This window comes from Nocardioides sp. SYSU D00065, assembly GCF_017916425.1.
In the GTDB taxonomy this organism is placed as follows: Bacteria; Actinomycetota; Actinomycetes; order Propionibacteriales; family Nocardioidaceae; genus Nocardioides.
The window spans coordinates 226,301-269,446 of record NZ_JAFMSX010000005.1 but is presented as its reverse complement, the minus strand read 5'-3'; the positions used below and the strand labels follow the sequence as shown (position 1 = coordinate 269,446).

Below are 43,146 nucleotides of genomic sequence, written 5' to 3'. Positions count from 1 at the left end.
CCCCGGCCCCGGGGGCGTCGCCCGCCCCGACACGGGGGCCGGGCCCCGGCACAGAGGCCGGCCGGGGGCGCCGGCTCCGTAGGAGTGATGCGACGTCAGCCGAACGTGCGTCGACCCAGCGGGTGGCGCGGGCCGGACTTCACGTCCGCGGGGTTGGACCGTGCCTTGACCTCGGCGCCGTCGGAGATGCCGCCCTGGTCGGTGTCGCACTTGCTCGGGTCGGTCTTCGCCTTCTTGAACCGCTTGTTGGCCTTGCCGGTCATCTCGACCTTGTCCTTGAGGCCGTCGCGGTCGGTGTCCTTCTTCGTGGGGTTGGACCGGGTCAGGCCGATGATGAACGTCCCCTTGCGGGTCTTCACCTTCTGCTTGATCTTGTAGCCCTTGACCTCCTTGCCGTCACGCAGGCCGTCCTTGTCGGTGTCCTTGCGCAGCGGGTCGGTCCGCACGGTGATCGACTTGCGGGCCTTCTGGCCGCAGATGCGGAACTTCTCGCGGATCTTGACGCCGTTGACCTCCGCGCCGTCGGTGAGGCCGTCGTTGTCGGTGTCGGCGTCGAGCGGGTCGGTGTGGTGCGTGTTGATCTCGGCGCCGTCGGTGAGGCCGTCGTTGTCGGTGTCGGCGTCGAGCGGGTCGGTGTGGTGCGTGTTGACCTCCGCGCCGTCGCTCAGCCCGTCGTCGTCACTGTCCGGGTCCTGCGGGCTGGTGCCGACCGGCCCTTCCTGCTGGTTGGGCAGGCCGTCGCCGTCCCCGTCGCCGGGACCGGCCACCACGGTGAACGTGACCGTGTCCGCGGGGCTCGTGTTGCCGTTGGCGTCACTCTGCGTGGCCGTGACGGTGTGCTGGCCCAGGGACAGGGCGGCGGTCGGCGTGCAGGACCACGTGCCGTCACCGCGCACCACGGCGGTGCAGTGCACCGAGGGGCCCTCGCTGACGCTCACAGTGGCACCCGTCTCGCCGGTGCCCGTGATCAGCGGCGTCGTGTCCTGGACCGAGGCGCCGTCCGAGGGGTTGGTGATGGTCGGAGCGCTCGGAGGTGCGGTGTCGCCGTTGCCGGGGACGACGGAGAAGGTCGTCGTGGCGGTGCCGGTGTTGCCCGCCGCGTCCCGCGCCGTGGCGGTGAACGTGTGCTCGCCGGGCAGCCGCGGCAGCGACGGCGTGCACGACCACATGCCCGAGACGGCGACCGTCGTGCTGCACACGGGGAGGGGACCCTCGGTGACCTCGATCGAGGCGCCCGGCTCGCCGGTGCCCGTGACCGCGGGGGTCGCGTCGGTGGTCGAGGAGCCGTCGGCCGGCGTCAGCACGGCGACGGCTGGGGCGGTCGTGTCCACCGTCAAGGTCGTCGTCGTACCGGGAGAGGTGTTGCCGGCCTCGTCGGTGGCCGTGGCGGTGAAGGGATCCGTCCCGTCCGGGAGTGGCTGCGACGGGGTGCAGCTCCAGGCGCCGTCCTGGTCCGCGACGTCGGAGCAGACCTCGGCGCCGTCCGAGTCGCGCACCACGACGGTCGAGCCGGGCTCGGCGTCGCCGCTGAAGGTCGGCGTCGGGTCGTTGGTCGTCGAGCCGTCGACCGGCGCGTCGATCGTGGGGGCGCTCGGAGCGGAGACGTCGGGCGCGCCGCACTCGACACCGCCGACGGGCGCGGTGGCCTCGACGGACATGGGCGCAACGGCCAGGGACACGTCGGCCGCGGGGGTCGCTCCCACGGCGAGGACCTCGAGGTCGATGCGCAGCAGCGCGTCGACGCTGGCCCGGCCGGTCGGGTCGGTGGACTGGTCCTGCGCGTCGTACGCCGTGATGGTCAGGTTGGCCAGGGGGTCGAGCAGCAGCGGCAGGCGGATGAGCTGCGGGTTGCCGTTGGCCGGGATGGTGATCTGCTGGCCGCCCACGGTGGCCACCACCGTCGGCGGGTTCACGTAGCCGGCGCTGCCGTCCGTGCCGTCCGAGCGCGCCTGGAGCACGACCGGGCTGGTGACGTCCACGTTCACCGCGCCGCCGAGCAGGCTGATGTCGCCGACGGTGGTCGTCGCCTGGGAGACGACGTCCGCCCCGCCGGCGCCGCGGTCGTCGAGGAAGGTGCGCGTCCGGGTCTCGGAGGCCTCGACGTCCGCCAGGGCGCCGAGCACGGGCAGGTCGGCCAGCGTGAGGCCGGCGAGCCTGGTGTGGGCGTCGGAGAGCAGGCGGGTCCCGTCCGCTGCGGCCGGGACGCAGGCGTTGGCGCCGGCCCAGGCGGCCTCGAGGTCGCCGGTGATGGCGCCGACCTGCGCCACGGGCGCCAACGGCACTGCGAGGAGCGTTGTCGGGCCGGGGTCCGCGGACGGCGGTGCGGTGATCGTCCTTGCGTCGACGTTCAGCGGGATGGTGCCGCCGAGCGCGCCGCCGAGGTTGGCGGAGGTCGCGGAGCTCTGGCCGTCCGCGGCTGTGCTGGTGACGGTGCTGCGGCTGTGTCCGACCGCCACCCCGGCCAGCTGGGCGCCGAGCAGATCGGCGTCCAGCTCGACGATGTCGGCGTTCGCGTCGGCGGAGTAGGCCGCCGGCAGCGGGGCCGCCGACGCGGGCGCCTGGCCCACGGCCAGGACGGAGCCCGGCAGGACGACGGCCATGGCGACGGCCGCCGTGCGTGAGAACCGGCTCGACCGCCGGTGGTGGTGCAGATGCATGTCGTTCCCCCCTCGTGAAAGTAGCGCTGATGCAGACCCACGAGACATCCACACAGCAGTGACGCCATCCTGCCAGAGCAACAAGATTGCGAGGCACTAGTAACACATTGTGGCCGAACTATGCGCGGTCCCCGCCCCTGCGGGCGGCATGAAAGCATCGGAGCCGTGACTGAGCTCGGCGCCTCCATGACGCCGCTCGCGGGCGGCTACTCCGGGCGTACGTTCCTCGGCGAGGCGGCCGGCGGGCGCGCGGTGGTGCGGGTCTACCCGCCCGGCGACGTCCGCGGTCCGGAGGCGCCGGAGGTCGATGGGGCAGTCCTGCGCCTGGTGCGTGGGCTGGTGCCGGTGCCGGAGGTGCTCGAGGTACGCCGTGCCCACGACGCGTCGGACCGTCCTGGGCTGCTCGTCACGTCCTGGATGGCGGGGGACCGGGGCGACCTCGTCGTCGCTCGGCTCACCGACGGGGACGACGGGCAGGGCCTGGCGGACCTGGGTCGTGCACTGGGCCACGCCGCCGCCGCTCTCGCCGGCATGCCGATGTTGCGTCCGGGCCCGTTCGTCGACGCCGAGCTGCGGATCGGGCGGTTTCCCGACGCGGACCTGCCGGAGTGGGTGGCCGCGCGGCTCGAGCGCTGGCCCGCCGCGCTGCGGGAGCGGCTGGAGGGCGTGGCCGGAGCCGCCGAGGAGGTCCTCGACGCGGTGGACCGGACGTGCCTGGTGCACGGTGACCTCAACCCCAAGAACGTGCTGGTCGACGCCCGGACGCTCGCCGTGACGGCGGTCCTCGACTGGGAGTACGCGCACGCCGGACACCCGTGGACCGACGTGGGCAACCTGCTGCGCTTCGAGCGTCACCCGGCGTACGTCGACGCGGTCGTCCGGGCGTGGACGCTGGTGCGTGGGGGAGACGCCGACGAGCTCCTCGACGGCGCCCGCGCGGCCGACCTATGGGCGCTGGTCGACCTCGCGTCGCGGGCCGGGACCAACCCGGTCGCGGACCGGGCCGAGGCCCTGCTCCGGGCGGTCGCCGACACCGGCGACCTCCACGCCTGGCCCTTCGACGGGCTGAGCGTGGCGTGAGCGTGCCTCCCGGTTGGACGGGTGCCCTCGCGGGCGCGTAGGCTCGGGTGTTGCGCCAGTCGTCTGCCCGGCTTCCATACCGAGCGAACCCGGGCTCGCCGTGTCCCGGTCAGTGACTCGTCACCGGCCGAGTCCAGTGAAACAGCCGGTTGCGTGCGTCCGCACGACTCCATCCATCCAAGGAATCACTTCCCATATGACGAGCACGCTCTCCACTCTTCCGGACTACGACGCCCCTCAGGTGGCTGTCAACGACATCGGGTCCGAAGAGGACTTCCTCGCCGCCATCGACGAGACCATCAAGTACTTCAACGACGGTGACATCGTCGACGGCACCATCGTCAAGGTGGACCGCGACGAGGTCCTGCTCGACATCGGCTACAAGACCGAGGGCGTCATCCCCTCGCGCGAGCTGTCGATCAAGCACGACGTCGACCCCAACGAGGTCGTCACCGTCGGCGACAAGGTCGAGGCCCTTGTCCTCCAGAAGGAGGACAAGGAAGGCCGCCTGATCCTGTCCAAGAAGCGTGCTCAGTACGAGCGGGCCTGGGGCACCATCGAGCAGGTCAAGGAGGAGGACGGCGTCGTCGAGGGCACCGTCATCGAGGTCGTCAAGGGCGGCCTCATCCTCGACATCGGCCTGCGTGGCTTCCTGCCGGCCTCGCTGGTGGAGATGCGGCGCGTCCGCGACCTCCAGCCCTACGTCGGCCAGACGCTCGAGGCGAAGATCATCGAGCTCGACAAGAACCGCAACAACGTGGTCCTGTCGCGCCGTGCCTGGCTCGAGCAGACCCAGTCCGAGGTCCGCCACGGCTTCCTGACCCAGCTCCAGAAGGGCCAGATCCGCAAGGGCGTCGTCTCCTCGATCGTCAACTTCGGTGCGTTCGTGGACCTCGGCGGCGTCGACGGCCTCGTGCACGTCTCGGAGCTCTCCTGGAAGCACATCGACCACCCGTCCGAGGTCGTCGCCGTGGGCGACGAGGTCACCGTCGAGGTCCTCGACGTGGACATGGACCGCGAGCGTGTCTCCCTGTCGCTGAAGGCGACGCAGGAGGACCCGTGGCAGCACTTCGCCCGCACCCACCAGATCGGCCAGATCGTCCCCGGCAAGGTCACCAAGCTGGTGCCCTTCGGTTCGTTCGTCCGCGTCGAGGAGGGCATCGAGGGCCTGGTGCACATCTCCGAGCTCGCCGAGCGTCACGTCGAGATCCCCGAGCAGGTCGTCCAGGTCAACGACGACGTCATGGTCAAGATCATCGACATCGACCTCGAGCGTCGCCGGATCTCGCTGTCGCTCAAGCAGGCCAACGAGACCGCGGCCGCCGCTGACGTGGAGGAGTTCGACCCGACCCTCTACGGCATGACCGCGACCTACGACGAGCAGGGCAACTACGTCTACCCCGAGGGCTTCGACCCCGAGACGGGCGAGTGGCTCGAGGGCTACGACGAGCAGCGTGCGATCTGGGAGGACCAGTACGCCAAGGCGCACGCCCGCTGGGAGCAGCACGTCAAGCAGCAGGCCGAGGCCAAGGCCGCCGAGGCGGAGGCCGGCGAGGCCACCTCGTACTCCTCCGGTGGCGACGCTGCGGCGGAGACCGGTGGCGACACCGGCGGCTCGCTCGCCTCGGACGAGGCGCTGCAGGCGCTTCGCGAGAAGCTGACCGGCGGCTCCAACTGATCCGCTGATCGACCGATCACCACGACGGCCCGCCGGGGACTCCCGGCGGGCCGTCGTCGTCCGTGCCGACGTCAGGGCTGATCCGCTAGAACTGGCGCCATGACACGACAGGGCACGTCGGCACTGGTCCTCGGTGGCGGAGGCATCACCGGTATCGCCTGGGAGCTCGGCATCCTCACCGGTCTCGCCGAAGCGGGGGTGGACCTGACCGACGCCGACATCGTCGTGGGGACGTCCGCCGGCTCGGTGGTGGGCGCGCAGGTGACTAACGGGCTGTCGCTGCCCGAGCTCTACGCCACACAGCTCGGGCCCGCCGACGCCGAGCTCGGCGGCCGGCTCTCGCGCATCGCCGCGCTCAAGCTCGTGCCGCCGTACGCACTGCCCGGCAGCGGTCGGGCGAAGCTCGCTCGCGTCGGCCGGGTCGCTCGAGCCGCGCACGAGCCCGGGACCGTCGACCGTGAGGGCGTCATCCGCGCCCGGCTGCCGGTCCACGACTGGCCGAACCGGGACCTGCGGGTGACCGCCGTGGACACCGTCAGCGGCGAGTTCACGGTGTTCACACCCGAGTCCGGCGTCGACCTCGTCGCTGCCGTCGCGGCGAGCTGCGCGGTCCCGACCGTGTGGCCGCCGGTCGCGATCGGCGAGCGCACCTACATGGACGGCGGCATGCGGTCGACGGCCAACGTCGACGTCGCGCGTGGAGCGGAGCGTGTCGTCGTGCTCGCCCCGCTGCCGCGCGCGTTCAGCAAGAAGACGTCGATCCGCTCGCAGATCGAGCGCGTGGCGCCGCGGGCCTGGTCGGTGGTGACGCCGGACGCCGACGCGTTGGCGTCGTTCGGTCGCAACCTGCTGGACCCGGCCAAGCGGGCGGCAGCGGCCGAGGCGGGCCTGCGTCAGTCGCGTGGGCTGGTCGACCAGGTCCGCGCCGTCTGGGAGGCATAGGACCCCCGACGTCGCCGCACCCGCCGGGAGTCCCGGCGGGTGCGGCAGCGTGCTCGGTTCAGCGTGCTGGGCTCAGCGTGTTCGGCTCAGCGCAGGACGCGGACCCACCAGCGGACCGTCCTGACGTTGCCGGCCTCGTCGCGGAGCGTCACCACCACGCGGTGCCGCCCGGGGGCGAGTGACTTGGACGTCGCGGTCAGCATGCCCCGGCTCACCCGCACCTTCGCCGCGGACCTGCCGTCGAAGCGCACCTTCACGTCGGCCGCCCGCAGCCGGTCGAACCGGTCGCCGATCCGGACCCGCACGGTGGGCGTGCGGTCGCGGGTCGGGTCGTCGCCTGACACCACGCGCGCCGTCGGCTTGCCGCGGTCGACGGTCCAGCTGCGCACGGCGGGACTGGCGTCGACGTTGCCGGCCCGGTCCACCGCGCGGACCCTCAGCTCGTGCTCGCCCTGGGCGAGCCCGGTGAAGGTGGCCGGCGACGAGCAGGCCGCCCACGGCGCCCCGTCCAGGCTGCACTGGAAGGTGCCCGGCTCGGAGGAGGCGAAGGTGAACGTCGCCGCCGGGCCGCGTGCCGCGCCAGTCGGACCGCCGGTGACGGTGGTGTCCGGGGGAGTGGTGTCACCGGGCACCGGCGTCGGCGGGTCGGTCGGGTCGGTCGGGTCGGTCGGATCGGTCGGGTCGGTCGGGTCCGTCGGGTCGGTCGGGTCCGTCGGGTCCGTCGGGTCGGTCGGGTCGGTCGGGTCGGTCGGGTCGTCGCCGGTGACGACGATCTCGACGGTGTCGGTGACCTCGTCCGTGCCGTCCTGGCTGCCCACGGTCACCGTGGCCGTGTAGGTGCCCGGCTCGGTGTACGTGTGCGTCGGCTCGGCTCCCTCGGCGGTGCTGCCGTCGCCGAAGTCCCAGTCGTAGGTGAGCCCGGCGGTGCTCGGGTCGAGGTCGACGCACGCGATCCGCCTGGCCGGGTTGTCCGGGTCATGGACCACGATCGAGACAGCCTTGGCGCCGGCCCGCTGGGTGCTCGTGACCACGATCGGACCGCTGGCCCCGTCCGCGTCCGAGGTGAACGCGGGCCAGATCTCGTTCTCCTCGGAGAACGGCTTGCTCTCGTCGAAGCGGAAGTGCACCCCGCCGAGCTCGTCGCCGCACGCCTTCTCGTGCACGTGCACCATGTGCTCGGCGTTGGGCTTGACCCCGGTGACGTCGATCGTCGTGACCGTCCTGCCCGCAGACCTGATCATCGTGGCCGTGCCGGCCGCGTCCGGGTAGACGTGCGACCCGTGCGAGTAGGCGGAGAACTCGCCGGCGGTCTTCACCGTCGTGTCGAACTGCACGTCGAGCGGTGCGTCCCCGGTCGTCGGGGTCGCGGTCGCCTCGATCTCGGGCAGCGCCTCGACGTCGATGCGCACGGTGGCCGACCCCGTGTTGCCGTCGGGGTCCGTCGCGGTGAGCTTCGCCTGGTAGCTGCCCGGCTCGGTGTAGGTGTGCTGGGCGAGCGGCTTGGGGCCCTCCATCGACGTCGTGCCGTCACCGAAGTCCCACTGGTAGGTGATGGTGTTGCCCTGGTCGTCCTGGGCGTTCCCGGAGAAGGCGACCACCAGGGGAGCCCGCCCGCTCGTCGGGGTGGCCGTCGCGCTGACGCGCGGCGCCTCACCGGTGACGGTGATCGGGAACGACTTCTCATAGGTCCCGCCCTTGCCGTCTCGGACGGTCAGGGACGCGGTGTACGAGCCCGGCTCGGTGTAGTTGAAGTGGGCGTGGCTCGAGGTCGAGGTGTCGCCCTGTCCGAAGTCCCACAGGTAGGTGAGGTCGTCGCCGTCGGGGTCGGTGGCGTTGGCCTCGAAGTGGACGTAGAGGGGGGCGGCTCCGGTCCGCGGGTCGACCATGGGGTTGGCGGTCGGCGGACGGTTGTCCGGCGCGGGCTCCTCCACCACCACGGTGCCGCGCATGGTGGCGCCGTGGATGCTGCACCAGTACTCGTAGGTCCCGGGCTTGGTGAAGGTGTAGCGCACCGGCTCGCCGTTGGGGTTGCGGTACTCCTGGAGCTCGGGCTGCCACGTGCTGCCGGAGTTCAACGAGGTCAGGTCGTGGCCCATCGTGGCCTGGTCGAACTGCCACTCGACCGTGTCGCCGACCTCGACGGTGACCGTCGACGTCCCGGTGTCCGCCGAGCGCCAGTAGTTGCCTCGCGCCTCGTCGACCGCGTCGACGACCCAGGTCCGGCCCTGCGCCGGCTCCTCGACGACGACCTCGACGGTGTCCTCGGCGGTCTGCCCGTCCGGGTCGGTGACCGTGACCGTCGCGGTGTAGCTGCCCGGCTCGGTGTACGTCCAGGAGGCGTCGGCCGTGTCGGCGGTGTCGTCCTGCGTGCCGCTCACGCCGAAGTCCCAGGCGTAGTCGAGCTCTCCGCCCTCGGGGTCGGTCCCCTCGGCGCTGAAGTCGACGTCGAGCGGCGCGGTGCCGGAGGTGGGCTCGGCAGCCGCCGTCACGGTCGGGGCCTCGCCCTGCTGCTGGCCGGACCAGCGGAAGAAGTCGAAGCTCGCGACCGGGTCGCCCGGCGCTCCGCCCTTGAGTGCCATCACGCCGACCCGCGGGTTGGTGATGCCGGCGAGCGCGCGGGGGTCACCGACCTGGACGAACTCGTTCCCGTCGGTGGAGTAGTAGCCACGCAGCTGGGTGCCGTCCGAGGTCAGCCGCAGCCAGAAGGTGGTCGGGAAGTCGTCGGGCAGGAAGGGCCCGTCGAAGCTGCCGCCACCGGTGTTCCAGTTGCCGCCGAAGTCGAAGTTGTTGGCAGGTGTCGAGGACTTGAGGAACTCGATCCACTCGTTGTCGTCGCCCTTGTCGACGAAGGTGAGCTTCGCGAACCCGGAGCCGCCGCTCCCGGCGACCACGAGTCCGGCCTGCTGACCCGCCTCCGTGGGGTCCCACGTGAGCTTGGACGTCGCCGTCCACGCTCCGTCGGGTGCGTCCTGGGTGACGATGTTGCTGGTGTCGTTGTACTCGCCGGGTCGCGCGGTCAGGCGCAGGGCGCCGCCCGAGACGTCGTACGCCGTCTCGTCGGGGCGCCGAACCGTCCAGTGGCAGTTGTCGAGCAGCTCGGTGTCGTTGAACTCGTCGGACCGCTCGGGCTGCTCGCACGGGGGCGCGGGGTCCTCGGCGCGGGCGCCGGAGACTGCGAAGACGTGCAGCTTGGGGTTCGCGGGCAGGGTCAGCGTGTCGGCCTGCTTGCCCGCCTCGAGCGGGATCCGCTGGCTGAAGATCATGACCCGCGGCGAGGTGTCGCCGCCGCCGTTGTGGCGGTACGGCATGTCGATCGCGATCTCCTCGCCGAACTTCGGGGTGACGGCCCAGTCGGTGAACTGCAGCGGCACCTGGGCAGTGGTGCCGTCGGCGTAGGTCACCGTCCCCTCCTCCTGCACGTCGCCGTTGTGGGCGGTGGCGAGGACGGCCAGCTCGTCGTAGGTGCCGGTGGGCAGGTCGATGACCTGGCCGTCAGCCTCGACGTTGTTGAGCTGCCCGTCGGCGGGGCTGCCGAACTCGTAGTCCACCCCGTTGAGGCGCACCTGTCCGCCGTCGGGGAGCACGGCCTGGGGGAGGAGCTCCGCGGCGAAGCTCCAGCCTCCGCCGTCGAAGTTGCCGTCGCCGGGGTTGGCGTCGGTGGAGATGCCGTCGTTGTTGAACAGCTCCGAGAGGTCGGCCACCGGCCGGCACTCGCCGTCGGCGAGCACCTCGATGCGCACCGGGCTGGTGCCGGTGTTGCCGTCGGGGTCCGTCGCGGTGACGGTCGCGGTGTACTCGCCCGCCTGCGTGTAGGTCCACGACGGCGACTGCTCCGTCGAGGTGTCGTCGGTCGTGCCGTCGACGCCGAAGTCCCACTTCCAGGTGACCGCCTGGTCCTGCGGGTCGGTTGCGGACGCGTCGAACTCGACCTGCAGCGGAAGCACGCCGCAGCGGGGCGCGGCGGTCGCGGTGGCGACCGGGTCGACGAGGACGGTGATCTCCTCGGTCTCCCGGGTCAGCCCACGGTTGCCCGAGGCGTCCACCGGGGTGACGGACGCCGTGTACGTGCCGCCGTCGGTGTAGGTGTGGGACACCTCCGCACCGCCCGTGACGGGGGCGGAGCCGTCGCCGAAGTCCCACTCGTAGGTGATGTCGTCACCCTGCCGGTCCACGCCCTCGGCGGTGAAGTCGACGTTCAGCGGGGCACCGCCGCGCACGGGGTCGGCGGACACGGTGTTGACGAAGGGCTCCTCGACCTCGAGCTCCTTGATCTGGATGTTGCGGAAGCTCACCTCGTCGGCGTTGCCGTGGTTCTGCAGGCCGATGTAGCCGTCGGTGCCGCGGGAGCCGTCGGAGGTGTACTCGTTCACCACCTGGCCGTTGAGCGTCATCGTGTAGGTCTGGCCCCGCACGGTGATCTCGTAGTCGTTCCACTCACCGATCGGTCGGGCGTTGCGCGCGTCCTCGCGGTCGAAGTTGTAGACCGAGCCGGTCTTCTGCGGCTCGTCGCCGGGCTGGCCCTCCTTGATCTGGATCTCGTGACCGCCGTCGACCGCGACCCACGGGTCGGTGCCCGGGTCGGGGAACCGGGTGAAGACGCCGGAGTTGTCGCCGTCGTCGGACAGCTTGAACTGCAGCTTCACCGTGTAGTCGGCGAACGTGCGTTCGGAGTACCAGAGCAGTCCGAGCCCGCCGAAGCTGGTGAGCTGGCAGTTCTCGACCGTGAAGCCGCCGGGACCTGCCTGCTTCCACGAGCTCAGGTCGGTGCCGTCGAAGAGCAGCTCGTAGCCCGGGTCGGGCGTCGGCGCGCTCGCGCAGGGCTGACGGACGGTCACGGCGACCGCCTTGCTCGTGCTCTTGCCGGTCTCGTCCTCGACCGTGACGGTCGCGGTGTACTCCCCGGGCTCGGGGTAGGTCCACGACGCCGTGGCGGTCGTGGCCGTGTCGTCGTCGGTGCCCGCGACACCGAAGTCCCAGGTGTAGGTGATGTCGTCGCCGTCGGGGTCGCTGGCCTCCACCGCGAAGTCGACGTCGAGCGGCGCGAGGCCGTCACCGGGGGTGGCGGTGGCCGACTCGATCACCGGCGAGGTGTTGCCGGCGACACCCTTGCCCTCGACGCTGAACTCGTCGAAGTTCATCTCGCCGTTGCCGGAGTAGACGAAGTAGAGCGGGCGGCCGCCGGTGTCGGCGTCGCGGGCGCTGATGGGTGCGCTGACGGTCTTGTAGAAGTACTGCCCCTCGGTGCCGCCGGCGAGCGGCACCGTGGCCACCACCGGGCCGTCGGGAGCGCCGGCACGCAGCTGGATGGTCGCGCCGGACTGCGGCCCGCCGGAGTAGCGGATCGACACGTCGGTCATGTTGACCAGGCTCATCGGGTCGAACATCACCCAGTCGTTGTTGCCCATGCCGGTGATCAGGCCGCCGCCACCGGGACGGGTGCCGGACTTGTCGTCGTAGCCGGTGTAGCCCACGCCCTGGCGGTTGGTGGCGTGCTCGGCCTGGCGCAGCTTGGGCTGGAGGATGACGGTGTCGCTGCCCGTCAGGGGCGCGTTGGCACCGTCGTTGGCGCCGCCGTCGCGGTAGGTCGCGATCAGCACGCCGTAGGTGTTGGCGTCGGGACCGTGGTCGGCCGAGGCGGCAGTGCGGATCGTGCCCTCGCAGCCGTTGACCGACAGGTTGGGGTGGACGTGCAGGTCGTGGCCGAGGCCCTCCTGCACGACCACCTCCGAGCAGTCGACCGTCTCCTCCGCGTCCTGCACGTCGACGACGAACGGGATGTCGTCGCCGGAGGAGTAGAACCCGCCGTCGGCCGGCAGCTCGATCTCGACCCGGGGTGCGGTGTTGCCGACGTTGACCACGACCTGCGCGGTCGCGGACTTGCCGGTCGCGTCGGTCACGGTGAGCAGGGCGGTGTAGTCGCCGACGGTCTCGTAGGTGTAGGACGGGTTCGCCTCGGTCGAGTCGGTCTCGCCGTCACCGTCGAGGTCCCACGCGAAGGTCACGTCGTCACCGTCGGGGTCGCTGGTGCCTGCGCTCGTGAACTCCACCGACAGGGGCGCGTCGCCCTCCGTCACGTCGGCGTCGGCCCTGGCCACCGGGGCCGAGCCGTTGATGGCGTAGTCGATGCGGACGAGCTTGGTCTGCGGCGAGCCGGAGAAGAAGCCGGTGCCGTACTCCAGGACGTACATCGACCCGTCGGGGCCGAACTCGAGGTCGCCGGGGGCCACGAAGCCGCTCATGAAGTCGTTGATCGCCACGATGTTGCCCTCGGCGTCCATCCGGACTTCCTTGATCCAGCCGCGGCTCATCTCCGACATGAAGTACGAGCCCTCGTAGTGGGCCGGGAAGGCTGTCTCCTTCGCCGCGGTGTTCTGCGACTGGCGGTAGACCTGACCGCCGGTCGGGGTGGAGCCCTGGACGGCCGGGTACTTGTAGGGGGCGACGTCGGAGTAGGGGATCCACGCGTCCGTCATCGGCGGCAGCGACTGCAGCCCGGTGCTGTTGGGGGAGTCGTTGACGTTCGCCATCTCGTCGGGGTCGTTGCACGGGAAGCGCTTGGGCGTGCCGTCGGGGTTCGTGCGGTAGCGGTTGGCCACGAAGTCCCAGTCGACGTAGGCGCCGCCGAAGTCCATCTTCGTCAGGTCGGCTCCGACCTCGCCGCCGCAGTAGGGCCACCCGCCGTTCATCGGCACGTCGGTGCGGTTGAACTCCTCGAAGTGGCGCGGGCCGCGGTTGGGGCTGTTGACCCGCGAGTCCGGGCCGACCTCGCCCCAGTAGAGGACGTCGGTGTCGGCGTCCACCCCGAGGCGGTAGGGGTTGCGCACGCCCATCACGAAGATCTCGGGCCGCGTCTTCGCCGGGTCGGCGTCCGGGTAGAGCGCCGTCGGGTATGCGCCGCCCTCACCGAACAGGTTGCCCTCGGGGATGTCGTACGAGATGCCGTCGCCGGGGGTCGGGTCGACGTCGCCCGCGTCGTCGCCGCGGGGGATGACGCGCAGGATCTTGCCCCGGAGGTCGTTGGTGTTGGCCGAGGACTTCTGGGCGTCGTAGTCCGAGCGGCCCGGTCGCTCGTCGTGGGGGGAGTAGCCGTCGTTGTCGGAGGAGGAGGTGTTGTCGCCGGTGGCCAGGTGCAGGACGCCGCCGTCGCCGAACTGCAGCGACCCGGCGGAGTGGCAGCACACGTTGCGCTGGGTGCCGACCTCGAGGATGACCTTCTCGGAGTCCTTGTCGATGAAGGTCTCGCCGTCGCCGTCGGTCTCGACCGTGAGCCGGGAGAGCCGGTTGGCGTTGTGCGAGGCGGGCAGCGGTGCGTAGTAGACGTAGATCCAGTTGTTCGTGGCGAAGTCCGGGTCGAGCGTGATGCCCAAGCCGCCGTCCTCGAGGCCGCTCCACACGCCGAGGGCGGGGTTGTTCATGATGATCTCGATGCTGCCGTCGGCGGGGTCGTACATCGAGATGTCGCCGGCGCGGGTGATGAAGAAGACGCGACCGTCGGGGGCGACGGTGAGCTCCATGACCTCGCCCAGCCCGGTGCCCTGACCCAGGACGACCTTCTGGAACTTCGAGAGGTCCGGCGCGTCCGCGTCCGCGGCGGCGGCGCTCGTCGCGGGGGACTTCTGCGGGGCGTCCTTATCGCGCGACGCGTCAGCGCCCGGCGACGGCTCTGCGTCGGCGGGGCCGGACTCGACCGTTGGTGCGACCGGGTCGGGGACGGCAGCCGCGACGGGCGCGGTCAGGCCGAGGGCCAGCGCGAGGCCGGTCAGGAGGGCGAGCAGGGGGACGACGATCCGGCGAGACCGCAGGTGCATGGGAGGGGCCTTCCACAAGCCGAGTTCGAGTGGGCCACCACAGGCGTGCGGTCCTGTGACGGGCATCACGCTAGGGCTGACTTTTGCTTCAGGTCAAGCAAAAGTTGCACCGCAGGCGCCAGAACACGACTCCGGCCCGGTGTTCAGCCGCGGGGCACCAGGTGTCGCCGTACGTCGACCGGGCCGAGATCGTCGATCGGGTGACGGGTGGACGCAGGGCCGGCGAACCGGTCGTGGCGGACGTAGTCGACGAGCGAGGCGATGCCCGCGGTCAGGAGCAGGAGCAGGAGGATGGTGGTCATGGCAGTAAGTCTCCGCTCATGAACTTCCTGCCACGAGTGGCAGGAACGCCAGTTCTGGTTGATTTCCTGCCACCGGTGGTGCACCCTGGCGCGGTGAGGAAGGTCGCCGCAGTGGTGCAGGACGGCGCCGAGCCGTTCGGGCTCGGCTCGATCTGCGAGGTGTGGGGCGAGCCCTACCACCCGGAGGACGACAACCCCGTGTTCGACTTCGTCGTCGCCACTCCACGGCCCGGGCGCGTGCGGGGCGCCACCGGCTACGACCTCCACGTCGAGCACTCGCTGGCCGACGCAGCCGACGCGGACCTCGTCTGCCTGATCCCCAAGCGCGACTACCGCGAGCCGTCGCCGGAGGTGGTGGAACTGGTCCGGGCCGCCCACGACCGTGGCGCCCAGGTCTTCGCGCACTGCACCGCCGCCTTCATCCTCGGCGAGGCCGGCCTCCTCGACGGCCGGCGGGCCACCACGCACTGGCGCCACGTCGACGAGCTGGCCGCGCGGCACCCGGAGGCCGACATCGACGGCAACGTCCTCTACGTCCAGGACGGGCCGGTCGTGACCGGGGCGGGGTCGGCCGCCGGTCTCGACGCCGCGCTCCACGTGATGCGCCAGCACTTCGGCGCGCGCGTCGCCGCCACGACCGCGCGGCGGATGGTCGTGCCTCCGCACCGCGACGGCGGGCAGGCGCAGTTCATCGCCCGTCCGGTCCCGGTCTGCGAGTCCGAGGCGCTGGCGCCGCTGCTGGCGTGGATCAGCGCGAACCTGGCCGAGGACCTCGACGTCGAGACGCTGGCCCGGCAGGTGCACATGTCGGGCCGCACCTTCGCGCGGCGCTTCAAGGAGGAGACCGGCACGACGCCGTACAGCTGGATCCTGGGCGAGCGCGTGCGCGCCGCGCAGGAGCTGCTCGAGCAGACCGACCACTCCATCGACTGGGTGGCCGCCGAGGTCGGGTTCGGCAACGCCGCGACGCTGCGCCACCACTTCGGCCGGGCCCGCGGGGTCAGCCCGCAGGAGTACCGCCGCACGTTCCGGACGCCGGCGTGAGGCCGCCTCGACCCTCGGTAGCCTTGCGCGTGTGAACGCGACTGCGCTGGCCGACCTGTCCGCCGACGACCTCGCCGCCCTGCTCGAGGAGCAGCGGGCGGCGTACGCCGCGCTCCAGGCGCGCGGGCACAAGCTCGACCTGACCCGCGGCAAGCCGTCGTCCCAGCAGCTCGACCTGGCCGACGAGCTCCTGCGGCTGCCGACCAGCACCCGGGACTCCGCCGGCGTCGACGTGCGCAACTACGGCGGGCTCGCGGGGCTGCGCGAGCTGCGGGAGATGTTCGCCGAGCTGCTGTGGGTCGAGCCGGACCAGGTGGTGGCCGGCGGCAACTCCAGCCTGTCGATGATGCGCGACTGCCTCGTGTACCTGATGCTCTTCGGCGGCGTGGACTCCGAGCGCCCGTGGGGTCGCGAGGAGAGGGTGCGCTTCATCTGCCCGGTGCCCGGATACGACCGCCACTTCACCCTGCTCGAGAGCCTCGGCGTCGAGATGGTCACCGTCGCCATGCACGACGACGGTCCGGACGCCGACGCCGTCGCCGCGCTGGTGGCCGACGATCCGAGCATCAAGGGCATGTGGGTCGTGCCGACGTACGCCAACCCGACCGGTGCGGTGGTCAGCCAGGAGGTGGCGGCTCGCCTGGCCGCGATGCCGACCGCGGCGCCGGACTTCAAGATCTTCTGGGACAACGCCTACGCGCTGCACCACCTCACCGAGGACGAGGCCAAGAGCGCCGACATCCTCACGCTGGCCTCGGCCGCCGACCACCCGCACCGGCCGATCATGTTCGCGTCCACGTCGAAGATCACCTTCGCGGGAGCAGGCGTGGCCTTCCTGGCCGCCTCGACGGCGAACGTCGAGTGGTACCTCGGCCACCTCGGCAACGGCTCGATCGGGCCCGACAAGGTCAACCACCTGCGCCACGTGGAGTTCTTCGGGTCCGCGCAGGGCGTGCGCGAGCACATGGTCAAGCACCGCGAGATCATCGCGCCGAAGTTCGCCGAGGTGGACCGCGTGCTCAGCGAGCGGCTGGGCGGCCGCGGTGTCGCGACGTGGAACACGCCGGCCGGTGGGTACTTCGTGAACCTCGACGTCGTGCCCGGCACGGCGAGCCGGGTCGTCGCGCTGGCCCGCGAGGCCGGCATCGCGCTGACCCCAGCCGGGTCGTCGTTCCCCTACAAGCAGGACCCCCGCGACACCAACATCCGGCTGGCGCCGACGATGCCGCCGCTCGCCGAGGTGACCGAGGCGATGGAGGCAGTGGCGACGTGCGTGCTGCTCGCGGCACTCGAGCAGGCGGTCGGCGCGAACGCCTGACCCGATCGGCTCAGGCGGCGGCAGGCTCGGGACGGAGCCCGCTGCGCACCAGGTCGGCGTAGCGCCCGCCGTGGAGCAGCAGCTCCTCGTGGGTGCCGAGCTCGACCACGCGACCCCGGTGCAGGACGGCGATCTGGTCGGCCTCGCGCACCGTCGACAACCGGTGCGCGACGGTGATCGTGGTGCGAGTGCGGGTCACGTCGTCGAGCGCGGCCAGGACGGCCCGCTCGGTCTCGTTGTCGAGGGCGCTGGTCGCCTCGTCCAGGACCAGCACGGTCGGGTCGCGTAGCAGCGTCCGGGCGATCGCGAGGCGCTGCTGCTCCCCGCCGGAGAACCGGTGCCCGCGAGATCCCACGACCGTGTCGTAGCCCTCGGGCAGCGAGGTCACGACGTCGTGGATGCGCGCGGTGCGGCAGGCCTGCTCGATCTCGTCGTCGGTGGCGTCCGGGCGGGCGTGCCGGAGGTTGTCACGGACGCTGGCGTGCATGAGGTACGTCTCCTGGGTGACCACGCCGACGAGCGCGGCCAGGTCTGCCGCGGCCAGGTCGCGCACGTCGACGTCGTCGATGCTCACCGCGCCGCTGGTGACGTCGTGGAGCCGGGCGACCAGCGAGGCGAGCGTCGACTTGCCGCTTCCCGTCTCGCCGACGAGCGCCAGGGTCGTGCCGGCCGGGACCAGGAGGTCGATGCCGCCGAGCACCGGCCGGTCGGGGTCGTAGGCGAAGCCGACGTCTCGGAACCTGACCTCACCGCTCGCCGCGGCGCGGTCCAGCGCCACCGGCTCGGCGGGTTCGGCGATCTCCACCGGGAGGTCGGCGTACTCGAAGATGCGGCTGAACAGGGCGAGTGACGCGGTGACGTCGACCCCCACGTTGAGCAGGCCCATGAGCGGACGGAACACGCCACCCTGGAGCGCGACGAACGCCACCAGCGTGCCGATCGTCATCCCGCCGGACGTCGCGGGGAAGCCGGCGGCGAGGTAGATCGCGGCGGGCACGGCAGCGAAGACGACGGTCATCGTCGCCATCCGCCAGCGTCCGGCGAGGCGGGAGCGGATCTCCAGCCCGACCAGGTCCGCGGAGGTCTCCTCGAAGCGAGCGGTCAGCCGCGGCGCGGCTCCCAAGGTCTTGGTCAGGGCGACGCCGCTGACCGAGAGGCCCTCCTCGATCTGCCCGTGCAGGTCGGCCAGCCGACGCTGCCGCTCCGCGGTGATCCGGTGGCGCATGCGCGCGACCTGCCGGGTCAGCACGACGGCTGGGGGCAGGACCACCAGGGAGATGAGCGCCAGGCGCCAGCTCAGCGCGACCATGGCGACCGCCGTGCCGACGACGACGGTGAGGTTGGCCGCGATCGAGGTGGCGGTCTGCGTCACGACCCCCTGCATGCCGCCGATGTCGTTGACCAGCCGCGACTGCACCTCGCCGCCGCGGGTGCGGGTGAAGAAGCCGAGCGACTGTCGCTGCAGGTGGGCGAAGAGATCGCTGCGCAGTCGGTGCATGACCCGCTGGCCCACGGCCGTGGACAGCCAGGTCTGCACGACGCCAATGACGGCGGTCGCGATCGCGACGCCGAGCATGGCGGCCACGCAGAGCACCAGCAGGCCCACGTCCTGGCGGGGCAGGGCCTCGTCGATGACGTGGCGGACGAGGAAGGGCTGGGCGAGGGAGACCGTCGAGCTCACCACGATGAGCGCGACGACGACGGCGAGAGCGCCCCGGTGGGGCGCGAAGAGGCGTGCGACGCGGCGCAGCGACACCGGCGAGTCCGCCAGCTGGCGCAGGTCGGCGGGGTCCGGGCGGCCCGCGCGGCTGCGGCGGGGTGCACGGGAGTCAGAGTGGTCATCCATGCGACCAGCTCCTCTCTGGGTCGGAATAGTGAGGTAACCTCACCATCCGGTCAACTCGAGTCAGGGCGGAAATATTCCGTGGTCGTTCCCGGTCCCACCCCAGCACGCTCTCGGGCACCCTCGCCGTCACCGTCACCGGCCGACACGGGGGACCTGGTGCTGGCCGTGGCTCGCAGGGTCCGGCGCGCCTGGGCGGAGTCGCTGGCGCGCTGGGAGGTCACCCCGTCGCAGTCGCGCGCGCTCCGCGTGCTGGCGTCGAACGGGGAGGGCATCCGCCCGTCGGAGCTCGCCGAGACGCTGCACATCGCGCCCCGCTCGGCGACCGAGGTGGTCGAGGCGCTGGTCGAGCACGGATGGGTCCGGCGCGCACCGGACCCCAGCGACCGGCGCGCCACCACGCTCACCCTCACCGACGAGGGCCGAGACCTCGTCGTCCGGATCGAGGACGTGCGCCGGGACGCGTCCGCGCGGGTCCTGGACGTGCTGGCGCCGGCGCAGCGCCGTACGCTGCACGACATCTTGCTCGTCGTCGTGGGGGAGGACCGGTGACCGTTCGCGTCGGGTTGACCGGGGGCATCGCGTCGGGGAAGAGCACGGTGTCGTCGATCCTGGCCGACCTGGGCGCCGTGGTGGTCGACGCGGACGCGCTGGCCCGCGAGGTCGTCGCGCGCGGCACGCCGGGACTCGCGGCCGTCGTCGCGGAGTTCGGTCCCGACGTCCTGACCAGCGGGGGAGAGCTCGACCGTCCCGCCGTGGCACGCCTGGTCTTCGCCGACCCGGCAGCCCGACGGCGCCTCGAGGCGATCGTCCACCCGCTCGTCCACGAGCGCGGAGCGCAGCTCGAGGCCGCGGCCCCGGCCGGAGCAGTGGTCGTGCACGACATCCCGCTGCTCGCCGAGGGCGGGCGCGCCGGCTCCTTCGACGCGGTGGTCGTGGTCGACGCCCCGGTCGAGCTCCAGGTTGCCCGCATGGTCGAGGACCGGGGCTGGTCCCGCGCGGACGCCGAGTCCCGCATCGCCGCCCAGGCCAGCCGCGAGGACCGGCTGGCGATCGCCACGCACGTGGTCGACAACACCGGCACGCTGGCCGGGCTGCGTGCGCAGGTCGAGCGGATCTACGACGAGCTTGCCGCGCTGGCGGCGGACAGCGGCGGCGCGCCCTGACGCCGTACGTCGTCGCGGCGACGTTTCGGGGTCGGCGCGCCCCGGCCGGTAGCCTCCGGGCCGTGCTTCCGCTCCGATCCCGCCTCGCCGTGGTCGTGGCAGGCGCCCTGCTGGTGAGCGGGTGCGCCGGGCCCGGGACGGGGTCCGACGACCCCGCGCCCTCGGTCTCCACGACCTCCTCCTCGACGCCATCGCCGAGCACTGAGCCGAGCGCCACCGAGCCGCCGGTCGACCCTGAGACCCCGACCTCCTGGGGCCCGACGGTCGGCGAGCTCGAGGAGGCCCGCGACCTCGTCGCCACGTGGACGCCCGAGCAGCTGGCCGGGCAGGTGATCGTCGGCCGCTTCCACGGCACCGACCCCGCGATCCCGGCACGCATGGTGCGCGACCTCCACCTCGCCGGCGTCTCGGTGACCTCGGCCAACGTCGCCGACCGCGAGCAGGTGCTGGCGATGACGTCGGCGCTGACGCGTGCCGCTGCGGCAGACGGTCGCGACTTCCCGCCCGTCATCGGCGTCGACCAGGAGGGCGGCTACGTCTCTCACCTGCGCGGCATCGCGACCGAGTTCCCCCACTTCCAGTCCGCCGGCGCGGCGATCGCCGCCGATGCCCGCCTCGGCCGCCGGGTCACGCGGGCGGCGGCCCTGACCACCGGCCTCGAGCTGCGCGGTCTCGGGTTCACGTGGGTCTTCGCCCCGGTCGCCGACGTCACCATCGGCGCCGCGGACCCGACCATCGGTGCCCGGTCGCCGTCGCAGGACCCGCGGCTGGCGGCCCAGGCCGTCGGCGCCGCGATCAAGGGGTACGACGACGCGGGCATCGTGTCGACCGTCAAGCACTTCCCCGGTCACGGGGGTGCGACCAGCGACAGCCACGACGTGCTGCCGAAGCTCGACTCGACCCTCGCGCAGATCCGTGCGCACGACCTGCCGCCGTTCGAGTCCGCGATCCGGCAGCAGGCGCCGGCGGTGATGCTCAGCCATCTCGACCTGACCCACGTGGCGCCCGGTGTGCCGGCCAGCATGGCGCCCGAGGTCTACTCGCTGCTGCGCGACGACCTCGGCTTCGAGGGCGTCACCATCACCGACTCGCTGGGCATGGGCGCGGTCGGCGGCCGGCCCAAGCCAGCGTTGCAGGCCCTCAAGGCGGGTGCCGACCTGCTGCTCATGCCGGTCGACACCGCCACCACCCACCAGATCGTCGTGGACGCCATCGCCTCGGGCGAGGTCTCGCGCGAGCGCGTCGAGGAGGCCGCCGCCCGCGTGGTGGCCCTGCAGACCTGGCAGGCTCGGATCGCAGCACAGCGGCCCGTGCCTGCCGACGTCGTCGAGCGGGCACGGGCCGCGAGTGCGGACCTGCTGTCCGCGGCGTACTGAGGTCCGAGGACCTGCGGGCGAGGCCCGACCGGCTCAGGCCGCCAGGTCGGGGTCGCCGGCGCGGCGCAGCTTCTGCAGCGCCTCGCGCTCGAGCTGGCGCACCCGCTCGGCGGAGATGCCGTGCTTGGCGCCGATGTCGGCCAGCTTGTGCTGGCGGCCGTCGGCCAGTCCGTAGCGCGCGCGGACGATGTCGGCGGAGCGCTCGTCGAGGATGCCGACGAGGTCGTCGAGCCGCTGACGTGCTTCGGCGTCCAGGACGTTGAGGTCCGGCCCCGGAGCCGTCTCCTGCGCCATCAGGTCGCCCAGCGAGGTGTCGCCGTCCTCGTCCACCGGGGTGTCGAGGGACACGTGGTCGCGTCCCCAGCTCATCAGGTCGAGGACCCGGTCGAGGTCCATGCCGAGCTCGGTGGCGATCTCGTGCGGCTCGGGGTCGCGGCCGAGCTGGCGCTCGAGCGTGCGCCGGGCGCTGCCGACCTGGTTGAGCTCCTCCACGACGTGCACCGGGAGCCGTACGACGCGGGCCTGCTGCGCGATGCCGCGCGTGATGGCCTGCCGCACCCACCAGGTGGCGTAGGTCGAGAACTTGTAGCCCTTGGTGTAGTCGAACTTCTCGACCGCACGGATGAGGCCGGTGTTGCCCTCCTGGATCAGGTCGAGCATCGGCATCTGCGAGCGGCCGTACTTGCGGGCGATGGAGACCACCAGGCGCAGGTTGGCCTCGATGAAGCGGTCCACGGCCTGGCGGCCCTGCTCGGCGAGCCACTCGAGCTCGGCCTCGCTGGCGCTCATCGGGGCACCGCCCTTGCGGCGGCCCACGCGTCCGGTGTCGAGCAGGTGCTGGGCCAGCAGGCCTGCCTCGATCGTCTTGGAGAGCTCGACCTCGGTCTCGGCGTCGAGGAGCGGGGTGCGAGCGATCTCGTCGAGGTAGAGTCCGACGCTGTCGCGTCCCTCGATCTCGCGAGTGGTGGTGGTGCGCTTCGGCTGTGCGGTGCTCATCTCGTCCTCCTGCTCTCGTGCGACCACCCCGTGTCGCACATCTGTTCCAACGCCGGTGTCCGCTGCGGGATTCCCCATCGGATTGGTGCCTTCACCTGCCTTGACGAGTCGGTCGTCCCGGTAGTTGCACGATCGGCGAACTCTCAGGGACTTCTCAGGGGTTCCCCGTGGAGACTGGGACCATGCGGAGCGCGCCGAGCCACCGGGTCGACCTCAACGCCGACCTGGGCGAGGAGGTCACCGACGACGCCGGCCTGCTGGAGGTGGTGACCAGCGCCAACGTGGCCTGCGGCTTCCATGCCGGCGACGCCGCGACGATGCGCGCGGTCTGCGCGGAGGCCGTGCGCCGGGGCGTCGCGGTGGGAGCGCAGGTGTCCTACCTCGACCGCGAGCACTTCGGGCGCGTGGAGCGCGACGTGCCCGCCGACGTGCTGCGTGAGCAGGTGGCCGAGCAGGTCGGGGTGCTGACGGCCATCGCGGTCGCCGAGGGCGGGGACGTGGCGTACCTCAAGCCGCACGGTGCGCTCTACCACCGCGTGGCCGTCGACGAGGTGCAGGCGGCGGCCGTGCTCGACGGGTCCGGCACGCTGCCGGTGCTGGCCATGCCGGGCTCCCGGCTGCTGGCGATGGCGACGGGGCGGGGGCGCGACGGGCGGCTCGAGGGATTCCCCGACCGCGGCTACACCGCCGACGGGGGACTGGTGCCCCGCGACCAGCCGGGGGCGCTCGTCACCGACGCGAGGGCCGTCGCCGCGCGGGCGGTCGAGCTGGCCGGCGCCGTCGACTCGGTGTGCGTGCACGGCGATTCCCCGGGTGCTGTGGCCGCCGCTCGGGCCGTACGACGCGCGCTCGAGGCCGCCGGCTGGGAGGTCGCGACGTGCTGGTCCGCTGACTGAGGCCGGCCGCCGGGGCGGGCGCGACTGCCGCACAATGGCCGGGTGCGGGTGGTCACAGTGGGCCCACGGGCGTGCCTGGTCGAGCTGGAGGACGCCGTCGCGGCGGCCTCCCTCGCCGCCTGGGCACGCGCCGCCAGGCTGCCCGCGGAGGAGATCGTCCCGGCCGCCGCCACCGTGCTCTTCGACGGCGTGTACCCGGCGAGCGTCGAGGCCGCGCTGCCGCGCTGGCCCGCCGGAGGTGAGCCGGCGGCCGGACCGCTCGTGCGCGTCGCGGTGACCTACGACGGTCCCGATCTCGAGCGGGTCGCCGGGCACTGGGGCTGCAGCGCGGACGAGGTGGTCGAGCAGCACACCTCGACCGAGCTCGTCGCGCTCTTCACCGGGTTCGCCCCGGGGTTCAGCTACCTGGGCGGCCTGCCGGCGCACCGCAGCGTGCCCCGGCTGTCGTCGCCGCGTCCCCGGGTGGAGGCGGGCTCGGTCGCCCTGGCCGGCTCCTGGTGCGGCATCTATCCCGCGGCCTCGCCGGGCGGATGGCTCGTCATCGGCACCACCGAGGCCGTGCTCTGGGACCCCGCTCGCCGGCAGCCGGCCCTGCTGGCACCGGGCACGCGGGTGCGCTTCGAGGCTGTCGGATGAGCGGACGGGTCACCCTGGAGGTGCTCGACCCCGGCCCGCTGGCGACGCTGCAGGACCGCGGGCGGCGGGGATGGGCGCACCTCGGCGTCCCGCGCGCCGGCGCGCTGGACCGGGCCGCGGCGGGCCTGGCGCGGCGGCTCGTGGGCGGGACCGAGGACGACGCCGTCGTGGAGACGACGATGAGCGGCATCGTCCTGCGCACCCGCCGGGCGGTGACCCTCGCCGTGACCGGCGCGCCGTGCGAGGTGCGGCTCGGCCGCCGCCCGGTGGCTCACGCCGCTGCGGTGACGGTCCCGGCGGGCGTCGTGGTCACGGTGGGCCCGGCCATCACCGGCGTCCGCTCCTACGTCGCCGTCGCGGGCGGCATCGAGGTGCCGCCGGTCCTGGGCTCGCGCTCCACCGACACGCTCGCCTGGGTCGGCCCGCCGCGGCTGGCGCCCGGCACGGAGCTGGCGACGGGTGTGCCCGGCGCGGTGCCGGAACCACCCGCGGCGGTCGTCGTACGTCCGCGCGCCCCGGTGCTGCGCCTGCACCGCGGACCGCGCGCCGACTGGCTCGAGGACGGCGCGTGGGGGGCGCTCGACGGGGCGGCGTACGCCGTCGCCCCCGACAGCGACCGCATCGGCCTGCGCCTCGACGGCCCGCCGATCCGCAGGCGGGACGGCGAGCTCCCCAGCGAGGGGGTCGTGCTGGGCGCGGTGCAGGTGCCGCCGTCGGGACAACCCGTGGTGTTCCTCGCCGACCACCCCACGACCGGTGGCTACCCGGTGGTCGCGGTCGTCGCGGACGACGACCTCGACGTGTGCGCGCAGCTGCGACCCGGCGAGGAGGTCACCCTGCGGGTGCTGTGAGGCTCACTCCTCGGACGGCGGCTCCAGCCGTCGCAGTGCCGGGTCGTCGGTGCGGAAGGAGCGCACGGGGCCGGGCGGTGTCTCCGCGGTCTCGAAGCGGACCGTCACCACGCCGGCGCCGGAGCCCCACACCCAGCCGGGACCCATCTCGTCGTGGACCACGTCGGCGCCGGGCGGCCAGGTGCGTCGCGGCGGCTCCGGGAGCACGACCTCCTCGTCCTCCTCGTCCGCGACCTCGCCGAACAGGTCCTCCTGCACCCAGTCCGCGAGCCCCGAGACGCCGACACCGAGCAGGCGGACGCCGCCGGTGGTGTCGAGGTCGCCCAGCAGCGAACGGGCGATCCGGGCGATGGTGCCGCCGTCGTCGGTCGGGCTGGACAGCGTGCTCGAGCGACTCAGCGTGGTGAAGTCGTGCAGCCGCACCTTGATGGTCACCGTGCGCCCGGAGATCCCGCCCTTGCGCATGCGGGCGCCGACCTCCTTGGCCTGGCGGGTCAGCAGGCCCTCCATCAACCGGCGATCGGTGAGGTCGGAGTCGTAGGTCCCCTCCACGCTGATCGACTTGGCCTCCCGCTCGGCCACGACCGGTCGGTGGTCCTGGGCGCGCGCGAGCCGCCACAGCCCCTGGCCGTGGGCCTGGCCGAGCAGCCGGACGAGCTCCTCCTCGCTGACCAGCTCCAGCTCGCCGATCGTGTGGATCCCGGCGCGCCGCAGCCGCTCCGCCGTCGCGGGCCCGACGCCGGGGATGACCGTGACCCTCATCGGTCGCAGCAGGTCGAGCTCGGTGCCGGGCGGCACCACGGTCATCCCGTCCGGCTTGTCGAGCTCGCTGGCCACCTTGGCGAGGAACTTCGACGACGCGATGCCGACGGTGGCGGTGAGCCCACCGGTGACCTCGTGCACCCGCTGGCGCAGCCGCTCCCCGGCCGCCGTGACCGTGGCGACCTCCAGGTCCGGCAGGTCCGCGGCCGCCAGGTCGACGAACGCCTCGTCCAGGGAGAGCGGCTCCACCAGCGGCGACAGCTCGCGCAGGGCCTGCATGACCTTGGCGCTGGTCTCGCGGTAGGCGTGGAAGCGCCCGCTCAGGAAGGCCGCGTGCGGGCACCGGGCCCGGGCCTCCCGCGTCGACATCGCGGACCCGACGCCGTACCGGCGCGCCTCGTAGGAGGCGGTGGACACCACGCCGCGGCCACCGGTGCCGCCGACGATGACCGGCTTGCCCCGCAGCGACGGCTTGTCGCGCTGCTCGACGGCGGCGAAGAAGGCGTCCAGGTCCAGGTGCAGCACGGAGGCGGTGGTGCGCATCAGCCCGGGGCTCCGGGGCGGGCGCTCGGCGTCACGTGCGCATTGTCGCAGCCCACCAACCGTCCACAGGCGACCCCCACGGGGCGTCGTCCACAGGGTTCCGCCCGCGGCAGCATGCAGCGTCCGTGGATGCGGGGAACGTCGTCGGCATGGAACCCACACACCCCACCCCGCTCCCCGGGCACATCCCGGGGCACACGTCAGATCACACGTCCGCCGCCACGCCGCCTCCGAGGACCATGCGGGCGCGCACGCCCGGCGACATCGCGGCCCTCGTCCCCCTCGTCCTCGGCTTCGTCCCCGAGCGGTCGGTCGTCATGGTCAGCGTCAGCGCGTCGGGGGGCGGCATGCATGCCCGCGTCGACCTGCCCCACGACCCCGACGACGTCGACGACGTGTCCGCCTCGCTGCTGCGCGCGGCCCGGCGCAACGGCGTGCGCGACGTCGTGGTCGTGGTCTACGACGACGACACGACAGTCGCCGACGAGGCAGCGTGGTCGGTCCACGAGGAATTCACCGCCGCCGGCGTCGGCGTACGGGCGGTCCTGCGCGTGCACGACGACCACTGGTACGCGGTGCTCCCGGGGGCGCCGCTGGCGGCCTACCAGGGCGTGCCGTTCACCCTGGCCGAGCACCCCTTCACGGCTCAGGGCGTCTTCGACGGCCGAGTGACCCACGCGAGTCGCGAGGCGCTGCGCGCCACCATCGCCCCCGACCCCGGCTCCGCCCCGACTGCCGACCAGGTGGCCGTCGCGCCCGTCCTGCCCACAGGCGCGGTGACCGCGCTCGTGCGGCGCCACCTGGAGGCCGGCACCACCCTCGACCCGGCCGAGCTCGCGTCGGTCGCCGTCACGATCGGCGAGGGACGGGGGCGTGACGAGGCCTGGACGTGGCTCGCCCGGAGCCAGGCACGCGCGGCGGTCGACCTGTGGTCCGACGCCGTGCGGCGACTGCCGGACTCGCACGTCGCCGCTCCGGCCGCGGTCCTGGCGTTCTCGGCCTGGCTGCTCGGCGACGGGGCGCTGGCCTGGTGCGCGGTGGACCGCTGCCGCGAGGTCGCTCCTCAGCACTCGCTCGCCGACCTGGTGGCGCAGCTGCTCGAGTCGGCCACGTCGCCCGAGCGCTGGGAGGCGCTGCGCCCTGACGTCGCGGCCAGCGGCGACCCCGCCGCCTGAGCCGGGTGCGGCCGTGAAGACCAGCCGTCCGGGCGGTTCCCGCGAGGGCTCGGCCGTGACTAGGGTGCGGCCATGGGAGAAGAGGTCGCGCACCAGGAGTTCAGCCGGGCCGACCGGACGCGGCACCGGGAGAAGGTACGGCGCAACCTCGACGTCTTCGCCCGCATGCTGCGCGAGGCGCGCTTCGACACCGACGACCCGATGACGGGGCTCGAGATGGAGCTCAACCTCATCGACGAGGTGGGCGACCCGGCGCTGAAGAACGCCGAGGTGCTGGAGGCGATCGCCGACCCGGACTTCCAGACCGAGCTGGGCCAGTTCAACATCGAGATCAACCTGGCGCCCGCCAAGCTCCGCGAGGGCGCGCTGACGACCTTTGAGGAGAGCCTGCGTCGCTCGCTCAACGACGCCGAGGAGAAGGCTGCGAAGGTCGGCGCCCACCAGGTGATGATCGGGATCCTGCCGACCCTCGCCGAGGGCCACATGACCCCCGAGTCGCTCAGCTCCAACCCGCGCTACAAGCTGCTGTCCGAGCAGATCCTCGCCGCCCGCGGCGAGGACATCACCATCTCCATCTCCGGACGCGAGCGGCTCACCACGAGGGCCGACTCCATCGTCCCGGAGGCGGCATGCACGAGCACGCAGTTCCACGTGCAGACCTCGCCCGACCAGTTCGCTGCCTACTGGAACGCCGCTCAGGCCATCGCCGGGGTCCAGCTCGCTGTGTCGGCCAACTCGCCCTACCTGCTCGGCAAGGAGCTGTGGCGCGAGACGCGGATCCCGCTGTTCGAGCAGGCGACCGACACCCGCAGCGAGGAGCTCAAGGCGCAGGGGGTTCGCCCGCGGGTCTGGTTCGGCGAGCGGTGGATCACCTCTGTGTTCGACCTCTTCGAGGAGAACGTGCGCTACTTCCCCGCACTCCTGCCGGTCACCGACGAGGAGGACCCGCTCGACGTGCTGGAGTCCGACGGCACGCCAGCGCTGCACGAGCTCAAGCTGCACAACGGCACGATCTATCGCTGGAACCGCCCGGTCTACGACATCGCCGACGACATGCCGCACCTGCGGGTGGAGAACCGGCTGCTCGCCGCCGGCCCGACCGTGGCCGACACGATCGCCAACGCGGCGCTGTGGTTCGGCCTCATCCGCTACCTCGTCGACAGCGAGCGGCCGCTGTGGTCGCAGATGTCGTTCTCGGCGGCGGAGGAGAACTTCCACGTCGCGGCGCAGCTGGGGGTCGACGCGCAGGTCTACTGGCCCGGACTCGGCCAGGTCCGGGCGACGGAGCTGGTGCTGCGCCGGCTGCTGCCGATGGCACAGGCGGGCCTCGACGCGTGGGGCGTCCCGGCCGAGGAGAGCGACCGCTACCTCGGCATCATCGAGCAGCGCTGCCAGCGGGAGGCCAGCGGCGCCGGGTGGTTCGTCGAGCGCGTCCGCGAGCGCGGCAGCGCCGACCGCTACGACGCTCTGCGCGCGACCCTGCTGGACTACCGCGACCGCATGCACAGCAACGAGCCGGTGCACCTCTGGGACTGAGGCGCTAGGAGCCGGCCGGCCCCGCCGAGCGGCGACGCAGTCGTCGCCACTCGCGGCGCACGTCGCTGACCGGGTCGAACCAGCCGCGCCGCGTGACCACCACGAGACCCACGGGGGCGCCGAGCGAGGCACATGCCCAGGTGGCGGGACCGAGCCACCGCAGGTCGTCGTCGTGGGGGCTGAGCTCGCCGGGCCGGGTCAGCCACAGCAGCGGACGCGTCGTCAACCCACTCGCGCGCCGCAGCAGGGCCGAGACGACGTCTGCGCGGACGCCGGCGTCGCCGAGGGGCGGGTCGTCGACGTGCCGTAGCCCCAGCCCGGGGGCACCCGCGTGCACGGCGACGGGGAAGTGGCGTCTCGACTCGCCCTCGACCAGCTCGAGCGTGGCGGCGCGCAGCGCGAGGTGCGTGTGTCGGTCGATGGGCGCCTGGAGCGCCGGGTGGAATGCCACCTGCCCACCCTGCAGTAGGGGCACCGGTCCATGGCGCCCGTCCACAGGTGCCCAAGCCAGCCGGTTTCCGTTACGGTGCCCACAGGCCGACGGCGAGGCGCTGTGGGCCCCGAGAGGAGACACCATGGGCACCGTCGTCGTCGGATACGTCCCCAAGCCGGAGGGCGAAGCCGCCCTGAGCGCCGGCATCAGCGAGGCCAAGCTGCGGGGCAGCAAGCTGGTCGTGGTGAACTCGCACAGGGGCGGACAGGAGTTCGACGGTCCCAAGGCTCGCGCCGCCGAGGACGAGCTCGGTGCCATCCGGACCACCCTGGAGGAGTCCGGGGTCGAGCACGAGATCCGCCAGCTCGTGCGCGGCTTCGAGCCCGCCGAGGACCTCATCAGCATCGCCGAGGCCAACAACGCCGAGCTGCTCGTCATCGGCTTGCGCCGCCGCTCGCCCGTCGGCAAGCTGATCCTCGGCAGCAACGCCCAGCGCGTTCTGCTCGACGCCCCCTGCCCGGTCCTGGCGGTCAAGGCCCAGTAGGCACCGGCTCCGCGCCGGCGGGTGCCGACGCGGACGGCGTCGCCCGGAGCGTCGGGCAGGATGGGCCCATGGGCTTCCAGATCACCGGCGACCCCGCCGCAGACAAGGTTCTCGACGACTCGCCGTTCGCCCTGCTGGTCGGCATGATGCTGGACCAGCGCATTCGATAGCCATTAACAGGCGGCGCGCTCTCAGGTCGTGTGTCGGTCGATGTAGTCGCCGAGGGCGAGGACCACGTCCAAGCGCCATCGCAAATCGGTGTCCTCGATCGTTGCAGCCAGCGCCTCAGGACTGTCGAGTGCGGTATCGAGCAGAGCCGTCGGTGGTGTCAGTGCCTCGAACACCGCTCTCTTCTCTGGGTCGGCAAGTGCTGCCAGGTCTTCCTCGAAGACGCTCTCTTCTGCTCGCTCCAGGATCAGCAGAAGTGCTTCGCGATCGGCCGCGAGGATGGCGTCCAGGCTTGCTCTGAACTCGTCGGACATGACATCGGTCGGTTCAGGAAGAGCGACCGTGTGCGCAACACCCTGCTCATCGATCCACACGGGACCGGAGCGTAGTGCCCTGTGATCTGCGGCAAGATGAAGGCATGGGCTTCCACATCACCGGTGACCCGGCAGCCGACAAGGTGCTGGACGACTCGCCGTTCGCACTCCTAGCAGCGATGATGCTCGACCAGCAGAGTCGTTAACCATGGAGTGGACTGGCTATGACGCCGTTGTTCTGACTGCCGTCGCAATGGGTGGAGGTTCCCTTGACCGTCTGCTGGCTGACATAGATGCCTGCAACCACGACGTTCCCCCATTCGAGCTTGTTGGACCTGCACTCAGTCGGTTGGCGGGCGCGGGGTCATCGAGAAGAGTGCCGGTGGATATCGTCTGACGCGCTTGGGCAAGGGCGTGGTCAAGGGAACACGTGCGTCCACGATCTCGCGGGTCGCGACGGTCAAGGCTCGGCTGGAGACCGTGGAGCCCGGCCCTGAACTCGAGGTTCTGGACCAAGGCGATTGGCAGACGGCCATCGCGCGATATATCGGTAGCCACGACGGCTGAGAGCAAGGAGCGTGCGCTAATGGGCTTCAACATCACGGGCATCCCCAAGGCGGACAGGATCCTCGATGAGTCACCGTTTGCTCTCGTCTGCGCGATGATGCTCGATCAGCAGTACCCCATGGAGCACGCGTTCCGGGGCCCGGCCAAGGTGCTGGAGAGGTTCGGCACGCTCGAGCCCGGAAGCATCGCGGCCGCGGATCCCGAGGAGTTCGCGGCCATGGCATCCACGCCGCCGGCGATCCACCGGTTCCCCGGCTCGATGGCGGCTCGACTCCAGGAGCTGGCCCGCATCGTGGAGGACACGTACGGCGGGGACGCCGCGCGGCTGTGGACCGAGGCGGAGGACGGCAAGGACCTGCTGAAGCGGGTGATGGCGCTGCCGGGCTTCGGCAAGCAGAAGGCACAGATCTTCGTGGCGCTGCTGGCCAAGCAGCTCGGCGTACGACCCCTGGGCTGGGAGGCGGTCGTGGGGGACTACGCCCTCGACGGACACCGCTCGGTGGCTGACGTCGTCGACGCCGACTCGCTCCAGAAGGTCCGGGACTTCAAGAAGGCCAAGAAGGCCAAGAAGGCCAAGGCGGCCGAGCAGTCCTGAGCCGCGCCGTCGGCCGGTCGATGCCCGCCCATGCCGGGGGCCGTGGCAGAATGACGATGCGGCTCTTGACGTCACCGGGCCTCGCCGCGCCCCGAAGTTGTTCGACGAGAGGTGTTCGTGTCCTCACACGCACGCAAGTTGCTTCCCGCAGAGGTGCTGTCGCACCCCTCCATCGCTGCCCTGGTCGCCGGTGGCACGCCCACCGGCATGGTGTCGCCAGAGGACGTACGCCGCGCCAGTGACGAGGCCGGTGTCGAGCCCAAGCACCTCAAGGCCCTGCTGGTGCACCTGAGCGGCCTCGGGATCTCGGTGCAGGTCGACGCGACCAGCCTGCGCGCGGTCGCCGCGACCAGCAAGCGCTCGGCGACCTCGGCCGCCGCCAAGAAGGCGCCGGCCAAGAAGGCGCCCGCGAAGGCCGCTGCGACCAAGGCCGCCCCGGCGAAGAAGACGGCCGCCAAGGCCGTCGCCGCGACCGGCGAGGCGGCCGGCGACGAGGTCGTGGACCTCGGCGTCGTCGAGGCGCCGGTGGTCGGCCCGGACGGCAAGAAGGTCCTGCCGGACATCCCCGACGAGGAGTTCGAGAAGGACGTCGCCGCCGACCCGACGATCAAGGAGGACGAGAAGCAGGCCTTCACCGTCTCCGCGGCCGACGAGACCGACGAGCCCGAGCAGCAGGTCATGGTGGCCGGCGCCACCGCCGACCCGGTCAAGGACTACCTCAAGCAGATCGGCAAGGTCCCCCTCCTCAACGCCGAGATGGAGGTCGAGCTCGCCAAGCGCATCGAGGCCGGCCTGTTCTCGGAGGAGAAGCTGGCCAAGGGCGGTCGGATCAGCCCGAAGATGCTCGAGGAGTACGAGTGGATCGCCGAGGACGGGCGGCGCGCCAAGAACCACCTCCTCGAGGCCAACCTGCGCCTCGTGGTCTCGCTGGCCAAGCGCTACACCGGTCGCGGCATGCTCTTCCTCGACCTCATCCAGGAGGGCAACCTCGGCCTGATCCGCGCGGTCGAGAAGTTCGACTACACCAAGGGCTACAAGTTCTCGACGTACGCCACGTGGTGGATCCGGCAGGCGATCACCCGCGCCATGGCCGACCAGGCGCGCACCATCCGCATCCCGGTGCACATGGTCGAGGTCATCAACAAGCTCGCCCGCGTGCAGCGCCAGATGCTGCAGGACCTGGGCCGCGAGCCCACTCCGGAGGAGCTGGCCAAGGAGCTCGACATGACCCCGGAGAAGGTCATCGAGGTCCAGAAGTACGGACGTGAGCCCATCTCGCTGCACACCCCGCTGGGCGAGGACGGGGACTCGGAGTTCGGCGACCTGATCGAGGACTCCGAAGCCATCGTCCCGGCCGACGCGGTCTCGTTCACGCTGCTGCAGGAGCAGCTGCACGCGGTGCTCGACACCCTGTCCGAGCGCGAGGCCGGCGTGGTGTCGATGCGCTTCGGCCTCACCGACGGCCAGCCGAAGACGCTCGACGAGATCGGCAAGGTCTACGGCGTGACGCGCGAGCGGATCCGCCAGATCGAGTCCAAGACGATGTCCAAGCTGCGCCACCCGAGCCGTTCGCAGGTCCTGCGCGACTACTTGGACTGACGTCCGCTGCGCCGGTCGGGTCTGGCCGGGAACGCGCGCTGCTCGCTAGGGTCGAGGATCCCCGACCCCAGGAGGCGTTCGTGTCCGACCAGGCTCGCCCGGCGACGTACCGCACCCTGGACGAGGTCGACGAGACGCTCAGCCCGGCCGAGCAGCGCTTCGAGCGACTGCGGCGGACGTCCGGGCTGGTGGCAGGTCCGGTGGCCGCCGTCCTGGTGTACCTGCTCTGCTCCGGGCTCGATGACCCCGCGCAGAAGCTCGCGGGCATCCTCAGCCTGGTCATCGTCTGGTGGATGACCGAGGCGATCCCCATCCCGGTCACCGCCATGCTGGCGATGGGGCTGTGCGTGCTGCTCGGGGTCGCGCCGGCCGAGGAGGTCTTCGCGCTCTTCGGCAACTCGACGATCTTCGTCTTCATCGGCGGCTTCGTGCTGGCCGAGGCGATGCGCAAGCACGGACTCGACCAGCGCTTCGCCTACCGGGTGCTCAGCATCCCCGGCGTGGCCTCGTCCACGGTGCGGGTGGTCGTGGCGTTCGGGCTCATCAGCGCCGGACTGAGCGCGTTCGTGTCCAACACCGCGAGCGCGGCGATGCTGATGCCGATCGCCATGGGCATCATCGGCTTCCTGGCTGGCCGGGTGTCCGCGCAGTCGCAGGAGGAGACGGACCCCGAGGACGTACGGCGGCTGCGCTTCTCCACGGCACTGCTGCTGATGGTGGCGTACGGCGCCAGCGTCGGCGGCCTGCTGACCCCGGTGGGCAGCCCGCCGAACCTCATCGGCCGCGAGCTGATCACCCAAGAGACGGGGGAGGAGATTCCGTTCTTCACGTGGATGCTCCTGGCGTTCCCGGTCGTCGCACTGATGTTCGTCGCGCTGTGCGTGGTCCTGCTGCGGCTGAACCGGCCCGAGACCAAGCGGATCGAGGGCGCCGAGGAGTTCATCCGCCAGCAGCGAGGTAAGCTGGGGCCGATGGGGCGCGGCGGGCGCAACACCCTGATCGCCTTCGCCGTCACCGTCGCCCTCTGGGTCTTTCCCGGCGCCGTCGCTCTCGCCACGGGCGGCGAGGGCGCGTTCTACGACAGCGTGGCCGCGCACCTGCAGGAGGGGGCCGTCGCGATCCTCGGGGCGAGCCTGCTCTTCCTGCTGCCGATCGACTGGTCGCGCCGGCAGTTCACCATCACCTGGAACGACGCGGCACGCATCGACTGGGGCACGATCGTGCTGTTCGGCTCCGGCATCGCGCTCGGTGGCCTGTTGGGCTCCACCGGGCTCGCCGAGACGATGGGGGTCGCGCTCAGCGACCTGCTCGGCGTGAGCTCGCTGGTGTCGATCACGCTCCTGGCGACCGTGATCGCCGTGGTCATCAGCGAGACCACGAGCAACACCGCGAGCGTGGGCGTCGTGGCGCCGATCGCGATCCAGCTCGCCGTCGCCGCGGACGTCAACCCCGCGATCCCCGCCCTGGCGGCGGTGTTCGGCGCCTCGTACGGCTTCATGCTCCCGGTCTCGACGCCGCCCAACGCGATCGTCTACGGCACCGGCCTGGTCCCCATCACCCGCATGCTGCGCTCGGGGGTCGTCTTCGACCTCATCGGGATCGTCATCATCGTCGCGGGCGTGACCACCATGGCCAACGTGCTCGGCATCGGCTGACGCGACGATTGTCCGTCCTCGACCCGCGGCACCGACCGCGTGCCGCGGCTACGGTGACCTGCATGTCCGACACGGGTGGCGGGTCTCGCGATGGTCGTCTGGTGCGCTGCGGGACGGTCGCCGCGTCCCTGGCTGCCGCCGTCCTGCTCGCCTCGTGCTCGGCCGGCCCGGCGGACGGCCCGGACGAGTCACCGACGCGGGGCCGGTCCAGCGAGCCGTCCACGCCGCCCGAGTCGGAACGCGGCGTCGAGGGAGAGTCCCCGACCGCTCCCGAGCCGGCACCGACGCCCCCGCCGGTGTCGGTCGACGACCTCAATCGGGCCACGGCGGTCGGAGCCGTGCAGCACCTCGCCGGACGCATCGGACCGCGCGAGACCACGAGCCCTGCCTACGCCCGCGCTGCCGCATGGGTGAGCCGCGAGCTGCGGGCGATGGGCTACGAGGTCGAGCGGCAGCCGGTCGACGTACCCGCGGGCGTCTCCTGGTGGGGCGACCCCGTCGCTGCGGGGCGCTCGCACAACCTGGTCGCCACGACGCCCGGTTTCGACCGCACGCGCCCGCACCTCGTGGTGGGAGCGCACTTGGACACGGTCGCGCGGGCCCCGGGCGCGGAGGACAACGCCTCCGGAGTGGCGGTGATGCTCGCGGTCGCCGAGGCCGCCGCGCAGGCACGCACCCGCCTGCCCGTCGTGTTCGTGGCCTTCGGGGCGGAGGAGCCGCGAGGGCCGAGCGACGACGACCACCACTACGGCTCGCGACGCTACGTCGCGCTCCTCACGCCGCCGGAGCGCCGCGCCCTGCGTGCGATGGTGTCGCTCGACCGGGTGGGCGTGGGGGACCGGGTGCCGGTCGCCTCAGCCGGGGACGGCGACCCGGCGCAGCGCTCCCTGCTGACCGCGGCCCGCCGCGCGGGCATCCCGGTCGTCGCCGAGACGCAGCAGCGTAGCAGCGACCACTGGTCGTTCGTGCGCGACGGGCTGCCGGCCGCGCGGCTCGGCTCCACGTCGTACGCGGCGTACCACTCGCCGGCCGACGTGCCGTCGGTCGTGTCGGGTGCCCAGCTCGAGCGCGTCGGGCGCCTGGTCCTGGAGTGGCTGGCGCCGCAGTGAGGTGAGCGGAGGGTGCGGTCAGCGGCGCAGGCCGGCGCAGGCCCGCAGCGAGCTCAGGTCCGCTGCGAACTCCGCCACAGCGGGGCCGCGCAGCGGAGCGGCGAGACCGTCGACACCGATCGCGGCCGGCCACCACGAGGACCGGACGACCCTGGCGCGGTCCGCCTCCGGCCCCGGCGGTCGCACGGTGAGCGTGAGGACGCCGGTCCGGCCGGGGGAGTACCAGGCGAAGTTGCCGAGACCGTAGGCCACGTAGCCGGGGCCCAGCCGACCGTCGCCCTGCAGCACGTGGGCGTGGGCGCCGACGACCACGTCCGCGCCGGCCTCGACCAGGCGGGACGCTAGCGTGCGCTGCTGCGCACTCGGGCAGCTCTCGCCCTGGATTCCCCAGTGGAGGTACGTCACGACCACGCCGGCGTCCCGATCGGCGTGACGCACCGCCGCGAGCAGCCGTGCCGGGTCCATCGCGTCGGCGATCCCGGACCGGTGATCACCCGCCGCCCACCGACTCGTCGGGTCGGCCGTCGGGTCCTGGTCGGCGACGGACGCGGCGAGGGTGGCGACGGTCGCGGATCCCGTCTCCGACAGGGCCGGCCGGAACGCCTCGGCGGCGTTCCTCCCGATGCCGACCACCGCCAGCGGCGGGTCGGCGGACGCGGCCTGACGGGCGGCGCGCAGCGTGCTGGGCAGGCGGTCGCGGCCGAAGTCGAGCGCGTGGTTGTTGGCCATGACGGCGACGTCGACGCCCGCAGCGGCCAGCGCGTCGAGGGCGGCGGGGCCGGCCGAGAAGGTGAAGCGCTTGCCGGGCTCGGGTCGGCCGCCGGTGCCGACGGAGGTCTCGAGGTTCACCACGGCGACGTCGGCGCGCCGCAGCGGTCCGGCGGCGGGCGCCAGCGCCGTGGCGGGCTCGCGCAGCCGCTGCGCCAGCGCACCCTCGAAGTGCACGTCACCGGCGAAGGCGATGCTGATCGGTGGTGCCCGGTGCTCCGGATCGCTCGAGGAGGTGCGCTCCGTGGCGGCGGGCGGGGTGGCGGACGCCCCATCGTGTCGCGCCGGGTCCGCGGAAGGACCGGCCGGGGCGGTGCAGCCCGCGCCGCACGCGGCGAGCAGCAGCGCCGCAACCGCACGGCTGCGGCGTACGCGCACCACCCGCGCCCCCGTCACGCCGCCATGGTGCCACTGCGGGCAGCCCGCCGCCCGCGGGCACCCGCAGGTAGGTGGACGCGGCAGTGGTCCGGGGTGACACACTCGGGGCCATGAGGACTCGGATCCCCCTGGCCGCCCTGACCGCGTCGGCGCTCGCCGTGCTCGTCGGTGCCCCTGCGCACGCGGAGCTGTACGCCATCGACGACCCGGCGGACGCTCAGGCCTCGCTCAGCGACATCCGGGGCCTGCAGGTCAACCACGGGTCGGCCAACGTGCTGGTCAAGGTGCGCTTCGCCGAGCTCGTGCGGTCGAGCGCGGCCGGCGTGTCGGTCTACCTCGACACCGACCGCGACGCGAAGGGACCGGAGTACGTCCTCAGCAGCGGCCTGGGGGACGGCACCGACTACGTCCTGACGGAGGCCGACGGGTGGCAGGGCAGCGACCAGCGGATCGACTGCGACTACTCCGCCCGGCCGAAGTGGGGCAAGGACGTGTTCCGCGCGGTGCTGAGCCGCGACTGCCTCGACGACGCCGCCGCCGTACGGGTGTCGGTCAAGATGGTCGACCAGGCCGACGGGTCGCACCCGGTCATGGACTGGGCCCCCCGGCGCTACCGGTGGACCATGCCGATCGCCTCCGGCCTCGGGGTCTGACCACGGCTGGTCGCGAGCGGGACCGCCGTCAGGTGAGGGTCACGTGACGACGACGCCGACGACCCAGGTCACCGCTGCGAGGAACGCCGCCAGCAGCTCGATGAGGATCGACACGCCGACCGCCTTGAGGGCGCTCGTCGTGGACGGCCACGCCCGGGCCGCGCCGACCCGGCCCCGCTCGGCCACGTAGACGCCGAGGACGAAGCCGATGAACATGCCGACCACGGGGACGACGAAGAAGCCGACGAAGGCCAGGAGGGCCCCCACGAGCAGGGTCCGGTTGGGGACGCCGGACGCCTTGAGCCGGCGACCGGGGACGAGGTACTTCACCACTGAGCCGCCGACGAGCAGGATCGCGCACGCGGCGAAGACCACCCACGCCGTCGTCGTGCCGATCTCCAGCGCCCACACCAGGATCGCGCCGAGCACGAGCAGCGTGCCGGGCAGGACGGGGACGATGATGCCCGCGATGCCGACGGCGATCGCCAGGGCGACGAGGAACTCAGTGGCGCTCACGCGCCCAGCCTCCCAGACCCGGCCGTGAACGCAGCACGGCCCCGGAGAGCGTGTCCGGGGCCGTGCTGGAAGTAGGTGGGTGTCGGGGGTGCTGCTCAGGCCTCGCTGTCGGCGGCCGGCGTCGCCGGCGTGCCCAGCTTGTGGGTCTCGTCGTGGACGGTGGCCGCGACCTCGCGGAGCTTCTCGCCGTGCTCGCGAGCGTGGTGGGCGCAGAAGAGCAGCTCGCCGCCGGTCTGGAGCTCCACTCGGAGGTAGGCCTGGGCGCCGCAGCGGTCGCAGCGGTCACCGGCCGTGAGGACGGCCTGGGTGGGTGCGGTGGCAGTGGTCACGTCAGCCTCATTTCTGTTCATCGGTGTCTGGCCCAACGTAGCCAGTGGGACAAACATTCCCGCCGGCCCATCTCGCTCGGGAGCCATCTGCAGTCAATCACGTCCCCCTGTTCCCCGCTGGCGTTGTCCGCAACGCTGGACGAGCCGTCGAGGTGCGACGCCTTCGGGGAGGCCCACGCTAGCCCCGCCCGGTCCCGGCCCCGCGCAGGCGTGCCTGCGGCGTCGTACGGCGTGTCGCGGGTAGGGTCGGACGGTCAGGCAACGCTCGTAGGAGCGCCCGTTCCACCATGACAGGACGTCCGTGGCAGCACCGGCAGACAACACCTACAACGCAGCACACCTCCTGGTCCTCGAGGGCCTCGACGCCGTGCGCAAGCGGCCGGGCATGTACATCGGCTCGACCGACACGCGCGGGCTCATGCACTGCCTGTGGGAGATCATCGACAACGGCGTCGACGAGGCCCTCGCCGGCGTCGCGCACCGGGTCGAGGTGACGCTGCACGACGACGGCTCCGTCGAGGTGTTCGACGACGGGCGCGGCATCCCGACCGACAAGGAGCCCAAGACGGGGCTCTCGGGCGTGGAGGTGGTGGCGACCAAGCTGCACGCCGGCGGCAAGTTCGGCGGTGGCTCGTACGTCGCCACCGGCGGCCTGCACGGCGTCGGGCTCTCCGTGGTCAACGCGCTGTCGTCGCGGATGGACATCGACGTCGACCGCTCGCCGCACCAGCAGGGACTGTCCTTCCAGCGCGGCGTGCCGGGCGTCTTCGACGGCGACGGACCGGGCGCGCCGTTCACCCCCAGGTCGGGGCTGACGCGCAAGGGCAAGCGCGTCGCCAAGGGCAGGACGGGCACGCGGATCCGGTTCTGGCCCGACCGGCAGATCTTCACCAAGGACGCGCGCTTCGAGATGGAGGGCCTGATCGGGCGCGCGCGCCAGACGTCGTACATCGTGCCGGGCCTCGAGCTGGTCATCCGCGACCAGCGCGCCTCGGAGATGGTCGAGGAGAAGTTCCGTCACGACGGCGGCATCGCCGAGTTCGTCGAGTTCCTCTCCCACGGGGAGCCGGTCACCGACATCCTGCGCCTGCAGGGCACCGACACGTTCACCGAGACCGTGCCGCTGCTCGACGACAAGGGCCACATGACGCCGCAGGAGGTCGAGCGCGAGCTCGCCGTGGACGTCGCGGTGCGGTGGGACACCGCCTACGACACCGAGCTGCGCTCCTTCGTCAACGTCATCGCCACGCCGAAGGGCGGCACGCACGTCAGCGGCTTCGAGGCGGCCCTGACCAAGACGTTCAACGACGCCATGCGCGCGGCCAAGGTGCTCAAGGCCGCCGACGCCGACGTCATCAAGGACGACGTGCTGGAGGGCCTCACCGCCGTGGTGACCGTGCGCCTGGCCGAGCCGCAGTTCGAGGGCCAGACCAAGGAGATCCTGGGCACGCCCGCCGCGCGCAGCGTCGTACGCAAGGTCGTCGCCGCGGAGCTCAAAGCGTTCCTCACCTCGACCAAGCGGGCCGAGAAGGCGCAGGCCAAGCTCCTGATGGAGAAGGTCGCCGGGGCGTCCAAGACGCGGCTGGCGGCGCGCCAGCACAAGGAGAACCAGCGCCGCAAGAACGCGCTGGAGTCCTCGGCGCTGCCCGCCAAGCTGTTCGACTGCCGCAGCACGGACACCGAGCGCACCGAGCTGTTCATCGTCGAGGGCGACTCGGCCATGGGCACCGCCAAGGCCGCGCGGAGCAGCGAGTTCCAGGCGTTGCTGCCGATCCGCGGCAAGATCCTCAACGTCCAGAAGGCGTCGGTCGGCGACATGCTCAAGAACGCCGAGTGCGCCTCGATCATCCAGGTGGTCGGCGCCGGGTCGGGGCGTACGTTCGACCTCGAGCAGGCCCGCTACGGGCGGATCATCCTGATGGCCGACGCCGACTCCGACGGCGCGCACATCCGGTGCCTGCTCGCGACGCTGTTCTTCAAGTACATGCCCGACCTGGTGCGCGACGGGCGGCTCTTCTCCGCCGTACCGCCGCTGCACCGCATCGAGCTGTCCAATCCCAGGAAGGGGATGGACAAGTACATCTACACCTACTCCGACGACGAGCTGCAGCGGAAGCTGGCCGAACTGAAGAAGAAGAACCTGCGCTGGAAGGACCCGGTCCAGCGCTACAAGGGTCTCGGCGAGATGGACGCCGACCAGCTGGCCGAGACCACGATGGATCCGCGCTACCGCACGCTGCGCAAGCTGACGATCGACGACGTCGACGAGGCCAGCCGGGTCTTCGACCTCCTGATGGGCTCCGACGTCGCGCCGCGCAAGGAGTTCATCGTGCAGGGCGCCTACGAGGTGGACGTCGAGGCGCTGGACGCCTGAACCGGGGCTCCGGCGCCTGACGCTTCATCACGGTATGTCGCCGAACGGGCACTTCCCGCGGTGAACTGACCCAGGGGAGTGCCGGTTCACCGACATACCGTGATGAAGCAGCAGCAGGCGAGCGGGCGGAGGCTCACACGTGCTGGGTGAGCAGGCCAGTGTCGACGTCGTACAGGAAGCCGCCGACGGCTGCGCGGTCACCGATGAGCGGGTGGGTGCGCACCTTGGCGACGTCCTGGCGCAGCTGGTCGAGCTGGTCGGTGACGACGCCGAACGACTGCCAGCTGGCGTCGACGCCGGCGGACTCGCCGACCTTGGCGCGCAGCTCCTGCTCGGACGCCGAGGCCATCGCGCAGCGGGTGTGCGGGACCACGAGGATCCGCTGCACGTTGAGCAGGTGCACGCCGAGCACCAGCGCCTCGAGGGCCTGGGGCGTCACCCGGCCACCCGGGTTGCGGAAGATCTTCGCGTCGCCGTGCCGCAGGCCGAGCATGCGCAAGGGGTCGATGCGCGAGTCCATGCAGGTCACCAGCGCGATGCCCGCGTGGGCCTTGCCGTCGAAACCGCCGAGGTCGAAGTTCTCCGCGAAGGCGCGGTTGGCCTGCATCAGGTCGTCGAAGTCGCTCACGACCCGCAGGGTAGCGCTCCTCAGGCGCCGCCCGAGAACACCTCCCGTGTGCCGACACGGGTGGGACCGACCTGGCGGAACAGCACGAGAGCCAGGACGGCCGCCACGGCTGCGCACCCCGCCGCACCCCAGAACACCGCGTGCTCCTGGGCGATGCCGGCCACGCGGAGCAGGTCGGAGAACTCCTGGCACCGGCTCGCGCCGTCGCAGACCTCCTGCACGGGGGGGACGTCCCGCTGCTCGGCGTAGTAGCGGCGCAGGCCGACCGTGGTGAGGGCCGAGATGCCGACCAGCATGCCGACCATGCGCGCCACCACGACGAAGGCGCTGGCGACCCCGTGCGCGTGGTCGTCGGTGGACGCGAGCAGCGCGGCGTTGACCGGCGCCAGCGCGAGGCCGAACCCGAGCCCGCCGGTCACGAGCGCGAGGTTGGCGACCGGCTCCTCGATCGTGGTGAGCCCCCACCGGGTCATCAGCACGAAGGCGGCGGCCGCCATCAGCATCCCGGCGGCGGTGACGAGCCCAGGGGAGAGGAACCGGATCACGTAGCCCCCGGCGACGGCGCCGACGGGCAGGGCCACCAGGAAGCGGACCAGCACGAGCGCCGCGGGCAGCTGGTCGTCGGGGTAGACCGTGGTGCGGGCGAACAGGGGGATGTCGATGAGCGCGGCGATCAGCGCGGCGCCGACGAAGAAGCTCACCAGCAGCGCCCCCCACGCCGGCGTACGACGCAGGGCGCCGCGCGGCACGAGCGGATCGGCGGCGCGGCGCACGTGCCAGCCGAAGGCGACGGCGGCGACCGCCCCGCCGAGGAGGTACCACCGCCCGCGCGGGGAGAACACCTCCACCTTGGGGTCGGCCGTGGCGAAGGCGAGGATGACCCCGCCGAGGGCGGCGGCCAGCAGCAGCGCGCCGGCGAGGTCGGCCTCCACCAGCACTCGCGCCCAGCCACGCAGGTCCAGGAGCGGTCGCGCGGACCACCAGCACCAGGCGAGGAGCAGCACGAGCGCGACGACGGTGGCGACGCCGATCGGCGTCAGCCAGCGGCCCTCGCCGGCGAACGGGATGAACAGCTGACCCCAGGTCAGGTCGCGCATCAGCGCGGAGGGGCGCAGGAACACCACCGCGCCGCCGGCGAAGGTCGCGAGCAGCAGGAGGAGACCGACCGCGTCGACCCGACGCCGCTCGGGACGCCCGCGCGGGGCGAGGGCCTGGATGGCTGCGGCCAGGACGAGGCCGACCGCCAGGTTGATTGCGAAGATCGCCCGCCAGTCCGACACCGCCAGCACGGCGGCGCCGAAGAGCGGACCGAGGACCGAGCCGATCTCCTGCACCGCCGAGACCACGCCCAGCGGGACCCCGCGGCGCTGCACCGGGTAGAGGTCGGCGACCAGGGCGAGCGTCGCCGGGACCAGCCCGCCACCGCCGACTCCCTGGAGGAACCGCCCGGCGACGATGCTCGGCATGTCGTAGGCCAGTGTGGTGACCAGCGAGCCGAGCGCGAACAGCACGAGGGCCATGACCAGGACCGGCACCCGGCCGCGCAGGTCGGCGATGCGACCGATGAGTGGGAGCATGGCGACGTAGCCGAGCAGGAACCCGCTGACGATCGGCGCCGCCCGCTGCAGCTGATCGATCGGGACGCCGACCCCGGTCATCATGTCGGGCAGCGCCAGCACCACGACGTACGTGTCGGCGGCCGCGAACGCGACAGCGACCGCCGCCATCGCGAGCAGGAGCCGCGAGGTGCGCGAGACCGGCCCCGCCCCCGTGCCGGTCGCGGTGCCGCTCACGGCGCGGTGATGTCCTTCTCGGTGCCGTAGCCGGCGAACTCGACGGTGTACGTCATCGGGTCGGCCTGGGGGTAGAAGACGCCGGTGAGGGTCGCGCTGCGCAGCTCCCCCTCG

The 43,146-nt window shown here is 72.2% G+C and carries 34 protein-coding genes (1 of these 34 running past the window's edge); 20 read left to right on the top strand and 14 right to left on the bottom strand.

Annotation, left to right across the window (positions count from 1 at the left end):
* Positions 1-95: 95 nt before the first annotated feature.
* A complete protein-coding gene (locus tag J3P41_RS18345; protein WP_210652189.1) occupies positions 96-2,657 on the bottom strand; it encodes an Ig-like domain-containing protein in 2,562 nt (853 codons plus the stop codon).
* Between the two features lie 165 nt (positions 2,658-2,822).
* Between J3P41_RS18345 and J3P41_RS18340 the strand changes: the two genes are divergently transcribed.
* From J3P41_RS18340 to J3P41_RS18330, 3 genes are all read left to right on the top strand, one after another.
* Positions 2,823-3,737 (top strand): phosphotransferase, encoded by a 915-nt coding sequence (locus J3P41_RS18340; protein ID WP_307862075.1) that lies wholly within the window; start codon positions 2,823-2,825, stop codon positions 3,735-3,737.
* Positions 3,738-3,933: 196 nt separating this feature from the next.
* Entirely contained in the window at positions 3,934-5,415 is a 1,482-nt protein-coding gene (gene rpsA, locus J3P41_RS18335) for a 30S ribosomal protein S1 (protein WP_210652186.1), read from the top strand.
* 99 nt (positions 5,416-5,514) lie between these two features.
* On the top strand, positions 5,515-6,357 hold the full coding sequence (locus tag J3P41_RS18330) for a patatin-like phospholipase family protein (RefSeq protein WP_210652184.1): 843 nt from the start codon (positions 5,515-5,517) through the stop codon (positions 6,355-6,357).
* An 86-nt stretch (positions 6,358-6,443) separates the two neighbouring features.
* On the opposite strand, the gene J3P41_RS18325 is transcribed toward J3P41_RS18330, so the two are convergent.
* Both J3P41_RS18325 and J3P41_RS18320 read right to left on the bottom strand, forming a co-directional pair.
* Positions 6,444-14,165 carry a PKD domain-containing protein gene (locus tag J3P41_RS18325; protein WP_210652182.1) on the bottom strand — a complete coding sequence of 2,574 codons (7,722 nt, stop codon included), beginning with the start codon at positions 14,163-14,165 and terminating at the stop codon, positions 6,444-6,446.
* A gap of 143 nt (positions 14,166-14,308) precedes the next feature.
* Entirely contained in the window at positions 14,309-14,467 is a 159-nt protein-coding gene (locus J3P41_RS18320) for a hypothetical protein (protein ID WP_210652180.1), read from the bottom strand.
* 93 nt (positions 14,468-14,560) lie between these two features.
* Between J3P41_RS18320 and J3P41_RS18315 the strand changes: the two genes are divergently transcribed.
* Both J3P41_RS18315 and J3P41_RS18310 read left to right on the top strand, forming a co-directional pair.
* The gene (locus tag J3P41_RS18315; protein ID WP_307862074.1) at positions 14,561-15,511 is read left to right on the top strand and encodes a helix-turn-helix domain-containing protein; all 951 of its coding nucleotides are present in this window, start codon (positions 14,561-14,563) and stop codon (positions 15,509-15,511) included.
* A 31-nt stretch (positions 15,512-15,542) separates the two neighbouring features.
* The gene (locus tag J3P41_RS18310; protein ID WP_210652176.1) at positions 15,543-16,829 is read left to right on the top strand and encodes an aminotransferase class I/II-fold pyridoxal phosphate-dependent enzyme; all 1,287 of its coding nucleotides are present in this window, start codon (positions 15,543-15,545) and stop codon (positions 16,827-16,829) included.
* 10 nt (positions 16,830-16,839) lie between these two features.
* Here the strand turns inward: J3P41_RS18310 and J3P41_RS18305 are convergent, their stop codons facing one another.
* Positions 16,840-18,675: an ABC transporter ATP-binding protein gene (locus J3P41_RS18305; RefSeq protein WP_210652175.1), complete on the bottom strand. Its 1,836-nt coding sequence runs from the start codon at positions 18,673-18,675 to the stop codon at positions 16,840-16,842.
* A gap of 165 nt (positions 18,676-18,840) precedes the next feature.
* Here J3P41_RS18305 and J3P41_RS18825 point away from each other — a divergent pair, with 165 nt between their 5' ends.
* The 3 genes from J3P41_RS18825 (at position 18,841) to J3P41_RS18295 (ending at position 21,214) form a co-directional block, all read left to right on the top strand.
* Positions 18,841-19,224 (top strand): MarR family transcriptional regulator, encoded by a 384-nt coding sequence (locus J3P41_RS18825; RefSeq protein WP_307862073.1) that lies wholly within the window; start codon positions 18,841-18,843, stop codon positions 19,222-19,224.
* Positions 19,221-19,838, top strand: coding sequence for a dephospho-CoA kinase (coaE, locus tag J3P41_RS18300; protein WP_307862072.1), 618 nt, complete (start codon positions 19,221-19,223; stop codon positions 19,836-19,838). The genes J3P41_RS18825 and coaE overlap by 4 nt, the downstream gene beginning before the upstream one ends.
* A 62-nt stretch (positions 19,839-19,900) precedes the next feature.
* The gene (locus J3P41_RS18295; protein WP_210652173.1) at positions 19,901-21,214 is read left to right on the top strand and encodes a glycoside hydrolase family 3 protein; all 1,314 of its coding nucleotides are present in this window, start codon (positions 19,901-19,903) and stop codon (positions 21,212-21,214) included.
* Positions 21,215-21,247: 33 nt separating this feature from the next.
* Here the strand turns inward: J3P41_RS18295 and J3P41_RS18290 are convergent, their stop codons facing one another.
* Positions 21,248-22,210: an RNA polymerase sigma factor RpoD/SigA gene (locus J3P41_RS18290; protein WP_210652172.1), complete on the bottom strand. Its 963-nt coding sequence runs from the start codon at positions 22,208-22,210 to the stop codon at positions 21,248-21,250.
* A 182-nt stretch (positions 22,211-22,392) separates the two neighbouring features.
* Between J3P41_RS18290 and J3P41_RS18285 the strand changes: the two genes are divergently transcribed.
* Genes J3P41_RS18285 through J3P41_RS18275 form a run of 3 tightly spaced genes read left to right on the top strand, consistent with a single transcriptional unit; the run spans position 22,393 to position 24,593 of the window.
* Positions 22,393-23,106 carry a 5-oxoprolinase subunit PxpA gene (locus J3P41_RS18285; protein ID WP_210652171.1) on the top strand — a complete coding sequence of 238 codons (714 nt, stop codon included), beginning with the start codon at positions 22,393-22,395 and terminating at the stop codon, positions 23,104-23,106.
* Positions 23,107-23,148: 42 nt separating this feature from the next.
* The gene (locus J3P41_RS18280) at positions 23,149-23,742 is read left to right on the top strand and encodes an allophanate hydrolase subunit 1 (RefSeq protein WP_210652169.1); all 594 of its coding nucleotides are present in this window, start codon (positions 23,149-23,151) and stop codon (positions 23,740-23,742) included.
* Complete coding sequence (locus tag J3P41_RS18275; protein ID WP_210652168.1) at positions 23,739-24,593, top strand: biotin-dependent carboxyltransferase family protein; 855 nt, start codon at positions 23,739-23,741, stop codon at positions 24,591-24,593. The genes J3P41_RS18280 and J3P41_RS18275 overlap by 4 nt, the downstream gene beginning before the upstream one ends.
* A 3-nt stretch (positions 24,594-24,596) precedes the next feature.
* Here J3P41_RS18275 and J3P41_RS18270 read toward each other — a convergent pair whose 3' ends face one another.
* The gene (locus J3P41_RS18270; RefSeq protein ID WP_210652167.1) at positions 24,597-25,898 is read right to left on the bottom strand and encodes a DNA polymerase IV; all 1,302 of its coding nucleotides are present in this window, start codon (positions 25,896-25,898) and stop codon (positions 24,597-24,599) included.
* A 239-nt stretch (positions 25,899-26,137) separates the two neighbouring features.
* Here J3P41_RS18270 and J3P41_RS18265 point away from each other — a divergent pair, with 239 nt between their 5' ends.
* Together J3P41_RS18265 and J3P41_RS18260 are read left to right on the top strand one after the other, a co-directional pair.
* A complete protein-coding gene (locus J3P41_RS18265; RefSeq protein ID WP_210652166.1) occupies positions 26,138-27,073 on the top strand; it encodes a DUF4192 domain-containing protein in 936 nt (311 codons plus the stop codon).
* Between the two features lie 72 nt (positions 27,074-27,145).
* Positions 27,146-28,609: a glutamate-cysteine ligase family protein gene (locus tag J3P41_RS18260; RefSeq protein WP_210652165.1), complete on the top strand. Its 1,464-nt coding sequence runs from the start codon at positions 27,146-27,148 to the stop codon at positions 28,607-28,609.
* A 4-nt stretch (positions 28,610-28,613) separates the two neighbouring features.
* On the opposite strand, the gene J3P41_RS18255 is transcribed toward J3P41_RS18260, so the two are convergent.
* Complete coding sequence (locus J3P41_RS18255; RefSeq protein ID WP_210652164.1) at positions 28,614-29,060, bottom strand: hypothetical protein; 447 nt, start codon at positions 29,058-29,060, stop codon at positions 28,614-28,616.
* Between the two features lie 124 nt (positions 29,061-29,184).
* Here J3P41_RS18255 and J3P41_RS18250 point away from each other — a divergent pair, with 124 nt between their 5' ends.
* A complete protein-coding gene (locus J3P41_RS18250; RefSeq protein WP_210652163.1) occupies positions 29,185-29,586 on the top strand; it encodes a universal stress protein in 402 nt (133 codons plus the stop codon).
* A 191-nt stretch (positions 29,587-29,777) separates the two neighbouring features.
* On the opposite strand, the gene J3P41_RS18240 is transcribed toward J3P41_RS18250, so the two are convergent.
* Positions 29,778-30,128, bottom strand: coding sequence for a hypothetical protein (locus J3P41_RS18240; protein WP_210652162.1), 351 nt, complete (start codon positions 30,126-30,128; stop codon positions 29,778-29,780).
* Between the two features lie 526 nt (positions 30,129-30,654).
* On the opposite strand from J3P41_RS18240, the gene J3P41_RS18230 reads away from it, so the two are divergent.
* The 4 genes from J3P41_RS18230 (at position 30,655) to J3P41_RS18215 (ending at position 35,593) form a co-directional block, all read left to right on the top strand.
* The gene (locus J3P41_RS18230; protein ID WP_210652161.1) at positions 30,655-31,230 is read left to right on the top strand and encodes an HhH-GPD-type base excision DNA repair protein; all 576 of its coding nucleotides are present in this window, start codon (positions 30,655-30,657) and stop codon (positions 31,228-31,230) included.
* A gap of 111 nt (positions 31,231-31,341) precedes the next feature.
* Positions 31,342-32,829, top strand: coding sequence for an RNA polymerase sigma factor (locus J3P41_RS18225; RefSeq protein ID WP_307862071.1), 1,488 nt, complete (start codon positions 31,342-31,344; stop codon positions 32,827-32,829).
* A gap of 80 nt (positions 32,830-32,909) precedes the next feature.
* Entirely contained in the window at positions 32,910-34,484 is a 1,575-nt protein-coding gene (locus J3P41_RS18220; protein ID WP_210652159.1) for a DASS family sodium-coupled anion symporter, read from the top strand.
* Positions 34,485-34,546: 62 nt separating this feature from the next.
* Complete coding sequence (locus tag J3P41_RS18215) at positions 34,547-35,593, top strand: M28 family metallopeptidase (RefSeq protein WP_210652157.1); 1,047 nt, start codon at positions 34,547-34,549, stop codon at positions 35,591-35,593.
* Between the two features lie 18 nt (positions 35,594-35,611).
* Here the strand turns inward: J3P41_RS18215 and J3P41_RS18210 are convergent, their stop codons facing one another.
* Entirely contained in the window at positions 35,612-36,757 is a 1,146-nt protein-coding gene (locus J3P41_RS18210; RefSeq protein WP_210652154.1) for a CapA family protein, read from the bottom strand.
* A 92-nt stretch (positions 36,758-36,849) separates the two neighbouring features.
* Here J3P41_RS18210 and J3P41_RS18205 point away from each other — a divergent pair, with 92 nt between their 5' ends.
* On the top strand, positions 36,850-37,392 hold the full coding sequence (locus J3P41_RS18205; protein WP_210652151.1) for a hypothetical protein: 543 nt from the start codon (positions 36,850-36,852) through the stop codon (positions 37,390-37,392).
* 39 nt (positions 37,393-37,431) lie between these two features.
* On the opposite strand, the gene J3P41_RS18200 is transcribed toward J3P41_RS18205, so the two are convergent.
* Together J3P41_RS18200 and J3P41_RS18195 are read right to left on the bottom strand one after the other, a co-directional pair.
* Positions 37,432-37,908 carry a DUF456 domain-containing protein gene (locus J3P41_RS18200; RefSeq protein WP_210652143.1) on the bottom strand — a complete coding sequence of 159 codons (477 nt, stop codon included), beginning with the start codon at positions 37,906-37,908 and terminating at the stop codon, positions 37,432-37,434.
* A gap of 95 nt (positions 37,909-38,003) precedes the next feature.
* Positions 38,004-38,258, bottom strand: coding sequence for a hypothetical protein (locus J3P41_RS18195; RefSeq protein WP_210652141.1), 255 nt, complete (start codon positions 38,256-38,258; stop codon positions 38,004-38,006).
* Positions 38,259-38,538: 280 nt separating this feature from the next.
* Between J3P41_RS18195 and J3P41_RS18190 the strand changes: the two genes are divergently transcribed.
* Positions 38,539-40,611: a type IIA DNA topoisomerase subunit B gene (locus J3P41_RS18190; protein ID WP_210652140.1), complete on the top strand. Its 2,073-nt coding sequence runs from the start codon at positions 38,539-38,541 to the stop codon at positions 40,609-40,611.
* 133 nt (positions 40,612-40,744) lie between these two features.
* Here J3P41_RS18190 and J3P41_RS18185 read toward each other — a convergent pair whose 3' ends face one another.
* The 3 genes in view from J3P41_RS18185 to J3P41_RS18175 are tightly spaced (at most 20 nt apart) and all read right to left on the bottom strand, a layout consistent with a single transcriptional unit that may run on beyond the window.
* The gene (locus tag J3P41_RS18185) at positions 40,745-41,239 is read right to left on the bottom strand and encodes a carbonic anhydrase (protein WP_307862070.1); all 495 of its coding nucleotides are present in this window, start codon (positions 41,237-41,239) and stop codon (positions 40,745-40,747) included.
* Positions 41,240-41,259: 20 nt separating this feature from the next.
* Positions 41,260-43,032, bottom strand: a complete 1,773-nt coding sequence (locus J3P41_RS18180; protein WP_307862069.1) for an MFS transporter — start codon at positions 43,030-43,032, stop codon at positions 41,260-41,262.
* Positions 43,029-43,146, bottom strand: the end of a protein-coding gene (locus J3P41_RS18175) for an LppX_LprAFG lipoprotein (RefSeq protein ID WP_210652132.1). It continues 602 nt past the right edge of the window; the window shows 118 of its 720 coding nt (coding positions 603-720); its start codon lies beyond the right edge, outside the window; its stop codon occupies positions 43,029-43,031. The genes J3P41_RS18180 and J3P41_RS18175 overlap by 4 nt, the downstream gene beginning before the upstream one ends.

Bases quoted from the DNA above. Each gene is read 5' to 3' on its own strand.
- J3P41_RS18250 (WP_210652163.1), top strand. From the start codon at position 29,185: ATGGGCACCGTCGTCGTCGGATACGTCCCCAAGCCGGAGGGCGAAGCC.
- J3P41_RS18320 (WP_210652180.1), bottom strand. From the start codon at position 14,467: ATGACCACCATCCTCCTGCTCCTGCTCCTGACCGCGGGCATCGCCTCG.
- J3P41_RS18345 (WP_210652189.1), bottom strand. From the start codon at position 2,657: ATGCATCTGCACCACCACCGGCGGTCGAGCCGGTTCTCACGCACGGCG.
- J3P41_RS18215 (WP_210652157.1), top strand. From the start codon at position 34,547: ATGTCCGACACGGGTGGCGGGTCTCGCGATGGTCGTCTGGTGCGCTGC.
- J3P41_RS18230 (WP_210652161.1), top strand. From the start codon at position 30,655: ATGGGCTTCAACATCACGGGCATCCCCAAGGCGGACAGGATCCTCGAT.
- J3P41_RS18330 (WP_210652184.1), top strand. From the start codon at position 5,515: ATGACACGACAGGGCACGTCGGCACTGGTCCTCGGTGGCGGAGGCATC.
- J3P41_RS18325 (WP_210652182.1), bottom strand. From the start codon at position 14,165: ATGCACCTGCGGTCTCGCCGGATCGTCGTCCCCCTGCTCGCCCTCCTG.
- J3P41_RS18275 (WP_210652168.1), top strand. From the start codon at position 23,739: ATGAGCGGACGGGTCACCCTGGAGGTGCTCGACCCCGGCCCGCTGGCG.
- J3P41_RS18265 (WP_210652166.1), top strand. From the start codon at position 26,138: ATGCGGGCGCGCACGCCCGGCGACATCGCGGCCCTCGTCCCCCTCGTC.
- J3P41_RS18285 (WP_210652171.1), top strand. From the start codon at position 22,393: ATGCGGAGCGCGCCGAGCCACCGGGTCGACCTCAACGCCGACCTGGGC.
- J3P41_RS18270 (WP_210652167.1), bottom strand. From the start codon at position 25,898: ATGCGCACCACCGCCTCCGTGCTGCACCTGGACCTGGACGCCTTCTTC.
- J3P41_RS18260 (WP_210652165.1), top strand. From the start codon at position 27,146: ATGGGAGAAGAGGTCGCGCACCAGGAGTTCAGCCGGGCCGACCGGACG.
- rpsA (WP_210652186.1), top strand. From the start codon at position 3,934: ATGACGAGCACGCTCTCCACTCTTCCGGACTACGACGCCCCTCAGGTG.
- J3P41_RS18290 (WP_210652172.1), bottom strand. From the start codon at position 22,210: ATGAGCACCGCACAGCCGAAGCGCACCACCACCACTCGCGAGATCGAG.
- J3P41_RS18195 (WP_210652141.1), bottom strand. From the start codon at position 38,258: ATGAACAGAAATGAGGCTGACGTGACCACTGCCACCGCACCCACCCAG.
- J3P41_RS18205 (WP_210652151.1), top strand. From the start codon at position 36,850: ATGAGGACTCGGATCCCCCTGGCCGCCCTGACCGCGTCGGCGCTCGCC.
- J3P41_RS18305 (WP_210652175.1), bottom strand. From the start codon at position 18,675: ATGGATGACCACTCTGACTCCCGTGCACCCCGCCGCAGCCGCGCGGGC.